This window comes from Pseudomonas onubensis, from assembly GCF_965653655.1.
GTDB lineage: Bacteria > Pseudomonadota > Gammaproteobacteria > Pseudomonadales > Pseudomonadaceae > Aquipseudomonas.
In genome coordinates this window covers 1-55950 of record NZ_CBFHAZ010000034.1, presented here as the reverse complement: position 1 = coordinate 55950, position 55950 = coordinate 1, and the positions used below count along the sequence as shown (strand labels likewise).

Genomic DNA, 55950 nt, shown 5'->3' with positions numbered 1-55950 from the left:
CAGTGTGTCAGTCAATGCATCTTTAACTGATCCACCGCATTCGCGAGCAAGCCCGCTCCCACATTTTTTACCGTGTTGAGTCTGGCTTACGCGGCTTGCTGGAACTGTTGCCGATACTGGTTCGGCGACAGCTCGGTGTGCTGCCGGAACAGCCGCGCAAAGAAGCTCGCATCGTCGTAACCCACCTCATAGCTGATGGTCTTGATGCTCTTGCGGCTGCCCGAGAGCAGGCCTTTGGCCGTCTCGATGCGCAGCCTTTGCAGGTAATGCAGCGGCTTGTCGCCGGTGGCTGTCTGGAAGCGGCGCATGAAGTTGCGGATGCTCATGCCGTGTTCCCGTGCGACGTCTTCGAAGCGGAACTTGTCGGCAAAGTGCTCTTCGAGCCAGTGCTGGATCTGCAGGATGATCACGTCCTGGTGCAGCTTTTGCCCACCAAAACCGATGCGCCCCGGCGCGTAGTTGCGCTGAACTTCGTAAAGGATGTCACGGGACACGGCCTGGGCGATGTTGGCGCCGCAGAAACGCTCGATCAGGTAGATGTAAAGGTCGCACGCTGAGGTAGTGCCGCCAGCGCAGTAGAGGTTGTCGGCGTCGGTGAGGTGCTTGTCCTGGTTGAGCTGCACCTTGGGGAAACGCTCGCTGAAGGCGTTGAAGAAACGCCAGTAGGTGGTCGCCTCCTTGCCATCGAGCAGCCCGGCTTCGGCCAGCCAGAACACCCCGGTGGCTTCACCGCAGAGCACTGCGCCACGCGCATGTTGCTCGCGCAGCCACGGCAGCACTTGCGGGTAGCGGGTGCACAGCGCCTCGAAGTCATCCCAGAAGGCCGGCAACACAATGATGTCGGCGTTTTCCAGGCCGCCGTCCACCGGCATGATCACATCGCTGAAGCTGCGTACCGACTGCCCATCGGGGCTGACCAGGCGTGTTTCAAATGCCGGGGTCAGGCCCAGGCCTTGCTGCTTGCCGTAACGCAGGCTGGCGAGATGGAAGAAATCCTTGGCTTGCATGAGGGTGGAAGCGAATACCCGATCAATGGCCAAAATGCTGACGCGCCGCAAGGGCGTGGAGATTTGGTTAGACATAATTTCATTTATTCTTATAGGGGAAAGTGGTCACCAGACGGCTGGATCGTCTTATTTTTTGTCGCATGTGTCCAGTGTCCTGTGACGCCTTCGCGGCATAGGCTCTGTGGTCTGGTCTTTGTCCGACAATCCACACAGGTGACCCATGATCCCCAGAACCTTGTTCAGCTCGGAGCACGAACTCTTCCGCGAGAGCGTGCGCACCTTCCTTGAAAAACATGCCGCGCCGTTCCATGGGCAATGGGAAAAACAGGGTTATATCGACCGTAACCTGTGGAGCAAGGCGGGGGAGTCGGGGATGCTGTGCTCCCACCTGCCGGAAGAATACGGCGGGCTGGGCGCAGACTTTCTGTACAGCGCGGTAGTGATCGAAGAGATCAGCCGCCTGGGCCTTACCGGCATCGGTTTTTCCCTGCATTCGGACATCGTCGCGCCTTACATCCTGCATTACGGCAGTGAGGCGCTGAAGCACAAGTACCTGCCCAAATTGATCTCTGGCGAGATGGTCACGGCCATCGCCATGACCGAGCCGGGTGCCGGTTCTGACCTGCAAGGTGTGAAGACCACTGCCGTGTTGGACGGCGACGAGTATGTGATCAACGGCTCTAAAACGTTTATCACCAATGGCTACCTCGCCGAGTTGGTGATCGTGGTAGCCAAGACCGATCCCAAGGCCGGCGCCAAGGGCACCAGCCTGTTTCTGGTGGAAGCCGATACACCGGGCTTCGACAAGGGCAAACGCCTGGAGAAGGTGGGCATGAAGGCCCAGGACACCTCGGAGCTGTTCTTTCAGGATGTACGCGTGCCCAAGGAAAACCTGCTGGGCCAGGCAGGCATGGGCTTCGCCTACTTGATGCAGGAGTTGCCTCAGGAGCGCCTGACCGTGGCGATTGGCGCACTGTCATCCGCCGAAGCCGCGCTGGCGTGGACCCTGGAATACACCCGCGAGCGCAAGGCGTTCGGCAAGGCGATTGCGGATTTTCAGAACACCCGCTTCAAGCTGGCGGAAATGGCCACCGAGATTCAGATCGGTCGCGTGTTTGTCGACAAATGCATGGCGCTGCACCTGGAAGGCAAGCTTGACGTGCCCACCGCCGCGATGGCCAAGTACTGGGCCACTGACCTGCAATGCAAAGTGCTCGACGAGTGCGTGCAGTTGCACGGCGGCTACGGGTTTATGTGGGAATACCCGATTGCACGGGCTTGGGCAGATGCGCGGGTGCAGCGCATTTACGCGGGGACCAATGAGATCATGAAGGAGATAATTGCGCGGGCGCTTTGACGCCCATCTGATCGTTCCCACGCTCTGCGTGGGAATGCATCCAGTGACGCTCTGCGTCATACCTTCAAGCGCGGACGCGGAGCGCCCAGGGCGGCATTCCCACGCAGAGCGTGGGAACGATCATTGCGGGTCAATCAAGGCGCTGGGTTCGGATGATCCTTCTGAATCGCCTCAATCCCGTCCAGCACTTCCTTGGACAGCTTCAGGTCAGCACTGGCAATGTTGCTGTCCAACTGCTCCAGGCTCGTGGCGCCGATGATGTTGCTGGTCACAAACGGCTGCTGTGTCACAAACGCCAGCGCCATCTGCGCCGGGTCCAGGCCATGCTCGCGCGCCAGGGCCACATAACGGCTGCACGCGGCTTCCGACTGCGGGTTGAAGTAGCGGCTGAAACGGCTGTACTCGGTCAGGCGTGCCTTGGCCGGGCGTGCGCCGTTTTCGTATTTGCCGCTGAGCATGCCGAAGGCCAGCGGTGAATAGGCCAGCAAACCGCATTGCTCGCGAATCGCCACTTCCGCCAAACCCACCTCAAAGCTGCGGTTGAGCAGGTTGTAGGGGTTCTGGATCGATACGGCGCGGGTCCAGCCTCGGGCTTCGGCCAGGGCCAGGAATTTCATGGTGCCCCACGGGGTTTCGTTGGACAGGCCGATGTGGCGGATTTTGCCGGCCTTGACCTGTTCGTCCAGCGCTTCGAGGGTTTCTTCCAGCGGGGTCAGGTTGTCTTCGTCCTTGTGCTTGTAGCTCAGTTGGCCAAAGAAGTTGGTGCTGCGCTCTGGCCAGTGCAGCTGGTAGAGGTCGATCCAGTCGGTTTGCAGGCGCTTGAGGCTGGCATCCAGAGCTTCGACGATGTGCTTGCGGTTGTGGCGCAGGTGGCCGTCGCGGATGTAATCAATGGTGTTGCCGGGGCCGGCGATCTTGCTGGCGAGGATCCAGTCGGCGCGGTCGCCACGGCTCTTGAAGTAATTACCGATGTAGCGCTCGGTGGTGGCATAGGTGTCGGCCTTGGGCGGCACCGGGTACATTTCGGCGGTGTCGAGGAAGTTGATCCCTGCGGCCTTGGCCCGTTCGATCTGCGCGAAGGCCTCTGCCTCGCTGTTCTGCTCACCCCAGGTCATGGTGCCCAAGGCGATCGCGCTTACGTTCAGATCGGTGCGGCCCAGCTGTCGATAATCCATCGGGTACTCCTTCGGGGAAAACAATCATAAAAGCAGGTTGAATTTTTTTTCGCAATCTGCATAATTGCCCACCTCTTTCTGCAGTGGAAGTGATGCGCCGCCTGCCGAAGAATCTTGCCGTTGAACGGACGCGCCGACCCGAGCCCCCGATAGCGTCTGTATCCGGCTGCCTTTGACTTGTCAAAGTACGCACTATTCAGTAAGATCCGCCGTCTAATTTACAGGGCGGCCCCTGAGGCTATTAAAGAATGACAACTTTTACTGCAAAACCGGAAACAGTTCAGCGCGACTGGTTTGTCGTCGACGCCGCTGGTCAGACCCTGGGTCGTCTGGCCACTGAAGTCGCCAGCCGTCTGCGTGGCAAGCACAAGCCTGAGTACACCCCTCACGTTGACACCGGTGACTACATTGTCATCATCAACGCCGAGCAGGTACGTGTTACCGGCAACAAAGCGCAAGACAAAATGTACTACCGTCACTCCGGTTTCCCAGGCGGTATCAAGTCTTCGAACTTCGAAGGCCTGATCTCCAAGAAGCCTGAAGCCCCGATCGAAATCGCGGTCAAAGGTATGCTGCCTAAGGGCCCACTGGGTCGCGATATGTTTCGCAAGCTGAAAGTCTATGCGGGCGCTGTACACCCTCATGCTGCTCAGCAGCCCCAAGAACTGAAGTTTTAACGGAATAGTTCATTATGTCGGCGACTCAAAATTACGGCACTGGCCGTCGCAAAACCGCTACCGCTCGCGTTTTCCTGCGTCCGGGTACTGGTAACATCTCGATCAACAACCGCACTCTGGAAAATTTCTTCGGTCGCGAAACTGCCCGCATGGTAGTTCGTCAGCCGCTGGAACTGACCGAGACAGTTGAAAAGTTCGACATCTACGTCACCGTTATCGGTGGCGGTGTAAGTGGTCAAGCTGGCGCAATCCGCCACGGTATCACTCGCGCTCTGATGCAGTACGACGAAACCCTGCGTGGCGCTCTGCGCAAAGCTGGCTTCGTAACTCGCGATGCTCGTGAAGTTGAACGTAAGAAAGTCGGTCTGCGTAAAGCGCGTAAGCGTCCGCAGTACTCGAAGCGTTAATTCGCTTTACGTTCCACAAAAACGCCCAACTCCTCACGGAGCTGGGCGTTTTTTATTGCCTGCGATTTATGCATAAATTTCACCGTGACAACTTGCCACATCCGTAGACCCCCTATACTACAAGGCCTGGAGGCTGAGCCCAGGGCAATTCCCTTGTCATACGTGGGGCTTTTCATTACCATCCGACAAAATTTTTATAAGTAAAGATTCAACACTTAGTAGACGCCTGATTTAACAGGCCAAAAAGCTGATGGGAGAGGACTGAATGAGCAATGACGGCGTGAATGCAGGCCGGCGTCGCTTCTTGGTAGCAGCCACATCCGTGGTGGGTGCTGCAGGAGCGGTGGGGGCTGCGGTCCCGTTCGTGGGGTCATGGTTTCCCAGTGCCAAGGCGAAAGCCGCAGGTGCACCGGTGAAGGTGAATGTCAGCAAGATCGACCCAGGCCAGCAGATGATTGCTGAGTGGCGCGGTCAGCCGGTCTTCATCGTTCGTCGTACTGAGGAGATCCTGGGGAATCTGAAGAAAATCGAAGGTCAGCTGTCTGACCCCGACTCTAAGAACTCCGACCAGCCCGCCTACGTCGATAAGGAAATCCGTTCGATCAAGCCAGAGATCCTGCTGCTGATCGGTATCTGCACCCACTTGGGTTGCTCGCCTACCTTCCGCCCGGAAGTTGCTCCTGCCGACCTTGGCAAGGATTGGGTCGGTGGCTACTTCTGCCCATGCCACGGCTCCCACTACGACCTCGCCGGTCGCGTCTACAAGTCACAACCCGCACCACTGAACCTGCCAGTGCCGCCACATCACTACGAGACTGACAGTGTCATTGTCATTGGCGTCGACGAGGGGGAGAAAGCCTGATGAGCAAGTTCATGGATTGGGTGGATGCGCGCTTCCCCGCCACTAAAATGTGGGAAGACCATCTCAGCAAATATTACGCGCCAAAAAACTTCAACTTCTTCTACTTCTTCGGCTCGCTGGCCTTGCTGGTGCTGGTCAACCAGATCGTCACCGGTGTGTGGCTGACGATGAGCTACACGCCGTCGGCGGAAGAGGCGTTCGCCTCTGTCGAGTACATCATGCGTGACGTCGAGTACGGCTCGATCCTGCGTCTGCTGCACTCCACCGGTGCGTCAGCGTTCTTCATCGTCGTGTATATGCACATGTTCCGTGGCCTGCTCTACGGTTCGTACCAGAAGCCACGCGAGCTGGTGTGGGTGTTTGGCATGCTGATCTACCTGGCGCTGATGGCCGAGGCCTTCATGGGCTACCTGCTGCCGTGGGGCCAGATGTCGTACTGGGGTGCCCAGGTAATCATCTCGCTGTTTGGTGCGATCCCGGTGATCGGCAACGACCTGACCCAGTGGATCCGTGGTGACTACCTGATCTCCGGCATCACTCTGAACCGCTTCTTTGCGTTGCATGTTGTTGCATTGCCTATCGTGATTCTGGGCCTGGTGGTGCTGCACATCCTGGCGCTGCACGAAGTGGGTTCCAACAACCCCGATGGCGTCGACATCAAGAAGCATAAAGACGAAAACGGCATACCGCTGGATGGCATTCCGTTCCATCCGTACTACACCGTCAAAGACATTGTCGGCGTGGTGGTTTTCCTGTTCATCTTCTGCTCGATCGTGTTCTTTTTCCCGGAGATGGGCGGTTATTTCCTGGAGAAGCCTAACTTCGAACAGGCCAACGCCTTCAAGACGCCTGAGCACATTGCGCCGGTCTGGTACTTCACGCCGTTCTACGCGATCTTGCGTGCGATCCCCGACAAGCTCATGGGCGTAATGGCCATGGGCGCGTCGATTGCGCTGCTGTTTGTACTGCCATGGCTCGACCGCAGCCCGGTCAAGTCGATGCGCTACAAAGGCTGGCTGAGCAAGATCTGGCTTTGGGTGTTCTGCATTGCATTCGTGATCCTGGGCGTGCTGGGCGTATTGGCACCGACTCCAGAGCGCACGCTGCTGTCGCAGGTCTGCACCTTCCTGTACTTCGCCTACTTCATTCTGATGCCGTTCTACACCCGGCTCGAGAAGACCAAACCGGTTCCGGAAAGGGTGACTGGCTGATGAAAAAGTTATTCGTTGCTTTGATCCTTGCGGCGCTGCCGCTACTGTCCTTCGCTGCCGAGCACGGCGCGGAGCTGGAAAAAGTCGATATCGACGTGTCCGACAAGGCCGCCATGCAAGATGGCCTGCGCACGTTCACCAACTATTGCATGGGCTGTCACAGCGCCAAGTTCCAGCGTTACGAGCGTGTCGCCGATGACCTGGGCATTCCCCATGACGTGATGCTCAGCCATGCCGTGTTCACCGGTGCCAAGATCGGCGACCACATGAGCATCGGCATGCAGCCGGCAGATGCCAAGGCCTGGTTCGGCGCTGCGCCGCCCGACCTGACCCTGGTGGCGCGCGTGCGCGGTACTGACTGGCTCTATGGCTACCTCAAATCCTTCTACGAAGACCCGGCGCGCCCTTACGGCGTGAACAACAAAGTCTTCCCGAACGTCGGTATGCCTAACGTTCTGGTCGGCCTGCAGGGTCGCCAAGTGGTAGGATGCAAGCAGGTTCAGGTCGTTGACGACGGCAAGAAGCAATATGATCCGCTGACCGGCACGCCTCTGACACACGAAGCGTGCGATCAACTGACCATCGTGCCCAAGACCGGTACGCTGAATGAAGAGCAGTTCGACGAGAAGGTCAAGAATCTGGTGACCTTCCTGGCCTACTCGGCCAACCCGGTTAAATTGCAGCATCAGCGCATCGGTACCTATGTGTTGCTGTACCTGGCCTTCTTCTTCGTATTCGCCTATCTGCTCAAACGTGAATACTGGAAGGATGTGCATTGATCCAACCGTAAGCAATTGCTGTTAATCTTGCGCGCCCAGCGGCATCTCTGAATACGTAGCGGTCTGGTTGAACCAGGCACTACAGGGATGCTCTCTGGGCGCGCTCGTTTTTGAGCTTTCCATAATTTCAACAAGCGAGGAGGACCGCCATGGGCGTGACCAATCGGTTGGCCTGTTACTCCGACCCCGCCGACCACTATTCCCACCGAGTACGCATCGTGCTCGCAGAGAAGGGTGTCAGCGCCGAGATCATCAGTGTGGAGGCAGGTCGTCATCCGCCGAAACTGATCGAAGTGAACCCTTACGGCAGCTTGCCCACCCTGGTCGATCGTGACCTGGCGTTGTGGGAGTCAACCGTGGTGATGGAATACCTGGATGAGCGTTACCCGCATCCACCTTTGCTGCCGGTGTATCCGGTGGCGCGTGCCAACAGCCGCCTGCTGATCCATCGGATCCAGCGTGACTGGTGCGGGCTGGTGGATGTGATCCTGGATACACGCAGTAAAGAAGCCGTTCGTGTGCAAGCGCGCAAGGAATTGCGCGAGAGCCTGACCGGCGTTTCGCCGCTGTTCGCCGACAAGCCTTTTTTCCTCAGTGAGGAACAAAGCTTGGTGGATTGCTGCCTATTACCCATACTCTGGCGCTTGCCGATCCTGGGCATTGAACTGCCACGGCCGGCCAAGCCGTTGCTTGATTACATGGAGCGCCAGTTTGCGCGTGAGGCTTTCCAGGCGAGTCTGTCTGGTGTCGAACGCGATATGCGCTAAGGCTTAAGGAGCCGCTGATGAACTCCAGTCGACCCTATTTGGTCCGCGCGCTCTATGAGTGGATTGTGGACAACGATTGCACCCCGCACATGCTGGTCAACTCTGAATTTCCCAAAGTTGACGTGCCGCAGGGTTTTGCCAGTGACGGGCAGATCGTACTGAACGTTTCGCCAAGTGCTGTGCGCCACCTGCACATGGACAATGAAGCCGTCAGCTTCGAAGGGCGTTTTGGCGGCGTGCCGCATACGCTGTTCGTGCCGATTGGTGCCATCCTCGGGATCTACGCCCGGGAAAATGGCCAGGGCATGGTGTTTGATCTGGAGTCGCCTTTCGAGGATGACGAAGCGATCGAAGGCGAAGACGGTGATGATGTACCGCCACCGGACTCCGAGCCGCCGCGTCCAAGCGGTCGGCCGAGCCTGAAAGTGGTGAAGTAAGCGGCGTTCACCTTCGTGTGAGCGCTAAAAATGCCTCGGCCTGTGCCGGGGCATTTTTTTGCGCAAAGGATATGGATGAAAGTCGTGTCAGAACGGTGATCGTACAACCGCCATGGGCTATGATGCGGGCTCAAGTTCGCCGAGAAAGATCATTCGTCATGGAAAACGCCAACACCGCCCCTCGTCTTCCCCGCAAGCGCCGCAGCCTTGCCCAGGAATTGGTCACGGTGTTGTCCGAGCAGATCCGCGACGGCCAGCTCAAACGCGGCGACAAGTTGCCCACCGAATCGGCCATCATGGAAGCCCATGGGGTCAGCCGCACGGTGGTGCGTGAGGCCATCTCGCGTTTGCAGGCGGCGGGTCAGGTGGAAACTCGCCACGGTATCGGCACCTTTGTGTTGGACACGCCCAGCCCGAGCGGTTTCCGGATCGACCCGGCCACGGTGGTAACGCTGCGAGATGTGCTGGCGATTCTGGAACTGCGTATCAGCCTGGAAGTGGAGTCGGCCGGCCTTGCTGCGTTGCGCCGCAGCGACGAACAACTGGCGGCCATGCGCGCGGCCCTCGATGCGCTGAATGAAAGCGCGGCCCACGCCGGCGATGCGGTGGCGTCAGATTTTGCATTCCACCTGGAAATCGCACTGTCCACCGGCAACCGCTACTTCACCGACATCATGACCCATCTGGGCACCAGCATCATTCCGCGTACCCGGCTGAATTCGGCGCGCCTGGCCCATGATGATCAGCAGCATTACATGGGCCGCCTGAGCCGCGAACACGAAGAGATTTATGAGGCGATTGCCCGTCAGGATTCGGATGCGGCCCGCGCGGCCATGCGCCTGCATTTGACCAACAGCCGTGAACGGCTGCGCCATGCCCATGAAGAGGCAGAAGCGCAGCGCGGTTAACCGGGTAACCGAGTGGTGTCAGGAGTAAATCGATCCAAGTGGGGGAGCGGGCTTGCTCGCGAATGCGGTGTGTCAGTCTGCACATGCATCAACTGAAAAAACGCCTTCGCGAGCAAGCCCGCTCCCACATTTTGATCTCCTTGGTTTGGAGTTTTGCGTCTAATTAATTGGCCGGTTGGTTGGGCTTGTAGTCCTTGAGCAGCAGATAAGTACTCCAACCCCACCAATCATTGGTCCAGTGCTTGTCGTTCAGGTCATTCACGTCCTTGCGGCGCAGTACCTTGTCACCCTCCATCTTGAACAGCGGCGAAAAATTGTTCGCCGGGTTCTGCGCAGTATTCAGGTCTGGCACGTACAGCGGCGCCTTGAAGCTGGCCGGGGAGGGTGCGATACCGCTGATAAAGGTTTCGAAGATCTCATCGGCCGAGGCCTGCACCGAACGTTTGACCATGGCCCGATTGTCCGCGTCGATAGCATTGAAGTAGCGCTTGTCCCCATAAGCGTGCCATTGATCACCCTTGGCATTGCGTACCTTGAGCCCGAATTTGCTGTCTTCGTCGTGCATGAAGCGGCTGATCAGCGAGCCCAGCTCTCCAGGTGTGACCACCGCCGCCAATTGCTTGCGCGGCACGCGCAGGTGGCCGGCAGAAAACAGATCGGTCAAAAAGTGATCGGCAAAGCTGTTCATCGCATACGCCAGTTCCAGCGCCTGGTCGGTGCCGGTCTGGTGTGCGATGACCGCCTGTTGCAGCGCTGCCGTATGGCCGGCCAGGTACGCCGACAGCGCCCATTCGCCAAAGTGGTCGGCGTTGTCGGCTGCCAGCTTCAAGTAGCGCCCCAGTGGTATCAGCGCCGAAACCGCACTGCCGCCGCCGGTGATGCGGTTCCACTCCTCGGACAACGTATCACCCAGCGCATCATAGGCTTCATGGGGTTGTTTGCCATCCCGGATTGCCTGGTTGACCGCGTTGATCTCCTTTTGCATGACCGCGAGGATTTTCCCGGCCTCTTCACGCGAGGCGGGCAGCACCGCCAGCGTGTTGAAGGCGGCGGTAAAGCGTTGCACACGCTCGGCCGGGGAGGCGCCATCGCTGATGGCCTGGCCGGGAATACCATAGAAGTCGCCGCCCAGGGCAATCACTTGGCCGTAGGTCAGCGCCAGGCCGTTGGGCAAGTGCAGTTCAACTTGCCGCGCAGGAATCGCCGGAGCGTCCTTGACGAAACGCAGCACGGTGTCATCGCCGATGGCCGTGTGTTCACCGCCTTCAAAACGTAGGGTGGGTGGGGTTTTTTCGGGTGCTGCGAGTTCAAGACCTGACATGTTAGCTCCTTGCTATGTCGTAGGAATCTTCCGTAATAACTGTATGCATATACAGTTATTGGGAGCATAGAGGAATAATTTCCTACGTCAAGAAGCTGCTTTTAAACGCGTGCCGACGGATGAAGCCGGATGAATTGCAGTTGACGAATCTTTTTATAGTTGTACGATGACGTACGACATCATCAAAACCAACAACAACCTTTCGACAGAAAGTCTTCATCCAGGGTGTTCGAATAATGAATCCACAAGAACTGAAGTCCATCCTCTCCCACGGTCTGCTGTCTTTCCCGGTAACCGATTTCAATGCCCAGGGTGACTTCCACCAGGCGGGCTACATCAAGCGTCTGGAATGGCTGGCCCCTTATGGCGCCACCGCCTTGTTCGCCGCCGGCGGCACCGGTGAGTTTTTCTCCCTGGCCGCCAGCGAATATTCCCAAGTGGTGAAGACTGCTGTTGATACCTGCGCCACCAGCGTGCCGATCCTGGCCGGTGTCGGCGGTTCGACCCGTCAGGCCATCGAATATGCGCAGGAAGCCGAGCGTCTTGGCGCCAAAGGCTTGCTGCTGCTGCCGCACTACCTGACCGAAGCCAGCCAGGACGGTGTCGCCGCCCACGTTGAGGCCGTGTGCAAGTCGGTCAAAATCGGCGTAGTGGTCTACAACCGCAACGTTTGCCGCCTGACCGCGCCCTTGCTCGAACGCCTGGCCGAACGCTGCCCGAACCTGATCGGCTATAAAGACGGCCTGGGCGATATCGAGCTGATGGTGTCGATCCGCCGCCGTCTCGGCGACCGTTTCAGCTACCTCGGCGGCCTGCCGACTGCAGAGGTTTACGCCGCAGCCTACAAGGCCCTGGGCGTGCCGGTGTACTCCTCGGCGGTGTTCAACTTCATCCCGAAAACCGCGATGGACTTCTACCACGCGATTGCCCAGGACGATCACGCCACTGTTGCCAGGATCATCGACAACTTCTTCCTGCCTTACCTCGATATCCGTAACCGTAAAGCCGGTTACGCGGTGAGCATCGTCAAGGCTGGCGCCAAAATCGTCGGTTACGACGCAGGCCCGGTACGCACGCCGCTGACCGACCTGCTGCCGGAAGAATACGAAGCCCTGGCCGCGCTGATCGACAAGCAAGGTCCGCAGTAACTTATCCACAAGGCCGCTGAGCAATCAGCGGCCTTTTGCGTCAGGAGAGAATGTGTGTCCCAAGCCAAACGTTTTGAAAACTACATCAACGGCGAGTGGGTGGCCGGTGCCGACTACTGCAACAACATCAACCCGTCGGAGTTGTCCGACGTCATTGGCGAATACGCCAAGGCCGATGTAGCCCAAGTCAACGCTGCGATCGATGCCGCCCGCGCCGCGTTCCCGGCCTGGTCGACGTCCGGCATCCAGGCGCGCCACGACGCTCTGGATAAAGTCGGTAGCGAAATCCTTGCCCGCCGCGAAGAACTCGGTACCTTGCTGGCCCGTGAAGAGGGCAAGACCCTGCCCGAAGCCATCGGCGAAGTGACCCGCGCCGGTAACATCTTCAAATTCTTCGCCGGCGAGTGCCTGCGTCTGTCTGGCGATTACGTGCCTTCGGTGCGCCCGGGCGTGAATGTGGAAGTCACCCGCGAAGCCCTCGGTGTAGTCGGCCTGATCACGCCGTGGAACTTCCCGATTGCCATCCCCGCGTGGAAAATCGCCCCAGCCCTGGCTTACGGCAACTGTGTGGTGATCAAACCGGCCGAACTGGTGCCGGGCTGCGCCTGGGCCTTGGCCGAAATCATCTCCCGCGCCGGTTTCCCGGCCGGTGTGTTCAACCTGGTGATGGGCAGTGGCCGTGTGGTTGGCGATGTGCTGGTCAACAGCCCTAAAGTCGACGGCATCAGCTTTACCGGCTCGGTTGGCGTGGGTCGCCAGATCGCCGTCAGCTGTGTGTCGCGCCAGGCCAAAGTGCAGTTGGAAATGGGCGGTAAAAACCCGCAGATCATCCTCGACGACGCCGACCTCAAACAGGCCGTCGAGCTGTCGGTACAGAGCGCGTTCTACTCCACCGGCCAGCGTTGCACGGCCTCCAGCCGCTTGATCGTCACCGCCGGTATCCACGACCAGTTCGTCGCGGCCATGGCCGAGCGCATGAAGTCGATCAAAGTCGGCCACGCGCTCAAAAGCGGCACTGACATTGGCCCGGTGGTTTCCCAGGCCCAGTTGGACCAGGACCTGAAGTACATCGACATCGGCCAGAGCGAAGGCGCGCGGCTGGTCAGCGGCGGCGGCCTGGTGACTTGTGACACCGAAGGTTACTACCTGGCGCCGACACTGTTTGCCGACAGCGAAGCCGCCATGCGTATCAGCCGTGAAGAGATCTTCGGCCCGGTGGCCAACGTGGTGCGCGTCGCCGATTACGAGGCGGCACTGGCTATGGCCAATGACACCGAGTTTGGCCTGTCGGCGGGCATCGCCACCACCTCGCTCAAGTACGCCAACCACTTCAAGCGCCACTCCCAGGCCGGGATGGTGATGGTCAACCTGCCGACCGCCGGCGTGGATTATCACGTGCCGTTCGGTGGCCGTAAGGGCTCGTCCTACGGCTCGCGTGAGCAAGGTCGCTATGCGCAAGAGTTCTACACAGTGGTGAAAACCAGCTACATCGGGTCGTAGGAAATGGCCCGGTAGGCACCGGCTTATGTGGGAGCTGGCTTGCCTGCGATTGCATCACCAGGGTGTAACTGACACACCGTGGTGCCTGTATCGCAGGCAAGCCAGCTCCCACACAAAGCGGTTCCTGCACTTAAAACAGAAATGATTACCCGCAAAAAAAATAATTAGTGGGAGTACTTCTTCATGCAAGCGACCAAGCCGACTCACGTCCGCTATTTGATCCTGCTCATGCTGTTCCTGGTGACCACGATCAACTATGCCGACCGAGCCACTATCGCCATCGCCGGCTCCAGCCTGCAAAAAGACCTCGGCATTGACGCGGTCACCCTCGGTTATATCTTCTCCGCATTCGGTTGGGCCTACGTGGCCGGGCAAATTCCCGGTGGCTGGCTGCTGGACCGGTTCGGCTCGAAAAAAATCTATGCGCTGAGCATTTTCACCTGGTCGCTGTTCACCGTGCTGCAAGGCTATGTGGGTGAGTTCGGGGTTTCCACCGCGATTGTGGCGCTGTTTATGCTGCGCTTCTTGGTGGGCCTGGCAGAGGCGCCTTCGTTTCCCGGAAACGCCCGTATTGTGGCGGCGTGGTTTCCTACGGCTGAACGCGGCACAGCGTCGGCGATCTTCAACTCGGCGCAGTACTTCGCCACGGTGCTGTTTGCACCGCTGATGGGCTGGATCGTCTACACCTTCGGCTGGCAGCACGTGTTTATTGTGATGGGTGGCATCGGCATCCTGTTCTCGCTGATCTGGCTCAAACTTATCCACAGCCCGCGCCAGCATCCGATGATCAACGAAGCCGAGTTCAACCACATCGCGGCCAACGGTGCGATGGTCGACATGGACCAGGATAAAACCAAAGGCCAGAAAACCGACGGGCCGAAGTGGGATTACATCCGCCAACTGCTCACCAACCGCATGATGCTCGGCGTGTACCTGGGCCAGTACTGCATCAATGGCATCACCTATTTCTTCCTGACCTGGTTCCCGGTGTACCTGGTTCAAGAGCGCGGCATGACCATCCTCAAGGCGGGCTTCATCGCCTCGTTGCCGGCGATCTGCGGCTTTATCGGCGGCGTACTCGGCGGGGTGATTTCCGACTACCTGCTGCGCAAAGGCCATTCGCTGACTTTCGCGCGCAAGGCGCCGATCATTGCCGGCTTGTTGGTCTCCAGCAGCATCATCGCGTGTAACTACGTTGACGTTGAATGGATGGTGGTCGGCTTCATGGCCCTGGCCTTCTTCGGCAAAGGCGTTGGCGCACTGGGTTGGGCGGTAGTGTCCGACACCTCGCCGAAACAAATCGCCGGGCTCAGTGGCGGTTTGTTCAATATGTTTGGCAACCTGGCGTCGATCAGCACGCCGATTGTGATTGGTTACATCATCGCCACCACCGGCTCGTTCAAATGGGCGTTGGTGTTCGTCGGCGCCAACGCGCTGCTGGCGGTGTTCAGCTACTTGGTGATCGTCGGCCCGATCAAGCGCGTGGTGCTCAAAGAGCCACCGAGCAAAGGCCCGGAACTGACTAACCTTACCCAAGCGCACTCCTGAGGGGCGATGTAATGCAGTTGATTGAACATGCCGACTCGCCGCGCTCGATCCGTTTGCACGCGCGCGACAATGTGGTGATCGTGGTGAACGACCAGGGCGTGCCGGCCGGCACCGAGTTCCCGGATGGCCTGGTGACCGTGGATTTCATCCCGCAGAGCCACAAGGTGACTTTGGAAGATATCCCCGAAGGTGGTGAAATTATTCGCTACGGGCAGACCATCGGTTATGCCCTGGCGCCGATTCCGCGCGGCAGTTGGGTGCAGGAAGACCAGTTGCGCATGCCCACTGCGCCACCGCTGGACAGCTTGCCGCTGTCCACCGAGGTGCCTGCCACTCAGGCGCCGTTGGAAGGCTTCACGTTTGAGGGTTACCGCAATGCTGACGGCACCGTCGGCACGCGCAATATTCTCGGCATCACCACCACGGTGCAATGCGTCACCGGTGTGCTGGACCATGCGGTCAAGCGCATCAAGGACGAGTTGCTGCCCAAGTACCCGCACGTTGATGACGTTGTCGCGCTGACCCACAGCTACGGCTGTGGCGTGGCCATTACTGCGACCGATGCCTACATTCCGATTCGCACGGTGCGCAACCTGGCTCGCAACCCGAACCTGGGCGGCGAAGCGCTGGTGATCAGCCTGGGCTGCGAGAAGTTGCAGGCCGGGCAGGTGATGCACGACAACGACAGTTCCGTGGACCTCAGTGAGCCTTGGCTGTACCGCTTGCAGGACTCCAGCCACGGGTTTACCGAAATGATCGAGCAGATCATGGCACTGGCCGAAACCCGCTTGAAGAAACTCGACCAGCGTCGCCGCGAAACTGTGCCCGCGTCGGAATTGATCCTGGGCATGCAATGCGGCGGCAGTGATGCGTTTTCCGGCATCACCGCCAACCCGGCGTTGGGCTATGCCTCGGATCTGCTGTTGCGGGCTGGGGCGACGGTGATGTTTTCCGAAGTCACCGAAGTTCGCGATGCCATCTACCTGCTGACTTCACGTGCCGAGAGCAAGGAAGTGGCCCAGGAACTTGTCAGGGAAATGGACTGGTACGATCGTTACCTGGCCAAGGGCGAGGCCGATCGCAGCGCCAACACCACGCCGGGCAACAAGAAGGGTGGGTTGTCGAACATTGTCGAGAAGTCCCTGGGCTCCATCGTCAAATCCGGCAGCAGCGCGATCAATGGCGTGCTCGGCCCGGGCGAGCGGTTCAAGAGCAAGGGCCTGATCTTTTGCGCCACGCCAGCCAGCGACTTTGTCTGCGGCACCCTGCAACTGGCGGCCGGGATGAACCTGCATGTGTTCACCACCGGGCGCGGTACGCCCTATGGGCTGGCGATGGCGCCGGTGGTCAAGGTGTCGACGCGCACGGAACTGGCGCAGCGCTGGCCGGACTTGATCGATATCGACGCCGGGCGCATCGCCACCGGGCGCGCGAGTATCGAGGAGTTGGGCTGGGAGTTGTTCCACTTCTACCTGGAGGTGGCCAGCGGCAAGAAACAGACCTGGGCGGAGCGGCATAAGCTGCATAACGACATCACCCTGTTCAACCCCGCGCCCATTACCTGAGACCGACGACTGATCGTTCCCACGCTCTGCGTGGGAATGCCTCTTTGGACGCTCTGCGTCCGCTGTGAATGGGACGCGGAGCGTCCCGGGCTGCATTCCCACGCAGAGCGTGGGAACGATCCAGGTGAATCTGGCTTATCATTAGCCACCTGACGACACCCACCAAGGTTCTCCCCGGCATGCTGGCTATCTTCCTCACCACCCTGACCATCACCGCGCCGGTGTTTGCCATGCTGTTTCTGGGGGTGCTGCTCAAGCGCATCAACTGGATCAACGACAACTTCATCCACGTTGCATCGTCCCTGGTGTTCAACGTCACCATGCCGGCGCTGCTGTTTCTCGGCATCCTCCACGCCGACCTGCATTCGGCGCTCAAGCCCGGTTTGCTGATCTACTTTGCTGTGGCCACGCTGCTGAGCTTTGCCCTGGCCTGGGGCTGGGCGATCTTTCGTTGCCCGCATGAAGACCGTGGCATTTACGCCCAAGGCGCGTTTCGCGGTAACAACGGCGTGATCGGCCTGGCGCTGGCGGCCAGCATGTACGGCGACTACGGCATCTCCCTTGGCGCCATCCTCGCGGCGCTGGTGATTCTGTTCTACAACACGCTGTCGACCATCGTGCTGGCGGTGTACAGCCCGGTGATCAAGTCCGACCCGTGGAGCATCTTCAAAAGCGTGATAGCCAACCCGCTGATCATCAGCGTGATCGTCGCCGCGCCGTTCGCGATCTTCAAGATCGGCTTGCCGGGGTGGCTGGAGTCGTCCGGGCAGTACCTGGCGGACATGACCTTGCCGCTGGCATTGATCTGCATTGGTGGCACCTTGTCGTTGGCGGCCTTGCGCAAAAGCGGGAGCATGGCCTTGAGTGCCAGCCTGGTGAAAATGATCGGCCTGCCGCTATTCGCGACGCTGGGCGCGTGGCTGCTGGGCTTTCGCGGGCCGGAGTTGGGGATTTTGTTTCTGTATTTCGGTGCGCCGACGGCGGCCGCGAGCTTTGTCATGGCCAGGGCGGCCGAGGGCAACCATGAATTGGCGGCGGCGATTATTGTGATCACCACATTGATGGCGGCGGTGACCACCAATATCGGGATTTTTGTGTTGCAGGCGGGTGGTTGGATCTAAGATTTGTGGTGTGTTTGAGGGCCATTCGCGAGCAAGCCCGCTCCCACATTTGGCCGTGTTCCAACATGAGAATGCAGTCAAGTGTGGGAGCGGGCTTAACAGTCACTACTGATCTGCCTGATACGCCTCAATCACTTCCTGCGCCGCCCTGAACGCATCAATCGCCGCCGGTACACCGGCATACACCGCGCAATGCAACAGCGCTTCGCGAATTTCCTCAACCGTGCAGCCATTGTTCAGTGCGCCGCGCACGTGGCCCTTGAGTTCCTGCGGGCACTTGAGTGCGGTCAGGGCTGCCAGGGTGATCAGGCTGCGGGTCTTCAAGGGCAGGCCCTCGCGATTCCACACGCTGCCCCAGGCATGTTCGTTGACAAAATCCTGCAGCGGCTGGGTAAACTCGGTGGCGTTGCCCAGTGCGCGATCGACGAACACGTCGCCCATCACCTGGCGACGCATCTCAACTCCGGGCTTTTTCTGATCGGTCATTGCGCTTCCCTCTTGTGTTGGCGGCGCCAGGCTCGCAGCGTGCTCAGTAGCAGAAACGCCATCAGCGCCGGCAGGACGTAATACAGCATCAGTTTTTCCAGCCGGGTAGCCAAGGGCATGCCGAACGTGAACGACACCACGTGCAGTGCGTACACCAGGTACAGACCCAGCAATACCAGGCCTTCGGCGCGGGTGACCCGGTAACCGGTGTAGAACACCGGCAGGCACAGCACCACCACGCCGAGCATCACCGGCAAGTCAAAATCGAGGGCGTTGGGCGATACCGACAGCGGTGACGGCGCCACCAGCGCAGTAAACCCCAGTACGCCGAGCAGGTTGAACAGGCTGCTGCCGATTACATTGCCTACGGCAATCTCGCGCTCGCCGCGCAGGGCGGCAATCAGCGAAGTGGCCAGGCACGGCAGTGAGGTGCCGACGCCGATCAAGGTCAGGCCAACGATGCGTTCCGACAGGCCCAGATCACTCGCCACGTCTACCGCCGCGCCCAGCAGCAAATGCCCGGCCAGCACCAGAATCAGCAGCCCGCCGAGCATCAGCAACACGCTGCTCAACCACGGCGCCCTGGCCACGGTGTCCAGCGTGCGCGGGCGCCGGGAGTGGCGGGTCTGGTAATGCAACACACCCAGGTAGGCCACCAGCGCTGCGAGCAGTACCAACCCGTCAGCGGGGGTCAGCTCTTCATTGGCCGAGAGGGTAAACACCAGCAGCGCGGCGCAAATCATCACCGGAATGTCCAGGCGCACCAGTTGCCGCGATACCCGCAGCGGGATGATCAACGCAGACAGGCCAAGGGTGACGAGGATGTTGAAAATGCTGCTGCCGATCACGCTGCCCACAGCGATGTCGGTGTTGCCCGCCAGGGTTGCTTGCAGGCTGACGGCCATCTGCGGCGCGCTGCTGCCGAAGGCGACGATGCTCAAGCCGATGATCAGTGGCCGCACCTTGAGGCTGGCCGCCAGGCGCACGGCGGCGCGCACCAGGATTTCCGCGCCGAGAATCAGCAGCAGCAGGCCGCTGACCAATTCGAGCAGGCTGAAGGGTGAGAGGGCGGTGAGTGCGGAAATGGCCAAGGCTCCTGTCAGTTGCTCAGCGCTTGCACGCGAACCCGTGCGGTGCCGCTGCCCAGCATACCGAGTTGCTCAGCGGCTTTGCGCGAAACATCGATCAGGCGGCCACGGGTGTGCGGGCCACGATCATTGACGCGCAGCACGACGGATCTGTTGTTGTCGAGATTGGTCACCTTGACCCGCGTGCCGAAGGGCAGGCGCCGATGGGCGGCGGTCAGGGCGTTTTGGTTGAAGGGTTCACCGCTGGCGGTTCTATTGCCATGGTGCTTGGCGCCGTAATAGGAGGCGGTGCCGGTTTCGTCGTAGCCGTTGGGGTCGATGAGGCCGCTGGCGCAACCGGCCAGCAGAGAGAACAGGGCCAGGAGGCCGAGTAGACGCTTCATTATCAATGCTGCCCCCGTATCAAATGTGGGAGCGGGCTTGCTCGCGAAAGCGGTGTATCAGCTAGATATACCTTCACTGACCCACCGCATTCGCGAGCAAGCCCGCTCCCACAAGGGGTCCGAGTTGGGCATGTAATCCCACTCCGACCGTTCACCGCTGTCAGCCTTCGAGCTTGCTTTTGAGCAGTTCGTTCACCTGTTGCGGGTTGGCTTTGCCTTTGGAGGCCTTCATCGCCTGGCCGACAAAGAAGCCGAACATCTTGCCGCGTTTGGCTTCGTCTGCCGCGCGGTATTGTTCAACTTGCTCGGCATTGGCGGCGAGCATCTCATCGAGTACGGCCGAAATAGCGCCGCTGTCGGTGACTTGCTTGAGGCCACGCTTCTCGATGATGTCGTCGGCGCTGCCTTCGCCTGCGGCCATCGCTTCAAACACGGTCTTGGCAATTTTGCCGGAGATGGTGTTGTCCTTGATGCGCAGCAGCATGCCGCCCAACTGCTCGGCGGTCACCGGGGCTTCGTCGATCTCCAGGCCCTGTTTGTTCAACAGGCTGCCCAGCTCAACCATCACCCAGTTGGCCGCCAGCTTGGCGTCACCGGCAATGCTCACGACTTTTTCGAAGTAGTTGGCTTGCTCACGGCTGGAGGCCAATACGCTGGCATCGTAGACCGACAGGCCGAACTGTTCCTGGAAACGCTCGCGTTTTTGCGGCGGCAATTCCGGCAGGGTGGCACGCACGTCATTAAGGAATGAGTCCTCAATGATCACCGGCAGCAGGTCCGGGTCGGGGAAGTAACGGTAGTCGTTGGCTTCCTCTTTACTGCGCATGGCGCGGGTTTCGTCTTTGTTCGGGTCGTACAGGCGCGTTTGCTGAATCACCTTGCCGCCGTCTTCGATCAATTCGATCTGGCGACGCACTTCGGTGTTGATCGCCTTCTCGATGAAGCGGAACGAGTTGACGTTCTTGATCTCGCAGCGGGTGCCGTACTCGGCCTGGCCTTTTGGCCGCACCGACACGTTGCAGTCACAACGCAGCGAGCCTTCGGCCATGTTGCCGTCGCAGATCCCTAAGTAACGCACCAGCGCGTGGATGGTCTTGACGTAGGCCACGGCTTCCTTGGCGCTGCGCATGTCCGGCTCAGAAACGATCTCCAGCAGCGGCGTGCCGGCACGGTTCAGGTCGATACCGGTGGCGCCGTTGAATTCTTCATGCAGGCTCTTGCCGGCATCTTCTTCCAGGTGCGCACGGGTCACGCCGACACGTTTGATGGTGCCGTCTTCCAGCGGGATGTCCAGGTAGCCCTTGCCGACGATCGGCAATTCCATCTGGCTGATCTGGTAGCCCTTGGGCAGGTCCGGGTAGAAGTAGTTCTTGCGCGCAAACACGTTGTGCTGGCCGATCTCGGCGTCAATCGCCAGGCCGAACATCACCGCCATGCGCACCGCTTCCTCGTTCAGCACTGGCAGTACGCCAGGCATGCCCAGGTCGACCAGGCTGGCCTGAGTGTTGGGTTCTGCGCCGAACGTGGTGGCGCTACCGGAGAAAATCTTCGATTGGGTGGCGAGCTGGGTATGAATCTCCAGCCCGATCACAACTTCCCATTGCATGGTGTTCTCCTCAGAAGCCGGTAGGGGTGCGAGTGTGCCAGTCGGTGTTCAACTGGTACTGGTGCGCCACATTGAGCAGGCGGCCTTCCTGGAAATACGGGGCGAGCAATTGCACGCCGACCGGCAGGCCATCGACGAATCCTGCGGGCATGGACAAGCCCGGCAAGCCCGCGAGGTTGGCGGTGATGGTGTAGAGGTCTTCCAGGTACTCGGCGATCGGGTCGCCGGTCTTGGCGCCGATCTTCCAGGCCGGGTTTGGCGTGGTCGGGCCGAGGATCACGTCAACTTCTTCAAAGGCAGCCATGAAGTCGTTCTTGATCAGGCGACGGATTTTCTGCGCCTTGAGGTAGTACGCGTCGTAGTAACCGGCGGACAGCGCGTAGGCACCGACCATGATCCGGCGTTGTACTTCGGCGCCGAAGCCTTCGCCACGGGAGCGTTTGTACAGGTCGGTGAGGTCTTTTGGGTTTTCGCAGCGGTAGCCGAAACGTACGCCGTCGAAACGCGACAGGTTCGAGGAGGCTTCTGCCGGCGCGATCACGTAGTACGCAGGGATCGCGTGCTGGTTGTTCGGCAGGCTGATTTCCTTGATCACCGCGCCGAGTTTTTCCAGCTCCTTGATGCTGTTATGCACCAGTTCGGCGATACGCGGGTCGAGACCGGCGCTGAAATACTCTTTCGGCACGCCGATACGCAGGCCTTTAAGCGAAGTATTAAGGCTGGCGCTGTAGTCCGGCACCGGCTCATCAATGCTGGTGGAGTCCTGTTTATCGAACCCGGCCATACCTTGTAACAATATTGCGCAGTCTTCCGCAGTGCGTGCCAGTGGGCCGCCCTGATCGAGGCTGGAGGCGTAGGCGATCATGCCCCAACGGGAAACGCGACCGTAGGTCGGCTTCAAACCAGTGAGGTTGGTGAACGCGGCGGGCTGGCGGATCGAGCCGCCGGTGTCGGTGGCCGTAGCCGCCGGCAGTAAACGCGCGGCAACAGCAGCAGCCGAGCCGCCGGAGGAACCGCCGGGCACGTGTTCCAGGTTCCACGGGTTTTTGACCGCGCCGTAGTAGCTCGACTCGTTGGCCGAACCCATGGCGAATTCGTCCATGTTGGTCTTGCCCAGGGTCACGGCCCCGGCGGCAGCCAGCTTGGACACCACAGTGGCGTCGTAGGGCGCTTTGAAGTTGTCGAGCATCTTCGAGCCGCAGCTGGTGCGAATGCCCTGGGTGCAGAACAGGTCTTTGTGGGCGATGGGTGCGCCCAGCAGTGCGCCGTTTTCACCGTTGGCGCGACGTGCGTCGGCGGCCTTGGCCTGGCTCAGGGCCAGCTCCTCGGTGAGGCTGATAAAGCTGTTGACCTTGGGGTCCAGCGCGGCGATACGCGCCAGCAGGGTCTGGGTCAGCTCTTCGGAAGAAAACTTTTTGTCGGCGAGACCGCGGGCGATCTCGGCCAGAGTCATGTGATGCATGAAAGGCTCTTTCCCTTTAGTCGATGACTTTCGGAACCAGGTACAGGCCGTTTTCGACCGCTGGCGCGATGGACTGGTAGGCCTCGCGATTATTTCGCTCGGTCACAACGTCTGCGCGCAGGCGCTGGCTGGCTTCCAGCGGGTGAGCCAGGGGCTCGATGCCATCAGTATTGACGGCCTGCATTTGGTCGACCAGCCCGAGAATGCTGTTCAGGGCTGCGGTGGTCTGTGGAAGATCGGCGTCATTCAGGCCAAGCGAGGCCAGATGCGCGATTTTTTCCACGTCGGAGCGTTCAAGCGCCATGGGTTTCTCCAGTGGAAAACAGAACGGAGGGCATCCGTGTGTTAGATTGTCGGAACACTACCGCATTTCTACGGTCATAAGGCCGCGATTGTGGGGGTTGGTGCACAGAAAGTCGGCCAATTTAGCACATTGGCGCCTTGCCCAAAATCCCTGTCGTTGTTAGAGTTTGCCGCACTTTTTTACCCACGCGTTGCCTAGGGTCCTTTCCCCATGTTCAAGAAACTGCGTGGCATGTTTTCCAGCGATCTTTCCATTGACCTGGGCACTGCCAACACCCTTATTTACGTGCGCGAGCGCGGTATCGTTCTGAATGAGCCATCGGTTGTGGCCATTCGGACCCATGGTAATCAGAAAAGTGTCGTTGCCGTCGGCACCGAGGCCAAGCGCATGCTCGGCCGTACACCAGGCAATATTGCTGCCATTCGTCCGATGAAAGACGGCGTGATCGCCGACTTCAGCGTCTGCGAAAAGATGCTGCAGTACTTCATCAACAAAGTTCACGAAAACAGTTTTCTGCAGCCCAGCCCACGTGTGCTGATCTGCGTTCCGTGCAAGTCCACCCAGGTGGAGCGTCGTGCCATCCGTGAATCGGCCCTTGGCGCCGGTGCCCGCGAAGTGTTCCTGATCGAAGAGCCTATGGCTGCCGCAATCGGCGCCGGCCTGCCGGTTGAGGAAGCGCGCGGTTCGATGGTGGTGGATATCGGTGGTGGTACTACCGAGATCGCCCTGATTTCCCTGAACGGTGTGGTGTATGCCGAATCCGTGCGTGTAGGCGGCGACCGCTTCGACGAAGCGATCATCACGTATGTGCGTCGTAACTACGGCAGCCTGATCGGCGAATCTACCGCTGAGCGCATCAAGCAGGAAATCGGCACCGCTTACCCGGGCGGCGAAGTTCGCGAAGTGGATGTTCGCGGTCGCAACCTGGCCGAAGGCGTTCCACGTGCCTTCACCCTGAACTCCAATGAAGTGCTGGAAGCTCTGCAAGAGTCGCTGGCCACCATCGTTCAGGCTGTGAAAAGCGCCCTGGAGCAATCGCCGCCGGAACTGGCTTCCGATATCGCCGAGCGTGGTCTGGTGCTGACCGGTGGTGGCGCCTTGCTGCGCGACCTCGACAAGCTGCTGGCCCAGGAAACCGGCCTGCCGGTGATCGTCGCCGAAGACCCGCTGACCTGCGTCGCCCGTGGCGGTGGTCGTGCACTGGAAATGATGGATAAACACACCATGGACCTGCTCTCCAGCGAATAAGATCGTTGGTTGCACCATGCTTCGCTCGCAGGCAGCACTTTGCAGTGCTGCCTGTTGGCGTTTATCTTCTTCAATCTGCATCCAGGCCGGTTTGATGCCGTATGAATAAAGAGAACATTTGCCTGGGAGGAGCGGCTTATTAAACCGCTTTTCGCCAAAGGCCCCTCATTGGGCGTGCGCTTATTGGTGCTGGTCGTGCTTTCGGTCGCGCTGATGGTGGTCGATGCCCGTTTTGCACTGCTCAAGCCCGTGCGCAGCCAGATGTCGCTGGTGTTGATGCAGACTTACTGGATCACCGACCTGCCGCAACGTCTCTACCAGGGCGTGGCCAGCCAATTCGGCAGCCGCACCGAACTGGTCGCCGAGAACGAAAAACTCAAGACTGAAAACCTGCTGTTGCAGGGACGCATGCAAAAGCTGGCGGCCCTCACCGAGCAGAACGTTCGGCTGCGCGAGTTGCTCAATTCTTCGGCATTGGTCAACGAGAAGGTCGAAGTGGCCGAGTTGATCGGCATGGACCCCAACCCCTTTACCCACCGCATCATCATCAACAAGGGTGAGCGCGACGGTGTCGTGCTGGGCCAGCCGGTGCTGGATGCCCGTGGCCTGATGGGCCAGGTGGTCGAGCTTATGCCCTACACATCGCGGGTATTGTTGCTGACGGACACCACCCACAGCATTCCGGTACAGGTCAACCGTAACGGCCTGCGCGCGATTGCCAGCGGCACCGGTAACCCGGAGCGTCTGGAGTTGCGTCACGTTGCCGATACCGCCGATATCAAGGAAGGCGACCTGCTGGTCAGCTCCGGTTTGGGCCAGCGCTTCCCGGCGGGTTATCCGGTGGCGACGGTCAAGGAAGTGATCCACGATTCCGGCCAGCCGTTTGCCATCGTACGCGCCGTGCCGACCGCCGCCTTGAACCGCAGCCGTTACCTGTTGCTGGTATTCAGCGACAACCGCACCCCCGAAGAGCGCGCCAACGACGCCGCTCAAGCCCAGGAAGCGGAAGACAAGCAGAACGGTACAGCGCCAATCGTTCCTGCCACCGTGCCCAAGCCTGCTTTCGTGGGGCCGCCGGCACCGGTGGCAACGCCAGCCGCGCCAGTGGCAACGCCCGTCAAACCCGCCGCCCACAACGCCCGCCCGGCTAAACCCGCCGCAGCCAAACCGCCTGCGTCAACGCCCGCCGCCACGCCGGCCGCCCGGCCAGCGACCGCAGCCCCGGCAACCACGCGGCAGAGGGAGGAATAATGGCCGGTACTCATTCGCGTAATGGCTGGATCGTCTGGCTGACCTTCGCCATCGGTTTGCTGCTCAGCGTTTCGCCGCTGCCGCAATTCATGGAGATTCTGCGACCGCTCTGGCTGGCGTTGTTGCTGGCCTTCTGGTCACTGACCCTGCCGCACAAAGTCGGGATGGTTACGGCAATGTGCCTGGGCTTGGCGGAAGACGTGCTCTATGGCACCTTGCTGGGTCAGAACGCATTGATCCTCACGCTGATTACCTTTTTGGTGCTTTCGTTGCAGCAGCGTTTGCGCATGTTCCCGATGTGGCAACAGTGCCTGGTGATCCTGGTGATCTTCGGCCTGGCGCAGTTGGTGCAACTGTGGCTCAGCGCCTTGACCGGCAACCGCCAACCGACCTTGGCGCTGGTGTTGCCGGCGTTGGTCAGCGCGCTGCTTTGGCCTTGGGTCAGTTTCGGTCTGCGTGGGTTACGTCGTCGCTATAAAATCAATTGAATGGATTGCGAGGCTCTGCCTGGTTATCAAACCCTACAGGGAGAGTCTGCAATGAATTCGCTTTACCTGGCCTCGGGCTCCCCGAGGCGGCGTGAACTGCTGACGCAGATCGGTGTGCCTTTCACCGTGGTCAGCGCCGCCATTGATGAAACCCCTCTTAGCAATGAACCTGCCGTTGCCTACGTCGAGCGCCTTGCGCGCGGCAAGGCCACGGCGGGTTTTGCTGCGCTTGCTCACACCTCGGGCGCCTGTGTGCTGGGTGCCGATACGGCCGTGATCGTGGATGGTCAGATCCTGGGCAAGCCGGTGGATCAGGCCGATGCCCTGGCGATGCTGATGGCGCTTTCCGGCCGTGAGCATGAAGTGCTCACCGCCATTGCCCTCACCGACGGCCAGCGCTGCGAAACCCGTTGTGTAAGCAGTCGTGTAGGTTTTCGCGCTATTTCTGTCGAGGAAGCTACAACCTACTGGCACAGTGGCGAACCTGCGGACAAGGCGGGCGGCTATGCTATCCAGGGGCTTGGCTCGGTGTTTGTTGCCGGGCTCAATGGCAGCTATTCCGCTGTGGTCGGCCTGCCGGTGTGCGAAACCGCGCAACTGCTCGGCCAATTCGGCATACCCTGTTGGCAACATCTTACCGCGCGCTGAACGCCGTCTTCCAGCGCCCAGCCTTAAGCGATCGGTCACTATTGTGAAAACGCCTGAACGAGACCCAGCCATGAGTGAAGAGATTCTGATCAATATCACGCCGATGGAATCGCGCGTGGCGGTGGTAGAAAACGGTGTTCTGCAAGAAGTGCACGTCGAGCGCACCCAGAAGCGCGGGATCGTCGGCAATATCTATAAAGGCAAAGTGGTGCGCGTATTGCCGGGTATGCAGGCGGCTTTCGTCGACATCGGCCTGGACCGCGCCGCGTTTATCCACGCCTCGGAAATCTCCCTGCGTGAAGGCCCTGCGGTGGAAAGCATCAGCGCCCTGGTGCACGAAGGGCAGAGCCTGGTGGTGCAAGTCACCAAGGACCCGATCGGCTCCAAGGGCGCGCGGCTGACCACGCAGCTGTCGATTCCGTCGCGCTATCTGGTGTACATGCCGCGTACCGCGCATGTGGGTATTTCCCTCAAGATCGAAGACGAAGGCGAGCGTGAACGTCTGAAAAAGGTGGTCAGCGACTGTGTGGCCGCTGAAGGCATCAAGGAAGCCGGCGGGTTTATTTTGCGTACCGCCGCAGAAGGCGCCGGTGCTGATGAAATCCTCATGGACATCCGCTACCTGCGCCGGCTCTGGGACCAGATCGGCGCGCAGATCAAAACCATCGGTGCGCCGAGCGTCATCTATGAAGACCTCGGCCTGGCGTTGCGTACCTTGCGTGACCTGGTCAGCCCGAAGATCGAGAAAATTCGCATCGACTCGCGGGAAACCTTCCAGCGCACCACACAATTTGTTGCCGAGCTGATGCCGGAAATCGCCGACCGTTTGGAGCATTACCCTGGCGAGCGACCGATTTTTGACCTGTATGGCGTCGAGGATGAAATCCAGAAGGCCCTGGAGCGCAAAGTGCCGCTCAAGTCCGGCGGCTATCTGGTGGTGGACCCGGCCGAAGCCATGACCACCATCGACGTCAACACCGGCGCGTTCGTGGGCCATCGCAACCTCGAAGAAACCATCTTCAAGACCAACCTCGAAGCGGCCACTGCCATTGCTCGCCAGCTGCGCCTGCGCAACCTGGGCGGCATCATCATTATCGACTTCATCGACATGGAAGACGAAGAGCACCAGCGCCAGGTGCTGCGCACCCTGGAGAAGCAGCTGGAGCGCGACCACGCCAAGACTAATATTATCGGGATCACCGAGCTTGGCCTGGTGCAAATGACCCGCAAACGTACCCGCGAAAGCCTTGAACAAGTGCTGTGCGAGCCGTGCAGCAGTTGCCAGGGACGCGGCAAACTGAAGACCCCGGAAACGGTTTGCTACGAGATTTTCCGCGAAATCTTACGGGAGGCACGTGCCTACCAGGCGGAAGGTTATAGAGTGCTTGCCAACCAGAAAGTGGTCGACCGATTGCTGGATGAAGAGTCCGGTAACGTCGCTGAGCTGGAGGGTTTTATCGGGCGCACCATTCGTTTCCAGGTTGAAACCATGTATTCCCAGGAACAATACGACGTGGTGCTGCTCTGATCCCCAATCGCTTTCTTTATTCGAGACCGGCAGGCATTGATCTGCCGTCCGCTAACTGCCTTGAGGGTCGCCTGACATGGAGCGTCTGATACGCTTTTTTGCCGCCTTGACCCGTTGGGGCCTGGGCCTGTGCGCCTTGCTGCTGGTATTGGCGGCGGTGTACGTGAGCCTGGGTCGTGAGTTGGTCCCACTGGTGGCGGAGTACCGCGCCGAAGTCGAAGCCAAGGCGCAAGCCGCGGTGGAGATGCCCCTGCACATCGGCAGCCTCGAAGGACGCTGGAGCGGTTTCGCGCCGATATTGATGGCCCACGACGTGATGGTCGGCGAGGGCAATAGCGCTCTGCGCCTGGATCAGGTCGAAGTGGTGCCGGATATCTGGGCCAGCCTGATGGCCCGCGAAGTGCGTATCGCCCACCTCGAAGTCAGCGGCCTGCAGTTGAGTGTCAAGGAAGACCAGGACGGCCACTGGGCGCTGCAAGGCTTGCCGGTGCAGGACGACCAGCCCTTGGACCCACAGCAGTTGCTCACGCGCATGCAGATGGTCAAGCGCGTGTCGTTGCTCGACAGCCAGGTGACGTTGCAGCCTTTCGACCAGGCGCCGTTGACCCTGACCTACGTGGGCCTGAGCCTGCACACCGGCAACACCCGCCAACGCCTGGATGCACGCCTCACCCTGCCGGACGGCCAGCCCCTGGCCCTGAGCCTGCGCAGCCGCATTCGTGCCAGTGCGTGGAAGGACGGCGAAGTCGAAGCCTACCTGAGCCTGCCCCAAAGTGACTGGGCCAAATGGATTCCCGCCAGGTTGACCCAGCAATGGAAACTCACTCAGTTCAAAGCCGGTGGCGAGTTCTGGCTCAATTGGGGCAAGGGCACCGTGCAAAGTGCCGTGGTGCGTCTCAACTCACCACAAGTAAAAGGCAGTTACGCCGACCGCAAACCTGTACATATCGAAAACCTCGCCCTCACCGCCTACCTGCAACGCAGTGACAGTGGCCTTAAGGTGTTGCTCGATTCGCTGGCGATGAACATCGGCGACACCCGCTGGGAATCACACCTGCAACTGCAACAAAGCCTGGCGACCGATAAAGACCAGGAAACCTGGAAGCTTCAGGCTGACCGTCTTGACCTGACCCCTATCACGCCGCTGTTAAATGCCTTGGCGCCGTTGCCGGAAGGTTTTGCCAAGACCATTGAGCATCTGAAGGCCACGGGGGTGCTACGCAATGTGTTGGTGGATTTTCGTCCGCAGGACACCACCGACAAAAAAGTCAGCTTCGCCGCCAACCTTGAGCGCATCGGTTTTGACGCGTACTTCGGTGCGCCAGCCGCACGGAATGTATCCGGGAGCATCAGTGGCGATTTGGGCCAGGGCGAGTTGCGTATGGACAGCAAGGATTTTTCCCTGCACCTGTACCCGATCTTCGCCAAGCCCTGGCAGTACATCCAGGCCAACGCGCGCCTGACATGGAAGCTGGATAAAGAAGGCTTCACCCTGATTGCCCCGTACATCAAGGTGCTGGGCGAAGAGGGTAAAGTGGCTGCCGACTTCCTGATTCGCCTGCATTTTGACCATGCCCAGGAAGACTACATGGACCTGCGGGTCGGTATGGTCGACGGCGATGGCCGTTTCACGCCCAAGTATTTGCCGGCCGTGTTGAGCCCGTCCCTGGATGAATGGCTGCGTACCGCAATTCTCAAAGGTGCGGTGGACCAAGGGTTCTTCCAGTACCAGGGTTCGCTCAACCATGACGCGCTGCCCGCTGCGCGCAACATCAGCTTGTTCTTCAAGGTTCATGACGCCGAACTGGCCTTCCAGCCGGGTTGGCCGCATGTGAGCAAGGTCAATGGCGAAGTGTTCGTCGAGGAGAGCGGCGTGCGCATCCTGGCCAGCAAAGGCCAATTGCTCGACACCAAGGTCAAGGACGTCTACGTCAATATCCCCCACGCACCGGCCGGTAAAGATAGCCACTTGTTGATCACTGGTGGATTTGCGGGCGGCCTGGGCGATGGTTTGAAGATCCTTCAGGACGCGCCAATAGGCACGGGCTCGACCTTTGCCGGCTGGAAGGGCGATGGCGACTTGCAAGGCAATCTGGACCTGGACATTCCGCTGGTCAAAGGCACCGAGCCCAAGATCGTGGTGGACTTCAAGACCGATAAAGCCCGTCTGCAATTGGCGGAGCCGACCTTGGACCTGACACAGCTCAAGGGTGATTTCCGCTTCGACAGCGGCAAGGGCTTGAGCGGCCAGAACATCTCGGCCCAGGCATTTGATCGGCCGATTACCGCGCAAATTGTTGCCGATGGCAAGCCGGGCAACATCAGTACCCGCGTCACCGCCAAGGGCCAGGTTACGGTCAAGCGTCTAACCGATTGGTTAAAAATCAGCCAGCCGTTGCCGGTGTCCGGTGATATTCCGTACCAGCTGCAGCTCACACTGGACGGCGCCGACAGCCAACTGATGGTCAGCTCCACTATGAAAGGCGTGGCGGTAGACCTGCCGGCGCCCTTCGGCATGCCCGCCAGCCAGGGCCGTGACAGCGTGTTCCGCATGACCTTGCAGGGCCCCGAGCGGCGTTACTGGTTCGATTATGGCGAATTGGCGAGCTTCACCTTTGCCTCGCCGCCGGACAAATTCAATGACGGGCGCGGGGAGTTGTTCCTGGGCGATGGCGATGCAGTGTTGCCGGCGGCCAAAGGGTTGCGCATTCGCGGTGTGTTGTCGGAACTGGACATTGACCCGTGGAAAAAACTGGCCAACCGCTACGCCGGTAACGACCCAGGCGGCAGCGCCAAGCAATTGCTCAGTGGTGCCGACTTCAAAGTGGGCAAACTGATCGGTTTTGGCACCCAGCTTGATCAGGCCAACCTTCAGCTGGACCGCAAGCCTGCCGCCTGGGGTTTGCAGCTCGACAGCCAGCAGGCCAAGGGCACGGTCAACCTGCCGGACGCCAAGGGCGCGCCGATTGCGATCAACCTGCAATACGTGAAACTACCGGCGGTGGACCCGACCGTGCAGGCCGACGAAAACGCACCGGACCCGTTGGCGGATATCGACCCCAAGGATATTCCCGCGCTGGATATCGCGATCAATCAGCTGTTCCAGGGCCCCGATCTGGTGGGCGCCTGGTCGCTGAAGATCCGCCCGACTGCCAAAGGCCTGGCCTTCAACAACCTCAACCTCGGCCTCAAGGGCATGCAGCTTAATGGCGCCGGTGGTTGGGAAGGTGCGCCGGGGGCCAGCAGCAGCTGGTACAAGGGCCGCCTGGACGGCAAGAACATCGCCGACGTGCTCAAGGGCTGGGGCTTTGCGCCGACAGTGACCAGCGAAGACTTCCACCTGGATGTGGATGGTCGGTGGCCGGGTTCGCCGGCGTGGGTTGGCCCCAAGCGTTTCTCAGGCAGCCTGGATGCATCATTCCGCAAAGGCCAGTTTGTCGAAGTGGAAGGTGGCGCCCAGGCCCTGCGGGTGTTCGGTTTGCTCAACTTCAATTCCATCGGTCGCCGGTTGCGCCTGGACTTCTCGGACCTGCTCGGCAAAGGTTTGAGTTATGACCGGGTCAAAGGCTTGCTGGCCGCCAGTGATGGGGTATTCGTGACCCGTGAGCCCATCACCATGACCGGCCCTTCCACCAACCTGGAGCTTAATGGCACCCTGGACCTGGTGGCTGACCGTGTCGACGCCAAGCTGCTGGTCACGTTGCCGGTCACCAACAACCTGCCGATTGCCGCGCTGATTGTCGGCGCGCCCGCCATTGGCGGCGCGTTGTTCCTGATCGACAAGCTGATCGGTGACCGTGTTTCACGCTTCGCCAGCGTGCAATACAAGGTGCAAGGCCCGTGGAAGGATCCAAAAATCACCTTCGACAAGCCATTTGAAAAGCCAAACTGAGAGCCTGTGGAGTAGCATGGCCGCATGCCTATTACGGAGTGTCGGCCCATGTCCTTTGCGGTAATTCAAATGGTCAGCCAGAGCGATGTGCTGGCCAACCTGGCCCAGGCCCGGCGCTTGCTGGAGCAAGCGGCAGCGGGCGGGGCGAAGCTTGCGGTACTGCCGGAGAACTTCGCCGCCATGGGCCGCCGCGACGTCGCCGATATCGGTCGCGCCGAAGCCTTGGGCGAAGGCCCGATCCTGCCATGGTTGAAACAGACCGCCCGCGACCTCACCTTATGGATAGTGGCCGGCACTTTGCCGTTGCCGCCCCAGGACCAACCTCACGCCAAGTCCAACGCTTGCTCGCTATTGATCGATGATCAGGGTGAAATCGTCGCCCGTTACGATAAATTGCACCTGTTTGATGTCGATGTTGCAGATGCCAGAGGTCGTTATCGTGAATCCGACGACTATGCTTTCGGCAGCAATGTGGTGGTGGCGGACACGCCGGTGGGGCGCTTGGGCCTGACGGTGTGCTACGACCTGCGGTTCCCCGAGCTGTACAGCGAACTGCGTGCAGCGGGAGCAGAGTTGATTACCGCGCCTTCGGCCTTTACAGCGGTGACCGGCGCTGCGCATTGGGATGTACTGATTCGGGCACGGGCCATCGAAACCCAATGCTACTTATTGGCCGCCGCTCAAGGCGGTGTACACCCGGGGCCACGGGAAACATTTGGCCACGCGGCCATTGTCGACCCTTGGGGGCGTGTGCTGACACAACAGGATCAAGGCGAAGCGGTGTTGTTGGCCGAACGCGATAGCAGTGAACAGGCGTCGATACGGGCGCGCATGCCGGTGGTCAATCATCGGCGCTTTTTCTCGCAGGGCGCGCAGCGGCCTGCTTCAGAATGATGAATTTAAGGCCAAACCTATGAGCGAGTTGTTGTCCTCAGTCAGTGAACACCTCCTGGCACCCGGTGGCGTGACCATCGAAAGTCTGCAAACCGTGCTCGGTGATCTGGCCGGGCCAGGCATCGACGCGGCCGACCTGTATTTCCAGGGCCAGATTTCCGAGTCGTGGGCTCTTGAAGATGGCATCGTCAAGGAAGGCAGTTTCAACCTTGACCAAGGCGTAGGCGTGCGCGCGCAATCCGGTGAAAAGACCGGCTTTGCCTACAGCAACGCCATCACCCTTGAAGCCCTGGGCCTGGCGGCGCGTGCAGCGCGCTCGATTTCCCGCGCGGGCCAGAACGGCACCGTGCAGGCTTTCAGCACCCAGGACGTGGCCCAGTTGTACGCACCGGATAACCCGCTGGAAGTGATCAGCCGCGCGGAAAAGGTCGATCTGCTCAAGCGTATCGACGCCGCCACCCGCGCCCTCGATCCGCGTATTCAGCAAGTCACGGTGAGCATGGCCGGCGTGTGGGAACGCATTCTGGTGGCGTCCACTGACGGCGGGCTGGCGGCAGATGTACGGCCGCTGGTGCGTTTCAACGTGAGTGTCATTGTTGAACAGAACGGTCGCCGCGAGCGCGGTGGCCATGGCGGTGGCGGGCGTACCGACTACCGTTATTTCCTCAGCGACGACCGCGCCATGGGTTATGCCCGTGAAGCGCTGCGTCAGGCGCTGGTCAACCTGGAAGCCATTCCGGCGCCGGCCGGTACCTTGCCGGTGGTGTTGGGCTCGGGCTGGTCCGGCGTGCTGCTGCACGAAGCTGTTGGCCATGGCCTGGAAGGTGACTTCAACCGCAAAGGCAGTTCGGCCTACAGCGGGCGCATGGGCGAGATGGTTGCGTCCAAGCTCTGCACCATTGTCGATGACGGCACCCTGGCTGGCCGGCGTGGTTCGCTGAGTGTCGACGACGAAGGCACGCCGACCGAATGCACCACGCTGATTGAAAACGGTGTGCTCAAGGGCTACATGCAAGACAAGCTCAACGCCCGCCTGATGGGTGTGGCACGTACCGGCAACGGCCGTCGCGAGTCGTACGCGCACCTGCCGATGCCGCGCATGACCAACACCTACATGCTCGGTGGCGAAAGCGACCCCGCAGAAATCATCGCCTCGGTAAAACGCGGGATCTACTGCGCCAACCTCGGCGGCGGCCAGGTCGATATCACCAGCGGCAAGTTTGTGTTCTCCACCAGCGAAGCGTACCTGATCGAAGACGGCAAGATTACCGCGCCGGTCAAAGGGGCGACGTTGATTGGCAATGGGCCGGAGGCCATGAGCAAGGTGTCGATGGTCGGTAATGACCTGTCGCTGGACAGCGGCGTAGGCACTTGCGGTAAGGATGGGCAGTCGGTGCCGGTCGGCGTTGGTCAGCCAACCTTGAAAATCGATGCGATCACCGTGGGTGGCACGGGGTCGTAATGGCCGGAGCTTCGGGTGGCGAAGACCGCCACCCGGGGAAGAGGATCAACGCAGGCCGCGTTGAGTCTCGTCCAGCTCACGGATGTATTTGAAGATTTTACGGCTGGTGGCCGGCGCCTTGTTATGCGCCTGCTCGTGCTGGGCCTGACGGATCAGGGAGCGCAGTTGCTGGCGGTCCGCGTCCGGGTAGTCCAGCACGAATTTCTCCAGCACCGCGTCATCGCCCGAGATCAGGCGGTCACGCCAGCGCTCCAGGTTATGGAAGCGTTCGTTGTACTGGCGAGTGGAGGCATCGGTTTGATCGAGCAAGGCCAGAATGGCATCAGTGTCCTGATCGCGCATCAGCTTGCCGATAAACATGATGTGCCGTTTACGCGCGATATTCGCGGTGTGCTTGGGAGCATCCGCAAGCGCCCGGCGCATTTCGTCGGTCAGTGGCAATTTGGCAATCAAGTCTTTCTTGAGCGTTGTAAGGCGCTCGCCGAGGTCAACCAGCGCATGCAGCTCGCGTTTGACCTGGGTTTTGCTTTTCTCCCCATCGAGGGAGTCGTCGTAAGAATCAACCATGGTGGCAGTCCGCAAAGAAACGCCGCCATGATAACCAGTCGGGGGCCGCTTGTCCGGCCCGGTCGCTCGATGGCCTTAACCGAAAGCAGAATTTGAGTGGAGAAAACCATGAGTGCAGCCCAAAGCGTCGGTCCGCAAGCGTTACCGGCACTGCAGGAACAAGTCGAGCAGATCCTTGCCGAGGCCAAGCGCCAGGGGGCCAGCGCCTGTGAAGTAGCCGTGTCGCTGGAACAGGGGCTGTCGACGTCGGTGCGCCAGCGTGAAGTGGAAACCGTCGAGTTCAATCGCGACCAGGGTTTTGGCATCACGTTGTATGCCGGGCAGCGCAAAGGCTCGGCCAGCACTTCCGCCAGTGGGCCGGAAGCCATTCGTGAAACCGTCGCAGCGGCGCTGGCGATTGCCAAGCACACCTCTGAAGACGAAAGTTCGGGCCTGGCCGATAAAGCGCTGATGGCCAAGGACTTGAAGGACTTCGATCTGTTCCATGCCTGGGACATCACACCGGAGCAGGCGATCGAAAAGGCACTGATCTGCGAAGCGGCGGCGTTCGATGCCGATGCCCGCATCAAGAACGCTGATGGCACCACGTTGAGCACTCATCAAGGCTGCCGTGTCTACGGTAACAGCCATGGGTTTATCGGTGGTTATGCCTCCACCCGCCATAGCTTGAGCTGCGTGATGATCGCCGAAGCCAATGGCCAGATGCAGCGCGATTACTGGTACGACGTGAGCCGCCAGGGCGAATTGCTGGCCGATCCAGTCAGCATCGGCCAGCGCGCGGCGCAACGTGCCGCCAGCCGGCTGGGCGCGCGCCCGGTGCCTACGTGCGAAGTCCCGGTGCTGTTTTCGGCTGAGCTGGCCGGTGGGTTGTTCGGCAGTTTCCTGGGCGCGATTTCCGGCGGCAATCTGTACCGAAAATCTTCGTTCCTAGAAGGCGCGATTGGCCAGAAGCTGTTTCCTGAATGGCTGACCATCGATGAGCGCCCGCACTTGATGCGTGCCATGGGCAGTTCCGCATTCGACGGTGATGGCCTGGCCACCTATGCCAAACCGTTCGTCGAGAACGGCGAGTTGGTGTCCTACGTACTGGGCACTTACGCCGGTCGCAAGCTCGGCCTGCCAAGCACGGCGAACGCCGGTGGCGTGCACAACCTGTTCGTCACCCATGGCGACGAAGACCAGGCGGCACTGTTGCGCCGTATGGGCCGCGGCCTTTTGGTCACCGAGCTGATGGGCAGTGGCCTGAACATGGTGACCGGTGATTATTCACGCGGTGCGGCGGGTTTCTGGGTAGAAAATGGCGAGATTCAATTCGCCGTCCAGGAAGTGACTATTGCCGGCAACATGCGCGATATGTTCAAGCAGATCGTCGCAGTGGGTAATGACCTGGAGCTGCGCAGTAACATTCGCACCGGTTCGGTGCTGATTGAGCGGATGACCGTCGCCGGCAGTTAACGGCGCGACGCTTCATCAAAAAGGCACGCCATCCTCAAGATGGCGTGCCTTTTTTGATGGCTGCGATTTGCTGCTCTTGTTTTGATTCTCAATATCATTTAATAATAAATATCATTATCGAATGAGCGTGAATCATGAGTTCTGTCCTGCATGAGGATCCGTACCTTGAGAGTTGGCGTTGGATGAGTCGTCAGATTCGCTGCGGTCTCGATCCCAATGAACCGCGCCTGATCGAACATTACCTCAACGAGGGGCGATACCTGGCGTGCTGCACCGCGACCCATCCGTGGACGATCGCCGAAACGTCATTCCGCCTTTTGATCGACACCGCGGGCGACATCGCCTTGCCCTGGCACTGGCGATCCATGTGCCTGGACCAGGCCTGGCGCCCACTTCGCGACCTGGAAAAACTTTCCCACTGTGCCTGCCGCCTCAAGCGCTGGCAGACCTTTGCCTGGCAATTGGCGACTTGCGAATTGCTGCCTTCCCTTTCTGTTTCTGACTTGGTGCAAGGATCTAACGATGAGTAACACCCGTATCGAACGCGACAGCATGGGCGAGCTGCAAGTGCCTGCCGAGGCCTTGTATGGCGCGCAGACCCAGCGCGCGGTGAACAATTTTCCGATCAGTCAGCAACGTATGCCGGCGCAATTCATTCGCGCCCTTATCCTGGCCAAGGCCGCCGCCGCAAAGGTCAACGTCGACCTCAAGCAAATCAGCGAAGGGCAGGGCAAGGCCATCGTCGATGCCGCCCAAGGCTTGCTCGAAGGCGACTTCATGCCGCACTTCCCGGTGGATATTTTCCAGACCGGCTCCGGCACCAGCTCGAACATGAACGCCAACGAAGTGATTGCGACCCTGGCCAGCCGTTTGCTGGGCGAGCCGGTCAACCCCAATGACCACGTGAACTGCGGCCAAAGCAGCAACGACATCATCCCGACCACCATTCACGTCAGCGCGGCGTTGGTGTTGCATGAGCAAACGCTGCCGGCCTTGCTGCATTTGGTACAGGTCATCGAGCAAAAGGCCGAAGAAGTCCACCCGTTCATCAAGACCGGCCGCACGCACCTGATGGACGCCATGCCGGTGCGCATGAGCCAGGTGCTGAATGGCTGGGCGCAACAGCTCAAGGCCAATATCGGCCATTTGCAGGATTTGCTGCCGAGCTTGCAGGCGCTGGCACAGGGTGGCACGGCGGTTGGCACGGGCATCAATGCACACCCGGAATTTGCAGCACGTTTCAGTCAGCAGTTAAGCAGCCTGACCGGGGTGAAATTCACCCCGGGCAAAAACCTGTTCGCGTTGATTGGCTCCCAGGACACTGCCGTCGCCGTTTCCGGCCAGTTGAAAGCCACCGCGGTGTCGCTGATGAAAATCGCCAACGACCTGCGCTGGATGAACTCCGGCCCGCTCGCAGGCTTGGGTGAAATCGAACTGGAAGGCTTGCAGCCAGGCTCCTCGATCATGCCGGGCAAGGTCAACCCAGTGATTCCGGAGGCCACCGCCATGGTTGCCGCCCAGGTCATCGGCAATGACACGGTGATCACGGTCGCAGGGCAGTCCGGCAACTTCGAGTTGAACGTGATGCTGCCGATCATCGCCCAGAACCTGCTCAGCAGCCTCGAACTGTTGGCCAATTCCAGCCGCCTGCTGGCCGACAAGGCCATCGCCAGCTTCAAGGTCAACGAAGCCAAGCTTAAGGAAGCGCTGTCGCGCAACCCGATCCTGGTCACCGCACTCAACCCGATCATTGGTTACCAAAAGGCCGCTGAAATCGCCAAGAAGGCCTATCAGCAAGGCCGCCCGGTGATCGATGTGGCCCTCGAGCACACCGACTTGTCACGTAGCCAACTGGAGATCCTGCTGGGCCCGGAAAAGCTCACGGCCGGCGGCGTGTAATCACCGACCCTGCTTTGGAGGCTCACCATGGAGCACTGGAAACGCACGATCGAACGGGCCAATCGCTGCTTTATGGCGGGCGAGTTGGTCGACGCTCGTGAGGCCTATTTGCAAGCCCTGGCCCTGGCGCAAGTGTTATTCGAGCGTTGGGCGGATGCCGACGAAGCAGTGGCGGCTTGCGTCATTTCCCATCACAACCTGGCGGACCTGCACCTGCGCCTCAACCAGCCGGAGGAAAGCGCGGAATACCTGTGCGCCATTCACCAACGGCTGTTGCAGACCATGCAGGACCCGCGCCTGAGCCCGCCATTGCGCGAGGCGGCGCTGCGTCAGAGCAGCAAGACCTATGTCGAACTGTTGAATTTCATCAGCGATCACGGCGAATACCCGCGTACTCATCGCCTGCTGGGCGGTACTGCGGCGCAACCGATCACTCCACACTACGGAGCACATTGATATGACCTACACCTTGCCTGCCTTGCCTTACTCCTATGACGCTCTGGAGCCGCATATCGATGCGCAAACCATGGAGATTCACTACACCAAGCATCACCAGACCTACATCAACAACCTCAATGCTGCGGTCGAAGGCACGGAGTTTGCGGGCTGGCCGGTAGAGAAGCTGGTGTCCAGCGTGCAGCAACTGCCGGAAAAGCTGCGTGCTGCCGTGATCAACCAAGGTGGTGGTCACGCTAACCACTCGCTGTTCTGGGCGGTGATGTCGCCAAAAGGCGGCGGCAAGCCTGAAGGCGCACTGGGCAAAGCCATCGACGAGCAACTGGGTGGCTTCGACAGTTTCAAAGAGGCCTTCACCAAGGCCGCCTTGACCCGCTTCGGCAGTGGCTGGGCCTGGCTGAGCGTCACCCCGCAAAAGACGCTGGTGGTGGAAAGCAGTGGCAACCAGGACAGCCCGTTGATGAGCGGCAACACGCCAATCCTGGGCCTGGACGTGTGGGAGCACGCTTATTACCTGCTGTATCAGAACCGTCGCCCGGAATACATCAACGCCTTTTATAGCGTGATCAACTGGCCGGAAGTCGCCGCACGCTACCAGGCCGCCCTGGCCTGATATTCAACCTATAACAAGATCTAAGGCCGACTATGGGCACTGAAACACTGGCGATCAGCAGCGGGCGAATGTTTCGTTATGCGTTTGGCTCGCTGTTGCTGTTGGCAGGGACTGCATTGCTGGTGGCCCATGGGCTGGCCTGGCTAAACCTTGAACCGCGTATCCTGCGCGCCTTGCAGGGCGGCGCTATCTGCGCGCTCGGCACGGCACTGGGCGCGGTGCCCGTGCTGGTCATACGCCGCATGCCGGTAGCGCTGAGCGATACCTTGCTGGGCTTTGGTGCCGGGGTAATGCTGGCGGCGACGGCGTTTTCGTTGATCGTGCCCGGTATTGCGGCCGCTGAGGGCCTTGGGCTTTCGCCTTGGGGTGCCAGTGGGTTGATCAGCTTCGGCATCATGCTCGGTGCATTCGGGTTGTATCTGGTTGACCGCAAGGTTTCCGGCGCGAGCCCGGAGATGCTGGTGGGCACGCCGGATAAACCGGTCATTCCGCCGCGTATCTGGCTGTTTGTCTTCGCCATCATTGCCCACAACATTCCGGAAGGCATGGCGGTGGGCGTTTCCGCCGGTGGCGGCATGCCGGACGCCGACAGCCTGGCCATGGGCATTGCCTTGCAGGATGTGCCGGAAGGTTTAGTGATTGCACTGGTGCTGGCTGGGGCAGGCATGTCGCGGGTCAAGGCGTTCTTGATCGGCGCCGCGTCAGGCTTGGTCGAGCCGGTGTTTGCCGTGCTGTGTGCGTGGTTGGTGAGCCTGGCTGAGGTTCTATTGCCGCTGGGGCTCGCGCTGGCGGCGGGTGCGATGTTGTTGGTGGTGACTCACGAAGTGATCCCGGAATCGCGCCGCAATGGTCACGAAAAGCTTGCCAGCCTGGGGCTGTGCATCGGGTTTTGCTTGATGATGGTGATGGATACTGCATTAGGGTGAGGCCATTGCAGCCTCACACCTGTCTCAAAGGGTGGGTTTACTCACCCTCGTCAAAGTAGTTATTGATCAACTTGACCAGAGCGTCCATCGCTTCCTGCTCTTGTTCGCCTTCCGTCTTCAAGTGAATCCTGGTGCCCTTGCCCGCAGCCAGCATCATCATGGCCATGATGCTTTTGCCGTCGACCATCGACTCTGGTGTGCGCCCGGCGCGGATCTGGCAGGGGAACTGCCCGGCAACACCGACGAATTTAGCCGAGGCGCGGGCGTGCAGGCCCAGCTTGTTGATGATTTCAATTTCCAGAGCGGGCATCGCGGGGGTGTTCCTTTCAGCTAAGGTCGCGGTGGCGAACCTGGACGTTCTTGAGGGTTTGTTGCAGCACCTGGCCCAGGCGTTCGGTCAGGTAGACGGAGCGATGGTGGCCGCCGGTGCAGCCGATGGCAATGGTGACATAAGCCCGATTACTTGCGGCAAAGCGCGGTAACCATTTGAGCAGGTAGCTGGAGATATCCTGGAACATTTCCTCGACATCCGGTTGCGCAGCCAGGTACTCGACCACCGGCTGGTCCAAGCCAGACTGATCACGCAGTTCAGGTTTCCAGTAAGGGTTGGGCAGGCAGCGCACGTCGAACACCAGGTCGGCATCCACCGGCATCCCACGCTTGAACCCAAACGACTCAACCAGAAAGGCCGTGCCGGGTTCCGGCTGGTTCAGCAGGCGCAGCTTGATAGCATCGCGTAACTGATACAGGTTCAAGCCGGTGGTGTTGATCTTGAGGTCAGCGAGGTCAATGATCGGCCCCAGCAGCGTGGTCTCGTCCTCGATGGCTTCGGCCAGAGAGCGATGGGGGCTACTGAGGGGGTGACGTCGACGGGTTTCGGAGAAGCGCTTGAGCAGCGTCTCCTCGTCGGCATCCAGGTACAGCACATCGCAATGAATATGCTTGGCGCGCACTTCCTCAAGCAGCTGTGGGAAGCGCTCAAGATGGCTGGGCAGGTTGCGGGCGTCAATCGAGACGGCCACCAGTGGCTGCGCCAGTTCAGTGTGGATCAGGGCGCGTTCGGCCAATTCCGGCAGCAGGCCCGCCGGCAGGTTGTCGATGCAGTAGAAACCGTTGTCCTCAAGGACGTTGAGGGCGGTGCTTTTACCCGAGCCGGAGCGGCCGCTGACGATGATCAAACGCATGATTACTGCCCGCTTTGCTCATCGAGTACAACCTGATAAAGCGCCTCGTTGCTGCTGGCGCTGCGCAGTTTGTCGCGTACTTCCTTGCGGTCGAGCATGCTGGCTATCTGCCGAAGCAGTTCCAGGTGCGCATCGGTGGCGGCTTGCGGGACCAGCAGAACGAACAGCAGGTCAACCGGGGCGCCGTCGATGGCGTCGAAATCGATTTTCTCCTGCAGGTGCAATAGCGCACTGACGGGAGACGTGCAGCCTTCAAGGCGGCAGTGAGGAATGGCGATGCCGTTGCCAAAACCGGTGGAGCCCAGTTTTTCACGGTCAATCAGGGCCTTGAACACGACTTGCTCATCCAGCTCAGGCACTTCACGGCTGATCAGGTTGGCGATGTGTTCGAGGGCTTTTTTCTTACTGCCGCCCGGCGCGTTCACGAGGGAACGGCCGGGGGTCAGGATGGTTTCAAGTTGGATCATGGGGGAGAGTTAACGACCTGTACCTTGCATCAGGTGCAGATTCTTTTCCTTATGCTTTATGAGTTGGCGGTCCAGCTTGTCGTAGAGCGAGTCAATCGCCGCATACATGTCTTCATGCTCGGCATTGGCGACGAGCTTCGCATTCGGTACATGCAGGGTGGCCTCGATTTTCTGCTTGAGCTTATCGACCTCCATGATGACCTGCACGTTGGTGATCTTGTCAAAATGCCCCGCAAGCTTGTTCAGCTTACTCTCGGTGTACTCACGCAGGGGCTTGGTGACTTCCAGCTGGTGTCCACTGATGTTGACTTGCATACAGCTTCTCCTTCGTTGCCAGTGCATAAAGCGACAGGCAAAAGCGCCTGCCACTGGAACGCTATGGCCCGCCCGTCACATCAAACGCTTACGCTCGCTGGAAGGCGCGATCCCGAGGGACTCGCGGTACTTGGCGACGGTTCGACGGGCGACCTGAATGCCTTGTGCCTCCAGTAAACCAGCGATCTTACTGTCACTCAATGGCTTTTTCTGATTTTCCGCCGCAACCAGTTTTTTGATGATCGCGCGGATCGCCGTGGACGAGCATTCGCCGCCTTCGGAGGTGCTGACGTGGCTGGAGAAAAAGTATTTCAGTTCATAAATACCCCGTGGGGTATGCATGAATTTCTGTGTGGTCACGCGGGAAATCGTCGATTCATGCATGCCCACAGCCTCGGCAATGTCATGCAGAACCAGTGGTTTCATCGCCTCATCGCCATATTCCAGGAAGCCGCGCTGGTGCTCGACGATCTGGGTGGCCACTTTCATCAGGGTTTCGTTGCGGCTTTGCAGGCTCTTGATGAACCAGCGCGCTTCCTGCAATTGGTTACGCATGAAGGTGTTGTCGGCGCTGGTGTCGGCGCGGCGCACAAAGCCTGCGTATTGCGGGTTGACCCGCAGGCGTGGCACCGACTCCTGGTTCAACTCCACCAGCCAGCGCTCGTTATCTTTGCGCACGATCACGTCCGGAACGACATATTCGGCTTCGCTGGACTCGATCTGCGAGCCCGGACGCGGGTTGAGGCTCTGCACCAGCTCGATGACCTGGCGCAGGTCGTCTTCCTTGAGCTTCATGCGGCGCATCAACTGGCTGTAGTCGCGGCTGCCCAGCAGGTCGATGTAGTCGGTGACCAGGCGCTGGGCCTCGGCGAGCCAAGGGGTCTTGGCCGGCAGCTGGCGCAGTTGCAGCAACAGGCATTCGCTCAAGGTACGAGCGCCAATGCCGGCAGGCTCGAACTGTTGGATGCGATGCAGGACGGCTTCGATTTCGTCCAGCTCGATGTCCAGTTCCGGGTCGAAGGCTTCCAGAATTTCGTCGAGCGTCTCGTCCAGGTAGCCCTGATTGTTGATGCAGTCGATCAGGGTCACGGCGATCAGGCGATCGGTGTCGGACATCGGCGCCAGGTTCAGTTGCCACAGCAAATGGCTCTGCAGGCTCTCACCGGCGGACGTGCGGGTGGTGAAGTCCCACTCGTCATCGTCATTGCTGGGCAGGCTGCTGGCGCTGGTCTGGTAGACGTCTTCCCAGGCGGTGTCGACAGGAAGCTCGTTGGGGATGCGTTCGTTCCATTCGCCTTCCTCAAGGTTATCCACCGTAGGGGCGGTTTCCTGATAGGAGGGTTCCTGCACGTCGGCGTTGGGTTTTTGCTCGATGTTATCGGCCAGCGGGTCTGCATTATCGAAGTCGTCGCCTTCTTCCTGGCGTTCGAGCATCGGATTGGACTCCAGGGCCTCCTGGATTTCCTGTTGCAGGTCCAGGGTCGACAATTGGAGCAGGCGGATGGCCTGTTGCAGCTGCGGTGTCATCGTCAGCTGCTGGCCCATTCTCAGGACTAGCGATGGTTTCATGGCAGGGGCTTAACACCTTATTCGCCGGCGCAATGCGCCATCCACGACAGGGCGCGTGAGCGCCAAACATAAGCAAATTATATGCCTGATATCAGGGGCTTTGCCTAGAGCGCGGTAACAATAAAAAAACTGAGGTTTTTATTGACTTGCGCGCGCCCCGGGCAATGGCCTGATACCACCGTGTTTACAGGCGGAACTCGTGACCCAGGTACACTTCCTTCACCAGTTCATTGGCCAGGATAGTTGCGGAGTCACCTTCTGCAATCAGTTGTCCATCATTGACGATATAGGCGGTCTCGCAGATATCGAGGGTCTCACGCACGTTGTGGTCGGTGATCAGTACACCGATACCCTTGGCCTTGAGGTGATGGATGATCTGCTTGATATCGCCGACCGAGATCGGGTCGACACCGGCAAAAGGTTCGTCCAGCAGGATGAACTTCGGCGCGGTGGCCAGGGCGCGGGCGATTTCCACACGGCGACGCTCACCACCGGACAAGCTCATGCCGAGGTTGTCGCGAATGTGGTTGATATGGAACTCCTGCAGCAGGCTTTCCAGCTCTTTGCGACGGCCGTCACGGTCGAGTTCCTTGCGGGTCTCGAGGATCGCCATGATGTTGTCCGACACCGACAGTTTGCGGAAGATCGACGCTTCCTGGGGAAGATAGCCGATACCTGCGCGTGCACGACCGTGCATCGGCTGGTGGCTTACGTCCAGGTCGTCAATCAATACACGGCCCTGATCCGCCTGGACCAGGCCAACAATCATATAGAAGCAGGTGGTCTTGCCGGCGCCGTTGGGGCCGAGCAAGCCGACGATCTGGCCGCTGTCGATCGACAGGCTGACGTCGCGTACGACCTGACGGCTTTTATAAGCTTTGGCCAGATGCTGGGCTTTCAGGGTTGCCATTAGTTCGTCTTCTTCGCAGCGGGTTTCGGCGCAGGGGCGGCAGCGTCTTTCTGCTTCGGCTGGATAACCATGTCGATGCGCGGCTTCGGCGTGCCGATTTTTGTACCATTGGCGCGACCGGCGGTAGCGATCTGCTTGACGGTGTCGTAGGTGATTTTTTCACCTTCGGTGGTGTTGCCGTCGGTGCTGACAACCCGTGCCTGGTCAATCAGGATAATGCGGTTCTGCTGGGCGTGATACTGGATGGTCCTGCCGTAGCCTTTCATCGGTGCTGGGTCAGCAGCCGCCTGCTTCTGTTCGAAGTAAGCCAGGTTGCCCACCGAAGTCACCACGTCGATGTCGCCAGCCGCGGTGCGAGTCAGGGTTACCGTGTTGCCGGTAATCTTCATCGAGCCCTGGGTGATGATCACGCCGCCGGTGTAGGTCGCGACGCCTTGTTTGTCATCCAGCTGCGCATCGTCAGCCGAAATATGGATCGGTTGCTGGCTATCGTTCGGCAGAGCCCAGGCGCTCACGCTTCCCAGTGCTGCGCCCAGACCGAGCAAAATAGGGAGGGTTTTAACGAGCCTCATACTGTCCTCTTACGTTCGATAGCAGGTGTATCCTGCTTTCTTTCAAATACGCTTTCATTCCCTTGCCAGTCGATACACCGCCAGCGCCGTCAATTCTAACGTCTTGCTCGGTCTGCGCATATTGCTGTTGTGGGAAAACGGTCATGCGACTGCTGGTGATGATGGTGTCACGCTTCTGTTCATCGGTGCGCGCGACGCGTACCGAGTCGATCAATTCAACCTGGGTGCCGTCTGCGTTGACCTCGCCACGTTTGCTGGTGACGTGCCACGGAAAGTCGGTGCCACGGAACAGGTTCAGGTCCGGGTTGGTCAGCAGGCTGACGTCGGAGGCTTTGACGTGTTCCACCTTGTCGGAGGTCATCTCGTATTGGACCTTGCCGTCAGGCATGAACTGCACCGTATAGGCATTGGTGGCGAAATTGTCGATCAGGCCCTCGTCAACCTGTGCTACAGGCTTGTCGAGAAAGCGCTCCGGGCTGATATTCCAGTAGCCCACCGCCAGGAACAGCGCGGCGATGACCCCGAATAACAGGAAGTTGCGAATCTTTTTGCTCAGCATAAAACGCTCTATAAGTAGGCGGCGTGGGCCGCTTCAAGACTGCCCTGGGCACGCAGGATCAATTCGCAGAACTCGCGGGCGGCACCTTCGCCGCCACGTGCGGCAGTGATGCCATGGGCGTGTTCACGAACAAATGCCGCCGCATTGGCGACGGCCATGCCCAGGCCGACTCGGCGAATGACCGGCAGGTCAGGCAGATCATCACCCAGGTACGCAACTTGCTCATAGCTTAGGTTGAGTTGGCCAAGAAGCTCGTCCAGAACCACCAGTTTATCCTCACGGCCTTGATACAGGTAAGGAATCCCCAGGTTTTGTGCGCGGCGTTCCACAACCGGTGTCTTTCGACCACTGATAATCGCCGTTTGCACACCAGCGGCCATCAACATTTTGATGCCCTGGCCGTCGAGGGTGTTGAAAGTCTTGAATTCGCTGCCATCTTCGAGGAAGTACAGACGGCCATCGGTCAGCACGCCGTCGACGTCAAAAATCGCCAGTTTGATGTTTTTACCGCGTTGCAGCAGGTCGCCGGTCATTTACATCACTCCCGCACGCAGCAAGTCGTGCATGTTCAGGGCGCCGATCGGGCGGTCGTCATTATTGACCACCACCAGCGCGCCAATCTTATGGTCTTCCATGATCTTCAGCGCTTCGGCTGCAAGCATCTCGGGGCGGGCGGTCTTGCCGTGGGGCGTCATCACCGCATCGATAGTCGCAGTGTGGATATCGATGGTGCGGTCCAGGGTGCGGCGCAGGTCGCCGTCGGTGAAGACTCCGGCCAGACGCCCGTCGGCTTCCAGGATCACGGTCATGCCCAGGCCCTTGCGGGTCATTTCCATCAGTGCGTCTTTGAGCAAGGTGCCGCGTTGCACGTGGGGCAGTTCATCGCCCGAGTGCATGACGTTTTCCACTTTGAGCAGCAGGCGACGACCCAGCGCACCGCCCGGGTGCGAAAACGCGAAATCTTCAGCGGTAAAACCACGGGCTTCCAGCAACGCCACGGCCAGGGCGTCGCCCATGACCAGGGCGGCGGTGGTGGAGGAGGTCGGTGCCAGGTTCAGCGGGCAGGCTTCGTGGGCCACATGCACGTTCAAATTGACTTCGGCAGCCTTGGCCAGCGTGGATTCGGGGTTGCCGGTAAGGCTGATCATCTTGATGCCCAGGCGCTTGATCAAGGGCAGCAAGGTCACGATTTCGTTGGTGGTGCCGGAGTTCGACAGTGCCAGGATAATGTCATCCTTGGTGATCATGCCCATGTCGCCGTGGCTGGCTTCGGCCGGGTGCACGAAAAACGCCGTGGTCCCGGTGCTGGCCAGGGTGGCGGCGATCTTGTTGCCAACGTGGCCGGATTTGCCCATGCCGACCACCACAACGCGGCCCGTGCTGGCCAGAATCATCTCGCAGGCGCGCACGAAATCTGCGTCGATATGGGCCAGTAAACCTTCTACGGCTTCAAGCTCGAGGCGGATGGTGCGTTGTGCGGATTGAATAAGGTCGCTGGATTGGCTCATGTCTGAAATCGTATAGCCTGACGAAAAGTCGGCGATTATAGCGGTAATGATCAAAACCCTCACGCTAGTTATTCAGCAGGTGCCTGGGATTGATGCTCAGTCAGGTGTTTTCCCTGTCCCGAATCTGAACAAGGGCTGTTCCGGCCTTGGGGGCTCTGTACCAGCAGTGATATAGTTCGCCGCCAGTTCGGTCGGCCCAACCCATGCCGCTAACTTTTGTGCATCTGTTGCAAACGAAAGTCGCAAGCATGGTGTCTGAGTGAAAGGCTGCATCCCAAGGAGATTAGATGAGTGCCGATAACGCCTACGCGGTCGAGCTGAAGGGTCTTACCTTCAAGCGCGGTTCGCGCAGCATCTTCAATAACGTCGATATTCGCATTCCCCGCGGCAAAGTCACGGGCATCATGGGGCCTTCCGGTTGCGGCAAGACCACTCTGTTGCGCCTGATGGGCATGCAATTGCGGCCCAGCGCCGGTGAAGTGTGGGTCAACGGCCAGAACCTGCCGACGCTGTCGCGCAGCGATCTGTTCGATGCGCGCAAGCATATGGGCGTGTTGTTCCAGAGCGGTGCCCTGTTCACCGACCTCGACGTTTTCGAAAACGTAGCGTTTCCGCTGCGGGTGCATACCCAGCTGTCCGATGAAATGATTCGTGACATTGTGCTGCTCAAGCTGCAAGCCGTGGGCCTGCGCGGTGCCATCGACCTGATGCCCGACGAGTTGTCCGGCGGCATGAAGCGTCGTGTTGCGCTGGCGCGGGCCATTGCCCTTGATCCGCAGATCCTCATGTATGACGAGCCGTTCGTAGGCCAGGACCCGATCGCCATGGGCGTGCTGGTGCGCCTGATCCGCCTGCTCAACGATGCACTGGGGATCACCAGCATCGTGGTCTCCCACGATCTGGCCGAAACCGCGAGCATTGCTGACTACCTTTATGTGGTCGGCGATGGCCAGGTGCTGGGGCAGGGTACGCCTGAAGAACTGATGAACGCTGATAACCCGCGCATTCGCCAATTCATGACCGGCGATCCCGATGGCCCGGTGCCTTTTCATTTTCCGGCAGCGGACTACCGCTCAGATCTTCTGGGGAAGCGCTGATGCGCAAGACATCTTTACTCGAGAAGGTTCGCCTTTTCGGCCGCTCCGGCATCGACTTGGTCGAGGTCCTGGGGCGTTCGACGATTTTCCTGTTTCACGCGCTGCTCGGGCGTGGCGGCATTGGCGGCGGCTTTGGTCTGTTGTTGAGGCAGCTGCATTCGGTGGGCGTGATGTCCCTGGTCATCATCGTGGTGTCCGGGATATTCATCGGCATGGTGCTGGCGTTGCAGGGCTTCAATATCCTCTCCAGCTACGGTTCGGAGCAGGCGGTAGGGCAGATGGTTGCCCTGACGCTGCTGCGTGAACTGGGGCCGGTGGTCACCGCCTTGCTGTTCGCCGGGCGCGCGGGTTCTGCATTGACCGCCGAAATCGGCAACATGAAGTCCACCGAGCAGTTGTCCAGCCTGGAAATGATCGGCGTGGACCCGCTCAAATATATTGTTGCCCCGCGCCTGTGGGCCGGCTTCATATCCCTGCCGCTGCTGGCGATGATTTTCAGCGTGGTGGGCATCTGGGGTGGTTCGTGGGTGGCGGTTGACTGGTTGGGCGTCTATGACGGCTCGTACTGGGGCAACATGCAAAACAGCGTGACCTTCAGTGGCGACGTGCTCAATGGCATCATCAAAAGCATCGTTTTCGCCTTTGTAGTGACCTGGATCGCCGTATTCCAAGGCTATGACTGTGAGCCCACTTCAGAAGGGATCAGTCGCGCCACCACCAAGACCGTTGTGTACGCCTCGCTGGCGGTACTGGGCCTTGACTTCATTTTGACCGCCTTGATGTTTGGAGATTTCTGATGCAAAACCGCACTGTGGAAATCGGTGTCGGCCTTTTCTTGCTGGCTGGCATCCTGGCTTTACTGTTGCTGGCCCTGCGGGTCAGTGGCCTTTCGGCCAGCCCCACCGCCGATACTTATAAACTTTACGCGTACTTCGACAATATCGCCGGTTTGACGGTCAGAGCTAAAGTGACCATGGCCGGTGTAACCATCGGCAAGGTCACGGCAATCGATCTGGATCGCGACAGCTTCACTGGTCGGGTGACCATGCAAGTCGACAAGAAGGTAGATAATCTGCCGACTGACTCCACTGCATCTATCCTCACTGCTGGGCTGCTGGGCGAGAAGTACATCGGCGTCAGCGTGGGTGGGGAAACAGCCCTGCTCAAGGATGGTTCGACAATCCACGACACACAGTCGTCGTTGGTGCTTGAAGACTTGATCGGTAAATTCCTGCTCAATACGGTCAATAAAGACGCCAAATGAGGAACCTGTTCATGATCTCTACCTTGCGACGTGGCCTGCTGGTGCTGCTGGCAGCGCTGCCGTTGATGGCCAACGCGGCGGGTTCTGCGCACGATCTGGTGCAGGACACGACCAACAAGATGCTGGCTGACCTGACTGCCAACAAAGAGCAGTACAAGCAAGACCCCACCAGGTTCTACGAAGCGCTCAACACCATTGTGGGTCCTGTGGTCGATGCCGAGGGCATTTCCCGCAGCATCATGACGGTCAAGTATTCGCGCAAGGCCACGCCTGCGCAGATGCAGACCTTCCAGGAAAACTTCAAGAAGGGCCTGTTCCAGTTCTATGGCAATGCCCTGCTTGAGTACAACAACCAAGGCATTACCGTTGCTCCTGCCGGGGATGAGTCGGGTGACCGCACCAGCGTCAACATGACCGTCAAAGGCAACAACGGCGCGGTTTACCCGGTTCAGTACACGCTGGAGAAGGTCAACGGCGAGTGGAAACTGCGCAATGTGATCATCAACGGCATCAACATCGGCAAGCTGTTCCGCGATCAGTTCGCTGATGCGATGCAGCGCAATGGCAATAACCTGGACAAAACCATCAATGGTTGGGCCGGTGAAGTCGCCAAGGCCAAGGAAACCTCCGATAAAGAAGCTGGGAAGTCCGCGCAATGACCGAATCGGCTGTTCGTCTCGGCGACGCCGGCGAGTTGTTCCTCAGCGGCGTGCTGGATTACCGCACCGGGCCTGAGCTGCGCAAGCAGGGCCAGGCGCTGATCAACAGCAGCAACGCGCCTGCGCTGGTGCTCGATTGCTCGGCGGTTACCAAATCCAGCAGTGTTGGTCTTTCGTTGTTGCTGTGCTTCATGCGTGATGCGCAAGCGGTCAAAAAGCCGGTCAGCATCCGCGCACTGCCCGAAGACATGCGTGAAATCGCTGAGGTTTCCGGTATTACCGAGCTGTTGGCGCATCCTTAATACACATTATTAAAGAAGCCCCCCGTCAGAGTCCTGCTATGCGGGGTTCGCAGGCGCGGGGCTTTTTTGTATGATGTGCGACCCGTGCGCACTGGGCGCCGATAGAGGTTGAGCATGCAGGCCCTAGAAGTTAAAAGCTTCCTTGAAGGAAAGCTGCCGGAAACGATCGTAGAAGTTGAAGGCGAAGGCTGCAATTTCCAGCTGAACGTGATTAGCGATGAACTGGCAAAATTAAGCCCGGTCAAGCGTCAACAGCAGATCTATGCCCATTTGAACCCGTGGATCACCGATGGCAGCATCCACGCGGTTACTATGAAATTTTTCAGCCGCGCGGCCTGGGCCGAGCGTACCTGAGCCCCCAAGGCGTCGAGATTCTTATGGATAAATTGATTATTACCGGTGGTGCCCGCCTCGATGGCGAGATCCGCATTTCCGGTGCAAAAAACTCCGCCTTGCCGATCCTGGCAGCGACCCTGCTGTGTGATGGCCCGGTAACCGTGGCCAACTTGCCGCACCTGCACGACATCACCACCATGATCGAGCTGTTCGGTCGCATGGGCATCGAGCCGGTGATCGACGAGAAGTTGTCTGTCGAAATCGACCCGCGCACCATCAAGACCCTGATCGCTCCGTACGAACTGGTGAAAACCATGCGTGCCTCGATCCTGGTGCTGGGCCCGATGGTTGCCCGTTTCGGCGAAGCTGAAGTAGCACTGCCTGGCGGTTGCGCCATTGGCTCGCGGCCTGTCGACCTGCACATTCGTGGCCTTGAAGCCATGGGCGCGGTCATCGATGTCGAAGGCGGCTACATCAAGGCCAAGGCGCCGGAAGGCGGTTTGCGCGGTGCCAACTTCTTCTTTGATACCGTCAGCGTTACCGGTACCGAGAACATCATGATGGCTGCCGCCCTGGCGAACGGTCGCAGCGTGCTGCAAAACGCTGCGCGCGAGCCTGAAGTGGTCGACCTGGCCAACTTCCTGATCGCCATGGGTGCCAACATCACCGGCGCCGGCACTGACACCATCACTATCGACGGTGTGAAGCGTCTGCACTCGGCCACCTACAAAGTGATGCCGGACCGCATCGAGACCGGCACCTACCTGGTTGCCGCCGCCGTTACCGGTGGCCGCGTCAAGGTCAAGGACACCGATCCGACCATCCTGGAAGCCGTGCTGGAAAAACTCAAGGAAGCCGGTGCTGAAATCACTACCGGTGAGGACTGGATCGAGCTGAACATGCACGGCAAGCGGCCAAAAGCCGTAAACGTGCGTACGGCTCCTTATCCGGCGTTCCCGACCGACATGCAGGCGCAGTTCATTTCCTTGAACGCGATTGCCGAAGGCACAGGCGCCGTGATCGAGACCATCTTCGAAAACCGCTTCATGCACGTGTATGAACTGCACCGCATGGGCGCCAAGATCCAGGTCGAAGGCAACACTGCCATCGTTACCGGTATCGACAAGCTCAAGGGCGCGCCAGTCATGGCAACCGACCTGCGTGCCTCGGCCAGCCTGGTGATTTCGGCGTTGTGCGCAGACGGCGACACCCTGATCGACCGCATCTACCACATCGACCGTGGTTACGAGTGCATCGAAGAAAAGCTGCAGATGCTCGGCGCTAAAATCCGCCGCGTACCGGGCTAGTAACACCGTCACCCGTGGCGAGGGAGCTTGCTCCCGCTGGACTGCGCAGCAGTCCCGCTCTTGGGGGGCCGCTTCGCGACCCAACGGGAGCAAGCTCCCTCGCCACAGGTCTGTGTTTGCTGTTAGCTGAATTTGTTTCAAATCGAGGCTGTAATGGCCTCGATCTGTGTCTGGCGCCGCTTGCGACCGGACAGCAATAGCCTGATGAAGGACTGACGTTTCCCATGTTGACCATCGCACTGTCCAAGGGCCGCATCCTTGACGACACTTTGCCGCTTCTGGCTGAAGCGGGCATCGTGCCAACCGAGAATCCGGACAAGAGCCGCAAGCTGATCATCCCCACGACCCAGGACGATGTGCGCCTGTTGATCGTGCGGGCTACCGACGTGCCAACCTACGTTGAACATGGCGCCGCCGACCTCGGTGTTGCCGGTAAAGACGTGCTGATGGAATACGGTGGCCAGGGCCTGTACGAGCCGTTGGACCTGCGTATTGCCCTGTGCAAGCTGATGACCGCCGGCCGTGTCGGTGACGTCGAGCCTAAAGGCCGCCTGCGCGTGGCCACCAAGTTCGTCAACGTCGCCAAACGCTACTACGCCGAGCAAGGCCGTCAGGTCGACATCATCAAGCTCTACGGCTCGATGGAGCTGGCGCCGCTGATCGGCCTGGCCGACAAAATCATCGACGTGGTCGACACCGGCAACACCCTGCGTGCCAACGGTCTCGAGCCCCAGGATTTCATTGCCGACATCAGCTCTCGCCTGATCGTCAACAAGGCTTCGATGAAGATGCAACACGCCCGTATCCAGGCGTTGATCGACACCTTGCGCAAGGCAGTGGAGTCTCGACACCGCGGTTGACTCACCCGCGTAGCTGAAAAGCTACGCCCGTCTATCCGCCTCATAGCCAGAATTCTCAGGTGCCCAAGCGGATCGACTGCTAACTTTCGGCGCTTGAGTATTTTTGCCATTCCTATGAGGCCCTCGCTATGACCACGTCCACTGCAATTGCCCGACTCAACGCTGCCGACCCGGATTTCGCCCATCATCTGGATCATCTGCTGAGCTGGGAAAGCGTGTCCGACGACTCGGTCAACCAGCGAGTGCTCGACATCATCAAGGCCGTGCGCGAGCGCGGTGATGCGGCGCTGGTGGACTTCACCCGCCAGTTCGATGGCCTGGACGTGAAGTCCATGGCGGATCTGATCCTGCCGCGTGAACGCCTGGAACTGGCCCTGACGCGTATCACCGCGCCTCAGCGTGAAGCCCTGGAAATTGCGGCGGCACGTGTACGCAGCTACCACGAAAAACAGAAACAGGATTCCTGGAGCTACACCGAAGCCGATGGCACCGTGCTGGGCCAAAAGGTCACGCCGCTGGACCGCGCCGGCCTGTACGTGCCGGGTGGTAAAGCGTCTTATCCGTCATCGGTGCTGATGAACGCCATCCCGGCCAAAGTGGCGGGCGTGACCGAAGTGGTCATGGTGGTGCCGACGCCACGTGGTGAAATCAACGAGCTGGTGCTGGCCGCTGCCTGCATCGCCGGTGTTGACCGCGTGTTCACCATTGGTGGCGCGCAAGCCGTTGCGGCCTTGGCCTACGGCACCGAAAGCGTGCCGAAGGTCGACAAGGTGGTTGGCCCTGGCAACATCTATGTCGCCACCGCCAAGCGCCACGTGTTTGGCCAGGTCGGCATCGACATGATCGCCGGCCCTTCGGAAATCCTCGTGGTGTGTGATGGCCAGACCGACCCGGACTGGATCGCCATGGACCTGTTCTCCCAGGCCGAACACGACGAGGACGCCCAGGCAATTTTGGTCAGCCCCGACGCCCAGTTCCTCGACAAGGTTGCAGCCAGCATCAACAAGCTGCTGCCGACCATGGAACGCGCCGAGATCATCGAGAAGTCGATCAATGGCCGTGGTGCATTGATTCTGGTGCGCGACATGGAGCAAGCCATCGAAGTGGCCAACCGCATTGCGCCGGAGCACTTGGAATTGTCCGTAGCCGATCCACAAGCGTGGCTGCCGTCGATCCGCCACGCCGGTGCGATCTTCATGGGGCGTCACACCAGCGAAGCCCTGGGCGACTACTGCGCGGGCCCCAACCACGTGCTGCCGACGTCCGGCACCGCGCGTTTCTCGTCGCCGCTGGGGGTGTATGACTTCCAGAAGCGTTCGTCGATTATCTTCTGCTCGCCACAAGGCGCCTCCGAACTGGGCAAGACTGCCTCGGTGCTGGCTCGTGGTGAATCGCTGAGTGCCCACGCACGCAGCGCCGAATATCGCATCCTTGAAGAGGGGAAATAAGGCATGAGCAAATTCTGGAGCCCCTTCGTCAAGGACCTCGTGCCTTACGTACCTGGTGAACAACCGAAGCTGACCAAACTGGTCAAGCTCAACACCAATGAAAACCCCTACGGGCCTTCGCCCAAGGCGCTGGCGGCGATGCAGGCCGAGTTGAACGACAACCTGCGTTTGTACCCGGACCCCAACAGCGACCTGCTCAAGCAGGCGGTGGCCAAGTATTACGCGATTGATGCCAGCAAGGTGTTCCTCGGCAACGGTTCCGACGAAGTGCTGGCGCACATCTTCCACGGCCTGTTCCAGCACGACTTGCCGCTGCTGTTCCCGGACATCAGCTACAGCTTCTACCCGGTGTACTGCGGCCTGTATGGCATCAAGTCCGCCCCGGTGCCATTGGACGAGCAATTCCAGATTCACGTAGCCGACTACGCCAAGCCCAATGGCGGGATCATCTTCCCCAACCCGAACGCACCGACCGGCTGCGTACTGGCACTGGACGCGGTGGAGCAGATCCTCAAGGGCAGCCCGGATTCAGTGGTGGTGGTGGATGAGGCCTATATCGACTTCGGCGGCGAAACCGCCATCAGCCTGGTGGATCGTTACCCGAACCTGCTGGTGACCCAGACCCTGTCCAAATCGCGCTCACTGGCCGGTTTGCGCGTGGGCCTGGCCGTGGGCCACCCGGACCTGATCGAGGCGCTGGAGCGGGTCAAGAACAGCTTCAACTCCTACCCGTTGGACCGTCTGGCGATTGTCGGGGCGGCGGCGGCTTTTGAGGACCGTGAGCATTTCGAGAAGACTTGCCTGTGGGTGATCGACAGCCGCAACACGGTGGTTGCGCAGTTGGAGGGCAAGGGCTTTGAAGTGTTGCCGTCAGCAGCCAACTTCATCTTCGCGCGTCACCCACGGCACGACGCTGCCGGTTTGGCCGCAAAGCTGCGTGAGCAAGGGGTGATTGTGCGGCACTTCAAGCAGGAGCGGATTGCCCAGTTCCTGCGGATCAGTATCGGTACGCCAGAGCAGAACCAGGCGCTGATCGATGGCCTCGGTGAGCTCTAAGCCACACTGAAGATCAAAAATGTGGGAGCGGGCTTGCTCGCGAATGCGGTGTATCAGTCACATGTTTATCGACTGACACTCCGCATTCGCG

Annotated in this window: 58 protein-coding genes; 38 read left to right on the top strand and 20 right to left on the bottom strand. The window is 59.7% G+C overall.

Annotation, left to right across the window (positions count from 1 at the left end; translation table 11 throughout):
- Positions 1-86: 86 nt before the first annotated feature.
- Positions 87-1007, bottom strand: coding sequence for a GlxA family transcriptional regulator (locus tag ACTD9P_RS13945; RefSeq protein ID WP_178112749.1), 921 nt, complete (start codon positions 1005-1007; stop codon positions 87-89).
- A gap of 220 nt (positions 1008-1227) precedes the next feature.
- Between ACTD9P_RS13945 and ACTD9P_RS13940 the strand changes: the two genes are divergently transcribed.
- Entirely contained in the window at positions 1228-2364 is a 1137-nt protein-coding gene (locus tag ACTD9P_RS13940) for an acyl-CoA dehydrogenase family protein (protein WP_438868119.1), read from the top strand.
- A gap of 134 nt (positions 2365-2498) precedes the next feature.
- Here ACTD9P_RS13940 and ACTD9P_RS13935 read toward each other — a convergent pair whose 3' ends face one another.
- Entirely contained in the window at positions 2499-3539 is a 1041-nt protein-coding gene (locus tag ACTD9P_RS13935) for an NADP(H)-dependent aldo-keto reductase (RefSeq protein WP_438868118.1), read from the bottom strand.
- Between the two features lie 248 nt (positions 3540-3787).
- On the opposite strand from ACTD9P_RS13935, the gene rplM reads away from it, so the two are divergent.
- The 8 genes from rplM to ACTD9P_RS13895 all read left to right on the top strand — a co-directional run bounded on the left by rplM (position 3788) and on the right by ACTD9P_RS13895 (position 9587).
- Positions 3788-4216 carry a 50S ribosomal protein L13 gene (gene rplM, locus ACTD9P_RS13930; protein WP_003171742.1) on the top strand — a complete coding sequence of 143 codons (429 nt, stop codon included), beginning with the start codon at positions 3788-3790 and terminating at the stop codon, positions 4214-4216.
- Between the two features lie 14 nt (positions 4217-4230).
- A complete protein-coding gene (gene rpsI / locus ACTD9P_RS13925; RefSeq protein WP_003216038.1) occupies positions 4231-4623 on the top strand; it encodes a 30S ribosomal protein S9 in 393 nt (130 codons plus the stop codon).
- A gap of 265 nt (positions 4624-4888) precedes the next feature.
- Positions 4889-5485 carry a ubiquinol-cytochrome c reductase iron-sulfur subunit gene (gene petA / locus ACTD9P_RS13920; RefSeq protein WP_003216040.1) on the top strand — a complete coding sequence of 199 codons (597 nt, stop codon included), beginning with the start codon at positions 4889-4891 and terminating at the stop codon, positions 5483-5485.
- Positions 5485-6696: a cytochrome b gene (locus ACTD9P_RS13915; RefSeq protein WP_017138268.1), complete on the top strand. Its 1212-nt coding sequence runs from the start codon at positions 5485-5487 to the stop codon at positions 6694-6696. Before petA ends, ACTD9P_RS13915 begins: the two co-directional genes overlap by 1 nt.
- Positions 6696-7475, top strand: coding sequence for a cytochrome c1 (locus ACTD9P_RS13910; protein ID WP_438868117.1), 780 nt, complete (start codon positions 6696-6698; stop codon positions 7473-7475). The genes ACTD9P_RS13915 and ACTD9P_RS13910 overlap by 1 nt, the downstream gene beginning before the upstream one ends.
- 149 nt (positions 7476-7624) lie before the next feature.
- Entirely contained in the window at positions 7625-8242 is a 618-nt protein-coding gene (locus ACTD9P_RS13905; RefSeq protein ID WP_017138266.1) for a glutathione S-transferase N-terminal domain-containing protein, read from the top strand.
- Positions 8243-8259: 17 nt separating this feature from the next.
- The gene (locus ACTD9P_RS13900) at positions 8260-8679 is read left to right on the top strand and encodes a ClpXP protease specificity-enhancing factor (protein ID WP_069786065.1); all 420 of its coding nucleotides are present in this window, start codon (positions 8260-8262) and stop codon (positions 8677-8679) included.
- Positions 8680-8837: 158 nt separating this feature from the next.
- Positions 8838-9587, top strand: a complete 750-nt coding sequence (locus ACTD9P_RS13895; protein ID WP_106578653.1) for a FadR/GntR family transcriptional regulator — start codon at positions 8838-8840, stop codon at positions 9585-9587.
- A gap of 163 nt (positions 9588-9750) precedes the next feature.
- Here ACTD9P_RS13895 and ACTD9P_RS13890 read toward each other — a convergent pair whose 3' ends face one another.
- Positions 9751-10908: a phospholipase gene (locus ACTD9P_RS13890; RefSeq protein WP_438868116.1), complete on the bottom strand. Its 1158-nt coding sequence runs from the start codon at positions 10906-10908 to the stop codon at positions 9751-9753.
- 236 nt (positions 10909-11144) lie between these two features.
- Between ACTD9P_RS13890 and kdgD the strand changes: the two genes are divergently transcribed.
- The 5 genes from kdgD (at position 11145) to ACTD9P_RS13865 (ending at position 17790) form a co-directional block, all read left to right on the top strand.
- Complete coding sequence (gene kdgD, locus ACTD9P_RS13885; protein WP_056859044.1) at positions 11145-12056, top strand: 5-dehydro-4-deoxyglucarate dehydratase; 912 nt, start codon at positions 11145-11147, stop codon at positions 12054-12056.
- Positions 12057-12110: 54 nt separating this feature from the next.
- Positions 12111-13556 (top strand): aldehyde dehydrogenase family protein, encoded by a 1446-nt coding sequence (locus ACTD9P_RS13880; RefSeq protein ID WP_110622098.1) that lies wholly within the window; start codon positions 12111-12113, stop codon positions 13554-13556.
- A 183-nt stretch (positions 13557-13739) separates the two neighbouring features.
- On the top strand, positions 13740-15104 hold the full coding sequence (locus tag ACTD9P_RS13875) for an MFS transporter (protein WP_056859043.1): 1365 nt from the start codon (positions 13740-13742) through the stop codon (positions 15102-15104).
- Between the two features lie 11 nt (positions 15105-15115).
- Positions 15116-16669 (top strand): galactarate dehydratase, encoded by a 1554-nt coding sequence (gene garD / locus ACTD9P_RS13870; RefSeq protein WP_438868115.1) that lies wholly within the window; start codon positions 15116-15118, stop codon positions 16667-16669.
- Between the two features lie 179 nt (positions 16670-16848).
- Positions 16849-17790 carry an AEC family transporter gene (locus tag ACTD9P_RS13865; RefSeq protein ID WP_438868114.1) on the top strand — a complete coding sequence of 314 codons (942 nt, stop codon included), beginning with the start codon at positions 16849-16851 and terminating at the stop codon, positions 17788-17790.
- A gap of 105 nt (positions 17791-17895) precedes the next feature.
- Here ACTD9P_RS13865 and ACTD9P_RS13860 read toward each other — a convergent pair whose 3' ends face one another.
- From ACTD9P_RS13860 to gatC, 6 genes are all read right to left on the bottom strand, one after another.
- On the bottom strand, positions 17896-18276 hold the full coding sequence (locus tag ACTD9P_RS13860) for a carboxymuconolactone decarboxylase family protein (RefSeq protein WP_438868113.1): 381 nt from the start codon (positions 18274-18276) through the stop codon (positions 17896-17898).
- A complete protein-coding gene (locus tag ACTD9P_RS13855) occupies positions 18273-19319 on the bottom strand; it encodes a calcium/sodium antiporter (RefSeq protein ID WP_438868121.1) in 1047 nt (348 codons plus the stop codon). Before ACTD9P_RS13855 ends, ACTD9P_RS13860 begins: the two co-directional genes overlap by 4 nt.
- 56 nt (positions 19320-19375) lie before the next feature.
- Positions 19376-19747: a septal ring lytic transglycosylase RlpA family protein gene (locus ACTD9P_RS13850; protein ID WP_200430793.1), complete on the bottom strand. Its 372-nt coding sequence runs from the start codon at positions 19745-19747 to the stop codon at positions 19376-19378.
- 160 nt (positions 19748-19907) lie between these two features.
- Positions 19908-21353, bottom strand: coding sequence for an Asp-tRNA(Asn)/Glu-tRNA(Gln) amidotransferase subunit GatB (gatB, locus tag ACTD9P_RS13845; protein WP_017138253.1), 1446 nt, complete (start codon positions 21351-21353; stop codon positions 19908-19910).
- Positions 21354-21363: 10 nt separating this feature from the next.
- Entirely contained in the window at positions 21364-22815 is a 1452-nt protein-coding gene (gene gatA, locus ACTD9P_RS13840) for an Asp-tRNA(Asn)/Glu-tRNA(Gln) amidotransferase subunit GatA (RefSeq protein WP_438868112.1), read from the bottom strand.
- A 16-nt stretch (positions 22816-22831) separates the two neighbouring features.
- Positions 22832-23119, bottom strand: coding sequence for an Asp-tRNA(Asn)/Glu-tRNA(Gln) amidotransferase subunit GatC (gene gatC / locus ACTD9P_RS13835; protein WP_003188556.1), 288 nt, complete (start codon positions 23117-23119; stop codon positions 22832-22834).
- A 210-nt stretch (positions 23120-23329) separates the two neighbouring features.
- Here gatC and mreB point away from each other — a divergent pair, with 210 nt between their 5' ends.
- From mreB to tldD, 8 genes are all read left to right on the top strand, one after another.
- Positions 23330-24367, top strand: coding sequence for a rod shape-determining protein MreB (gene mreB, locus ACTD9P_RS13830; protein WP_002555108.1), 1038 nt, complete (start codon positions 23330-23332; stop codon positions 24365-24367).
- Between the two features lie 186 nt (positions 24368-24553).
- Positions 24554-25618 (top strand): rod shape-determining protein MreC, encoded by a 1065-nt coding sequence (gene mreC / locus ACTD9P_RS13825; RefSeq protein ID WP_438868120.1) that lies wholly within the window; start codon positions 24554-24556, stop codon positions 25616-25618.
- Positions 25618-26106 carry a rod shape-determining protein MreD gene (gene mreD / locus ACTD9P_RS13820; RefSeq protein ID WP_017138250.1) on the top strand — a complete coding sequence of 163 codons (489 nt, stop codon included), beginning with the start codon at positions 25618-25620 and terminating at the stop codon, positions 26104-26106. The genes mreC and mreD overlap by 1 nt, the downstream gene beginning before the upstream one ends.
- Before the next feature lie 51 nt (positions 26107-26157).
- The gene (locus ACTD9P_RS13815; protein WP_438868111.1) at positions 26158-26754 is read left to right on the top strand and encodes a Maf family protein; all 597 of its coding nucleotides are present in this window, start codon (positions 26158-26160) and stop codon (positions 26752-26754) included.
- Between the two features lie 70 nt (positions 26755-26824).
- Positions 26825-28282, top strand: a complete 1458-nt coding sequence (gene rng, locus ACTD9P_RS13810) for a ribonuclease G (RefSeq protein ID WP_003171790.1) — start codon at positions 26825-26827, stop codon at positions 28280-28282.
- A gap of 76 nt (positions 28283-28358) precedes the next feature.
- A complete protein-coding gene (locus ACTD9P_RS13805) occupies positions 28359-32174 on the top strand; it encodes a YhdP family protein (RefSeq protein ID WP_438868110.1) in 3816 nt (1271 codons plus the stop codon).
- 48 nt (positions 32175-32222) lie between these two features.
- Entirely contained in the window at positions 32223-33068 is an 846-nt protein-coding gene (locus ACTD9P_RS13800) for a carbon-nitrogen hydrolase family protein (protein WP_438868109.1), read from the top strand.
- A 19-nt stretch (positions 33069-33087) separates the two neighbouring features.
- Positions 33088-34530, top strand: a complete 1443-nt coding sequence (tldD, locus tag ACTD9P_RS13795) for a metalloprotease TldD (RefSeq protein ID WP_106578669.1) — start codon at positions 33088-33090, stop codon at positions 34528-34530.
- A gap of 45 nt (positions 34531-34575) precedes the next feature.
- On the opposite strand, the gene yjgA is transcribed toward tldD, so the two are convergent.
- Entirely contained in the window at positions 34576-35097 is a 522-nt protein-coding gene (gene yjgA, locus ACTD9P_RS13790; RefSeq protein WP_017138246.1) for a ribosome biogenesis factor YjgA, read from the bottom strand.
- Between the two features lie 108 nt (positions 35098-35205).
- Here yjgA and pmbA point away from each other — a divergent pair, with 108 nt between their 5' ends.
- From pmbA to ACTD9P_RS13760, 6 genes are all read left to right on the top strand, one after another.
- Positions 35206-36552, top strand: coding sequence for a metalloprotease PmbA (pmbA, locus tag ACTD9P_RS13785; RefSeq protein WP_219266792.1), 1347 nt, complete (start codon positions 35206-35208; stop codon positions 36550-36552).
- A 134-nt stretch (positions 36553-36686) separates the two neighbouring features.
- A complete protein-coding gene (locus ACTD9P_RS13780) occupies positions 36687-37082 on the top strand; it encodes a FagA protein (RefSeq protein ID WP_099548385.1) in 396 nt (131 codons plus the stop codon).
- On the top strand, positions 37075-38451 hold the full coding sequence (locus ACTD9P_RS13775; protein WP_438868108.1) for a class II fumarate hydratase: 1377 nt from the start codon (positions 37075-37077) through the stop codon (positions 38449-38451). The genes ACTD9P_RS13780 and ACTD9P_RS13775 overlap by 8 nt, the downstream gene beginning before the upstream one ends.
- Positions 38452-38478: 27 nt before the next feature.
- Entirely contained in the window at positions 38479-38907 is a 429-nt protein-coding gene (locus ACTD9P_RS13770) for a DUF2753 family protein (RefSeq protein WP_138816834.1), read from the top strand.
- A gap of 1 nt (position 38908) precedes the next feature.
- Positions 38909-39520 (top strand): superoxide dismutase, encoded by a 612-nt coding sequence (locus ACTD9P_RS13765; protein WP_438868107.1) that lies wholly within the window; start codon positions 38909-38911, stop codon positions 39518-39520.
- 32 nt (positions 39521-39552) lie between these two features.
- On the top strand, positions 39553-40446 hold the full coding sequence (locus tag ACTD9P_RS13760) for a ZIP family metal transporter (RefSeq protein WP_065930277.1): 894 nt from the start codon (positions 39553-39555) through the stop codon (positions 40444-40446).
- A 37-nt stretch (positions 40447-40483) separates the two neighbouring features.
- Here the strand turns inward: ACTD9P_RS13760 and ACTD9P_RS13755 are convergent, their stop codons facing one another.
- The 10 genes from ACTD9P_RS13755 to ACTD9P_RS13710 all read right to left on the bottom strand — a co-directional run bounded on the left by ACTD9P_RS13755 (position 40484) and on the right by ACTD9P_RS13710 (position 47530).
- Positions 40484-40756: an HPr family phosphocarrier protein gene (locus ACTD9P_RS13755; protein ID WP_060754944.1), complete on the bottom strand. Its 273-nt coding sequence runs from the start codon at positions 40754-40756 to the stop codon at positions 40484-40486.
- Between the two features lie 16 nt (positions 40757-40772).
- Positions 40773-41630 carry an RNase adapter RapZ gene (gene rapZ, locus ACTD9P_RS13750; RefSeq protein ID WP_065930279.1) on the bottom strand — a complete coding sequence of 286 codons (858 nt, stop codon included), beginning with the start codon at positions 41628-41630 and terminating at the stop codon, positions 40773-40775.
- Positions 41631-41632: 2 nt separating this feature from the next.
- Complete coding sequence (gene ptsN / locus ACTD9P_RS13745) at positions 41633-42097, bottom strand: PTS IIA-like nitrogen regulatory protein PtsN (RefSeq protein ID WP_056859025.1); 465 nt, start codon at positions 42095-42097, stop codon at positions 41633-41635.
- A gap of 9 nt (positions 42098-42106) precedes the next feature.
- A complete protein-coding gene (hpf, locus tag ACTD9P_RS13740) occupies positions 42107-42412 on the bottom strand; it encodes a ribosome hibernation-promoting factor, HPF/YfiA family (protein ID WP_003171804.1) in 306 nt (101 codons plus the stop codon).
- 75 nt (positions 42413-42487) lie between these two features.
- Positions 42488-43981: an RNA polymerase factor sigma-54 gene (locus ACTD9P_RS13735; protein ID WP_138816831.1), complete on the bottom strand. Its 1494-nt coding sequence runs from the start codon at positions 43979-43981 to the stop codon at positions 42488-42490.
- Positions 43982-44165: 184 nt separating this feature from the next.
- Positions 44166-44891 (bottom strand): LPS export ABC transporter ATP-binding protein, encoded by a 726-nt coding sequence (gene lptB / locus ACTD9P_RS13730; protein ID WP_016974288.1) that lies wholly within the window; start codon positions 44889-44891, stop codon positions 44166-44168.
- Complete coding sequence (lptA, locus tag ACTD9P_RS13725) at positions 44891-45463, bottom strand: lipopolysaccharide transport periplasmic protein LptA (protein WP_138816830.1); 573 nt, start codon at positions 45461-45463, stop codon at positions 44891-44893. The genes lptB and lptA overlap by 1 nt, the downstream gene beginning before the upstream one ends.
- On the bottom strand, positions 45450-46022 hold the full coding sequence (lptC, locus tag ACTD9P_RS13720) for an LPS export ABC transporter periplasmic protein LptC (protein WP_056859022.1): 573 nt from the start codon (positions 46020-46022) through the stop codon (positions 45450-45452). Before lptC ends, lptA begins: the two co-directional genes overlap by 14 nt.
- A gap of 8 nt (positions 46023-46030) precedes the next feature.
- Complete coding sequence (locus ACTD9P_RS13715) at positions 46031-46555, bottom strand: KdsC family phosphatase (protein ID WP_438868106.1); 525 nt, start codon at positions 46553-46555, stop codon at positions 46031-46033.
- Positions 46556-47530 carry a KpsF/GutQ family sugar-phosphate isomerase gene (locus ACTD9P_RS13710; RefSeq protein WP_285683404.1) on the bottom strand — a complete coding sequence of 325 codons (975 nt, stop codon included), beginning with the start codon at positions 47528-47530 and terminating at the stop codon, positions 46556-46558.
- 287 nt (positions 47531-47817) lie between these two features.
- Between ACTD9P_RS13710 and ACTD9P_RS13705 the strand changes: the two genes are divergently transcribed.
- From ACTD9P_RS13705 to hisC, 10 genes are all read left to right on the top strand, one after another.
- Positions 47818-48627, top strand: a complete 810-nt coding sequence (locus ACTD9P_RS13705) for an ATP-binding cassette domain-containing protein (RefSeq protein ID WP_005784851.1) — start codon at positions 47818-47820, stop codon at positions 48625-48627.
- A complete protein-coding gene (mlaE, locus tag ACTD9P_RS13700) occupies positions 48627-49424 on the top strand; it encodes a lipid asymmetry maintenance ABC transporter permease subunit MlaE (RefSeq protein ID WP_017138231.1) in 798 nt (265 codons plus the stop codon). Before ACTD9P_RS13705 ends, mlaE begins: the two co-directional genes overlap by 1 nt.
- Positions 49424-49891 carry an outer membrane lipid asymmetry maintenance protein MlaD gene (mlaD, locus tag ACTD9P_RS13695; RefSeq protein WP_005784855.1) on the top strand — a complete coding sequence of 156 codons (468 nt, stop codon included), beginning with the start codon at positions 49424-49426 and terminating at the stop codon, positions 49889-49891. Before mlaE ends, mlaD begins: the two co-directional genes overlap by 1 nt.
- 11 nt (positions 49892-49902) lie before the next feature.
- Positions 49903-50550 carry an MlaC/ttg2D family ABC transporter substrate-binding protein gene (locus tag ACTD9P_RS13690; protein ID WP_438868105.1) on the top strand — a complete coding sequence of 216 codons (648 nt, stop codon included), beginning with the start codon at positions 49903-49905 and terminating at the stop codon, positions 50548-50550.
- On the top strand, positions 50547-50852 hold the full coding sequence (locus tag ACTD9P_RS13685; protein WP_438868104.1) for an STAS domain-containing protein: 306 nt from the start codon (positions 50547-50549) through the stop codon (positions 50850-50852). Before ACTD9P_RS13690 ends, ACTD9P_RS13685 begins: the two co-directional genes overlap by 4 nt.
- A gap of 114 nt (positions 50853-50966) precedes the next feature.
- Positions 50967-51206, top strand: a complete 240-nt coding sequence (locus ACTD9P_RS13680) for a BolA family protein (RefSeq protein WP_017138228.1) — start codon at positions 50967-50969, stop codon at positions 51204-51206.
- A 23-nt stretch (positions 51207-51229) separates the two neighbouring features.
- Positions 51230-52495, top strand: coding sequence for a UDP-N-acetylglucosamine 1-carboxyvinyltransferase (gene murA, locus ACTD9P_RS13675; RefSeq protein WP_017138227.1), 1266 nt, complete (start codon positions 51230-51232; stop codon positions 52493-52495).
- A gap of 224 nt (positions 52496-52719) precedes the next feature.
- Entirely contained in the window at positions 52720-53355 is a 636-nt protein-coding gene (hisG, locus tag ACTD9P_RS13670) for an ATP phosphoribosyltransferase (RefSeq protein ID WP_003188599.1), read from the top strand.
- 128 nt (positions 53356-53483) lie between these two features.
- Complete coding sequence (gene hisD / locus ACTD9P_RS13665; protein WP_438868102.1) at positions 53484-54803, top strand: histidinol dehydrogenase; 1320 nt, start codon at positions 53484-53486, stop codon at positions 54801-54803.
- Between the two features lie 3 nt (positions 54804-54806).
- Positions 54807-55859 carry a histidinol-phosphate transaminase gene (gene hisC / locus ACTD9P_RS13660; RefSeq protein ID WP_438868101.1) on the top strand — a complete coding sequence of 351 codons (1053 nt, stop codon included), beginning with the start codon at positions 54807-54809 and terminating at the stop codon, positions 55857-55859.
- The last annotated feature ends 91 nt before the right edge of the window (positions 55860-55950 follow it).

Coding starts and splice junctions, on each gene's coding strand:
- hisC (WP_438868101.1), top strand. CDS start 54,807: ATGAGCAAATTCTGGAGCCCCTTCGTCAAGGACCTCGTGCCTTACGTA.
- ACTD9P_RS13765 (WP_438868107.1), top strand. CDS start 38,909: ATGACCTACACCTTGCCTGCCTTGCCTTACTCCTATGACGCTCTGGAG.
- mlaE (WP_017138231.1), top strand. CDS start 48,627: ATGCGCAAGACATCTTTACTCGAGAAGGTTCGCCTTTTCGGCCGCTCC.
- kdgD (WP_056859044.1), top strand. CDS start 11,145: ATGAATCCACAAGAACTGAAGTCCATCCTCTCCCACGGTCTGCTGTCT.
- mreD (WP_017138250.1), top strand. CDS start 25,618: ATGGCCGGTACTCATTCGCGTAATGGCTGGATCGTCTGGCTGACCTTC.
- ACTD9P_RS13770 (WP_138816834.1), top strand. CDS start 38,479: ATGGAGCACTGGAAACGCACGATCGAACGGGCCAATCGCTGCTTTATG.
- mlaD (WP_005784855.1), top strand. CDS start 49,424: ATGCAAAACCGCACTGTGGAAATCGGTGTCGGCCTTTTCTTGCTGGCT.
- rpsI (WP_003216038.1), top strand. CDS start 4,231: ATGTCGGCGACTCAAAATTACGGCACTGGCCGTCGCAAAACCGCTACC.
- rng (WP_003171790.1), top strand. CDS start 26,825: ATGAGTGAAGAGATTCTGATCAATATCACGCCGATGGAATCGCGCGTG.
- ACTD9P_RS13805 (WP_438868110.1), top strand. CDS start 28,359: ATGGAGCGTCTGATACGCTTTTTTGCCGCCTTGACCCGTTGGGGCCTG.
- hisD (WP_438868102.1), top strand. CDS start 53,484: ATGACCACGTCCACTGCAATTGCCCGACTCAACGCTGCCGACCCGGAT.
- tldD (WP_106578669.1), top strand. CDS start 33,088: ATGAGCGAGTTGTTGTCCTCAGTCAGTGAACACCTCCTGGCACCCGGT.
- hpf (WP_003171804.1), bottom strand. CDS start 42,412: ATGCAAGTCAACATCAGTGGACACCAGCTGGAAGTCACCAAGCCCCTG.
- rapZ (WP_065930279.1), bottom strand. CDS start 41,630: ATGCGTTTGATCATCGTCAGCGGCCGCTCCGGCTCGGGTAAAAGCACC.
- lptA (WP_138816830.1), bottom strand. CDS start 45,463: ATGAGGCTCGTTAAAACCCTCCCTATTTTGCTCGGTCTGGGCGCAGCA.
- ACTD9P_RS13690 (WP_438868105.1), top strand. CDS start 49,903: ATGATCTCTACCTTGCGACGTGGCCTGCTGGTGCTGCTGGCAGCGCTG.
- ACTD9P_RS13905 (WP_017138266.1), top strand. CDS start 7,625: ATGGGCGTGACCAATCGGTTGGCCTGTTACTCCGACCCCGCCGACCAC.
- ACTD9P_RS13910 (WP_438868117.1), top strand. CDS start 6,696: ATGAAAAAGTTATTCGTTGCTTTGATCCTTGCGGCGCTGCCGCTACTG.
- gatC (WP_003188556.1), bottom strand. CDS start 23,119: ATGGCGCTTGAACGCTCCGACGTGGAAAAAATCGCGCATCTGGCCTCG.
- murA (WP_017138227.1), top strand. CDS start 51,230: ATGGATAAATTGATTATTACCGGTGGTGCCCGCCTCGATGGCGAGATC.
- gatA (WP_438868112.1), bottom strand. CDS start 22,815: ATGCATCACATGACTCTGGCCGAGATCGCCCGCGGTCTCGCCGACAAA.
- ACTD9P_RS13800 (WP_438868109.1), top strand. CDS start 32,223: ATGTCCTTTGCGGTAATTCAAATGGTCAGCCAGAGCGATGTGCTGGCC.
- ACTD9P_RS13815 (WP_438868111.1), top strand. CDS start 26,158: ATGAATTCGCTTTACCTGGCCTCGGGCTCCCCGAGGCGGCGTGAACTG.
- ACTD9P_RS13685 (WP_438868104.1), top strand. CDS start 50,547: ATGACCGAATCGGCTGTTCGTCTCGGCGACGCCGGCGAGTTGTTCCTC.
- lptC (WP_056859022.1), bottom strand. CDS start 46,022: ATGCTGAGCAAAAAGATTCGCAACTTCCTGTTATTCGGGGTCATCGCC.
- ACTD9P_RS13945 (WP_178112749.1), bottom strand. CDS start 1,007: ATGCAAGCCAAGGATTTCTTCCATCTCGCCAGCCTGCGTTACGGCAAG.
- ACTD9P_RS13780 (WP_099548385.1), top strand. CDS start 36,687: ATGAGTTCTGTCCTGCATGAGGATCCGTACCTTGAGAGTTGGCGTTGG.
- yjgA (WP_017138246.1), bottom strand. CDS start 35,097: ATGGTTGATTCTTACGACGACTCCCTCGATGGGGAGAAAAGCAAAACC.
- gatB (WP_017138253.1), bottom strand. CDS start 21,353: ATGCAATGGGAAGTTGTGATCGGGCTGGAGATTCATACCCAGCTCGCC.
- ACTD9P_RS13850 (WP_200430793.1), bottom strand. CDS start 19,747: ATGAAGCGTCTACTCGGCCTCCTGGCCCTGTTCTCTCTGCTGGCCGGT.
- ptsN (WP_056859025.1), bottom strand. CDS start 42,097: ATGATCCAACTTGAAACCATCCTGACCCCCGGCCGTTCCCTCGTGAAC.
- pmbA (WP_219266792.1), top strand. CDS start 35,206: ATGAGTGCAGCCCAAAGCGTCGGTCCGCAAGCGTTACCGGCACTGCAG.
- petA (WP_003216040.1), top strand. CDS start 4,889: ATGAGCAATGACGGCGTGAATGCAGGCCGGCGTCGCTTCTTGGTAGCA.
- ACTD9P_RS13900 (WP_069786065.1), top strand. CDS start 8,260: ATGAACTCCAGTCGACCCTATTTGGTCCGCGCGCTCTATGAGTGGATT.
- hisG (WP_003188599.1), top strand. CDS start 52,720: ATGTTGACCATCGCACTGTCCAAGGGCCGCATCCTTGACGACACTTTG.
- ACTD9P_RS13935 (WP_438868118.1), bottom strand. CDS start 3,539: ATGGATTATCGACAGCTGGGCCGCACCGATCTGAACGTAAGCGCGATC.
- ACTD9P_RS13760 (WP_065930277.1), top strand. CDS start 39,553: ATGGGCACTGAAACACTGGCGATCAGCAGCGGGCGAATGTTTCGTTAT.
- ACTD9P_RS13710 (WP_285683404.1), bottom strand. CDS start 47,530: ATGAGCCAATCCAGCGACCTTATTCAATCCGCACAACGCACCATCCGC.
- ACTD9P_RS13680 (WP_017138228.1), top strand. CDS start 50,967: ATGCAGGCCCTAGAAGTTAAAAGCTTCCTTGAAGGAAAGCTGCCGGAA.
- ACTD9P_RS13940 (WP_438868119.1), top strand. CDS start 1,228: ATGATCCCCAGAACCTTGTTCAGCTCGGAGCACGAACTCTTCCGCGAG.
- ACTD9P_RS13890 (WP_438868116.1), bottom strand. CDS start 10,908: ATGTCAGGTCTTGAACTCGCAGCACCCGAAAAAACCCCACCCACCCTA.
- ACTD9P_RS13775 (WP_438868108.1), top strand. CDS start 37,075: ATGAGTAACACCCGTATCGAACGCGACAGCATGGGCGAGCTGCAAGTG.
- ACTD9P_RS13755 (WP_060754944.1), bottom strand. CDS start 40,756: ATGCCCGCTCTGGAAATTGAAATCATCAACAAGCTGGGCCTGCACGCC.
- rplM (WP_003171742.1), top strand. CDS start 3,788: ATGACAACTTTTACTGCAAAACCGGAAACAGTTCAGCGCGACTGGTTT.
- garD (WP_438868115.1), top strand. CDS start 15,116: ATGCAGTTGATTGAACATGCCGACTCGCCGCGCTCGATCCGTTTGCAC.
- lptB (WP_016974288.1), bottom strand. CDS start 44,891: ATGGCAACCCTGAAAGCCCAGCATCTGGCCAAAGCTTATAAAAGCCGT.
- ACTD9P_RS13705 (WP_005784851.1), top strand. CDS start 47,818: ATGAGTGCCGATAACGCCTACGCGGTCGAGCTGAAGGGTCTTACCTTC.
- ACTD9P_RS13915 (WP_017138268.1), top strand. CDS start 5,485: ATGAGCAAGTTCATGGATTGGGTGGATGCGCGCTTCCCCGCCACTAAA.
- ACTD9P_RS13865 (WP_438868114.1), top strand. CDS start 16,849: ATGCTGGCTATCTTCCTCACCACCCTGACCATCACCGCGCCGGTGTTT.
- ACTD9P_RS13860 (WP_438868113.1), bottom strand. CDS start 18,276: ATGACCGATCAGAAAAAGCCCGGAGTTGAGATGCGTCGCCAGGTGATG.
- ACTD9P_RS13895 (WP_106578653.1), top strand. CDS start 8,838: ATGGAAAACGCCAACACCGCCCCTCGTCTTCCCCGCAAGCGCCGCAGC.
- ACTD9P_RS13715 (WP_438868106.1), bottom strand. CDS start 46,555: ATGACCGGCGACCTGCTGCAACGCGGTAAAAACATCAAACTGGCGATT.
- ACTD9P_RS13735 (WP_138816831.1), bottom strand. CDS start 43,981: ATGAAACCATCGCTAGTCCTGAGAATGGGCCAGCAGCTGACGATGACA.
- ACTD9P_RS13875 (WP_056859043.1), top strand. CDS start 13,740: ATGCAAGCGACCAAGCCGACTCACGTCCGCTATTTGATCCTGCTCATG.
- mreB (WP_002555108.1), top strand. CDS start 23,330: ATGTTCAAGAAACTGCGTGGCATGTTTTCCAGCGATCTTTCCATTGAC.